Source organism: Bradyrhizobium sp. USDA 327 (genome assembly GCF_041262065.1).
In the GTDB taxonomy this organism is placed as follows: domain Bacteria; phylum Pseudomonadota; class Alphaproteobacteria; order Rhizobiales; family Xanthobacteraceae; genus Bradyrhizobium; species Bradyrhizobium liaoningense.
This window is the reverse complement of record NZ_JBGCCW010000001.1, coordinates 7,784,463-7,838,690: the sequence shown is the minus strand read 5'-3', so window position 1 is coordinate 7,838,690 and position 54,228 is coordinate 7,784,463. Positions and strand designations below refer to the sequence as shown.

Genomic DNA, 54,228 nt, shown 5'->3' with positions numbered 1-54,228 from the left:
CATCGTCCGCCTTGTGCGCAATTGCGCACTGGGACGGACGATCCAGTATCCCGCAGGCCATTGCGATCGAAGGGTACGGCGGGGAGAAGAGCTAAAACGCCCCCGCGAGCTCCCGCGCGCCGGCTTTGCTGCTGTTCGAGTCCATCCGCTCGTCGGTCACGGCAAGCAGCTTGGCCACCGTGTTGTGGCGGATCGCGACCGGATTGCGCTCGTAGCCGCCGCGCTGGAAGAAGTTCGAGGTCGGCACCTTCTCGCGCATCGCCTGCGGCATCGTCACCATGTCGAGACCGGTGCCGTCGCCGGTGAGGTTCATCATCTCGAGCTCGGCCGCGGAAAGCGGTCGGGTGTAGCCCTTGGCGCGGGCGAACAGCACCGACGTCAGCAGCTTGTGAGTCTGAAGCATCGGCCCGATGTCGACGTCGAGCACCATCGCATGCATGGCCCAGCCCTGCGGGGTGTTGCCGATCTTCTCGTGCTCCGACCAGGTGTCGGGCACCGACTTCGCATGCGCCACCATTTTCTTCAGGACAGTGAGCTTGTGCTCGAGCGCATGCCGCGCCGGGCCTGATGTCCGCGCCACCTTCTCCGCAAGCGCGCGGATGAGTTCATGGCCCTGCTCGGCGAGCAGTTCGACGCTGTTGGTGGTCAGCAGCTGGTTGTAGCCCATCGCGGTCGAGATCGCGCGCTTGCCGCCGTGCTCGATGCCCGCCTGCACGTCGTAGCTGCCGGTGCCGCCGGTCTCGAACGAATAGACCCGCACCGCCTGCTCACGCGTCAAGCCGTTGGCCAGTGCGTAGCGCGCGTAGGCGCGCTTGAACTCGAGTTCGCTGGACGGGCGCTGCGGCGTGAACTGGTAGAGCTCATGCGCCGCGCGCAGGAAATCGGCGACCACCGGAATAGGCTTTCGGGGCGGCCGCTCCGGCGTTTCCTCCGGCTCCGGGTTCACCGGGCGCTTCGGCCCGGCATAGAGCGGCGGATGCTCCAGGAGGTAATCATCGAGCGTGATCTGCTGCCCGTTGCGCCGCTTGGCGTTGCGCGTCTTCCGCTTCTCGGAGATCTGGCTCCAATAGGCGCCGGCCTCGGCATCGAACGCCGCGCGCGCAGCCTGATATTCCGCGAGCTTGCGGCGATATTCGAGCACGGCCGGCGAGGCACCTTGCGCGAAAAACTGCGACAGCAGCTGGGCGTTGGCGTTGCGAACGGCCGCCGGCAGCGCGTCGCCTTCGGCGCCGCGCGCGGCGGATGAGATCAGGACCAGCGCGAATGGAACCAGCGCCAGCTTGTTTCGAATCGATCGATGCATGCTGCCCTCTTAGCAGGCATCCGGTAACCGTCACGTTAACGCGCCGTTTACCATCACTTCCAGGCAAACACCGGTTGTTCCAGGTCGGTGACGCGGGTGTGCCGCCCCGCCAGCACCTCGCGGAACTGGTAGATCAGCGCCGCCGTGGGCGCGTGGATCAGGCTCATCTGGTGATGGAAGCGGATCACGCGCCGCACGCTTTCGGGGATCGCGACGAAATCGAAAGCGTCCTCGCGCTCGATGGTCGCCAGCGCGATGCGATGCACGGACGCGACCTCCTCCGGGTTCGGCCGGATCGCGGCGTTGCCTGCGGCCCAGACCACGACCGGCGTGATCAGATAGCCGGACCGCGTCGGGTAATCGTCGAGCGTGCCGAGCACATCCGCGTCCGTGAGGCGAAGGCCAAGCTCCTCGTCGAGCTCGCGCAGCGCCGCTTCGACCGGCGTCTCGCCGGGATCGCATCGGCCGCCCGGCAGCGCCCATTGACCGCGATGGGCGCGCAGATGCGACGCGCGCAGCGTGAGCAGCAGCGCAGTGTCGTCGCCCTCGCTCGCGGTCAGCGCGACCGCGACCGCGGCGCGCTTCAGCGTCGCTTGCGCATCATCCTCCTGCAGGCGCGTGAAGGCTGCGCAGGCATCCGCGATATTCCGCCGTGTGGCATCATCGAACGGTCTCATGATGCTTGACTACACCACGTCCGGCCCCGATGAAATGCGCTCGCAAGGCCCGCACAGGAACGGACGACGACATGACCACCAAGGCCGCCGCAAGGCTGAAATCAGACGGCTGGAGCATCCTGGAGACCACGGGTTTCCTCCACCTCGTCGGTCCCTTGTGGGAGCGCAAGGTCGACGGCCATCACGAGTTCGCCCTCGCGACAGAGGACAAGCACCACAACCGCCGCGGCATGGTCCAGGGCGGCGTGATGATGACCTTCGCCGACCGCACCTGCGGCATGACGGCCCGCTATGTCTCTGGCAAGGAATATCTGGCGACGGTGCAGCTCGACACCCACTTCGTCGAGGCCGGCCAGATCGGCGACATCCTGATCTCCCGCCCGCGCGTGGTACGCTCGACCCGCACCCTGATTTTCATGAGCACCGAAGTCAGCGTGGACGATCGTTGCGTCGTGATGGCGAATGGCGTGTTCAAGATATTGAAGGGGCCGGCGTAGGCGAAGCGGTCAGGCTGCCACCGCCCTCTCCGCTTCGTTGCGAGCGCAGCGAAGAAATCCATGACTCTCTCCGCGGACTCAGCTCTGGATTGCTTCGCCGCGCTCGCAATGACGGAACCGGATGGCTATGCTGCGCCCCATCGCAGCGTTGAGGACCCGCCCATGCAATACCGCCAACTCGGCCGCAGCGGCCTGAAAGTGTCGCCGATCTGCCTGGGCACCATGATGTTCGGTGGGCCGACCGATGAAGCCGCATCGAAGCGGATCATCTACAAGGCACACGGCGCCGGCATCAACTTCATCGATACCGCCGATGCCTACTCGAAGGGCGCATCCGAAGAGGTGGTCGGACGCGCGATCGGCAACAACCGTCACGCCTGGGTGCTCGCAACGAAACTCGCAAACCCCATGGGCAACGACCCCAATCGCGGCGGCCTGTCACGACGTTGGGTCTTGCAGGCCGCCGACGAAAGCCTGACGCGGCTCGGCACCGATCACATCGACATCTACTATCTGCACAAGGAAGATCACGCGACACCGCTGGAAGAGACGGTGCGCGCGATGGGTGACCTGATCCGCGCGGGCAAGGTGCGCTATTTCGGCGTCTCCAACTACCGCGCCTGGCGCGTTGCCGAGATCTGCAACATCTGCGACCGGCTCGGCATCGATCGACCCGCGGTGAGCCAGCCTTACTACAACGCCATGAACCGCATGCCGGAGGTCGAACACTTCCCGGCCTGTTCCTATTACGGTCTCGGCATCGTGCCCTATAGCCCCTTGGCGCGCGGCGTGCTCACCGGCAAGTACAAGCCCGATGCCGCCCCCGACAAGGAGACGCGCGCGGGCCGCAACGACACCCGCATGATGCAGACCGAATGGCGGCCGGAATCGCTGCGCCTCGCGCAGGAGATCAAGACGCACGCGGAGAAGAAGGGCATCACCGCCGGCCAGTTCGCGGTCGCCTGGGTGCTGAACTCCGCCTTCGTCTCGTCGGTGATCGCCGGTCCCCGCACCGAAGAGCAATGGGACGGCTACATCAGCGCGCTCGACTACTCCTTCACCGCGGAGGACGAGGCCCTGATCGATCGGCTGGTGACGCCGGGCCATCCCTCGACGCCGGGCTACAACGACCCGGCCTATCCGATCGAAGGCCGCCGCGCGCGGACGGCGTGAGAACGGGAGACGACGATGCCGCTTGAAGACCGCTACGGCCTGCCGCTCTCCACCACCTCGCACGAAGCGGCGGCCGCGTATCGCGAAAGCGTCGACCTCATGCTCGCGGGCTGGACCGGCACGGCGGAGACGCTGGAGCGCGCGATCGCGACCGACCCGGATTTCGCGCTTCCCCATATCGCACGAGGCCGCGTGCATGCCTTCTACCAGCAGGGCGATCTCGCGCGGCAGAAGGCGGCGCTCGCGCGCGAACTGGTGGCGAAGCGCGGCACCGAGCGCGAGCGCTCGCATGTCGAGACGCTGGCGCTCGCGATCGAGGGCCGGCTGCCCGAGGCCATCGCATCGACGCTGAAGCACATCGACGCATGGCCACGCGACGCCGTGGTGCTGTCGCTGCCGCTCGGCGCGTTCGGCCTGTTCGCGTTCTCCGGCATGGCCGATCACGATCGCGCCCGGCACGAGCTCTGCGAGCGCGTCGCGCGGCATTATGGCGAGGACTGGTGGTTCCTCACCATGTCCGGCTGGGCGATGACGGAGAATGGCGACGTCGCCCGCGGCCGCGCCGTCACCGAGCGCGGCTTCAATCTGCGCCGGCATAACGCCCACGCCGTGCACGCGGTGCTGCATGCGATGTTCGAGGACGGCTCGGTCGATCAGGCCGATCGTCTCGTCGACGAATGGATCCCCACTTACGACCGCGCCGGAATCTTGCACAGCCATATCCGCTGGCACCAGGCGCTCGGCGCGCTCGAGCATGGCGATGCGGCGCGGGCGCTGTCGATCTATGCCGACGTGATTCAGCCCTCCGCCACGCAGGCGCCGCCGCTCAACGTCGTCACCGACAGCGCCTCGCTGCTCTGGCGCCTGTCGGCCTACGGCCATGCCGTGCCGAAAGCGCTGTGGCGCGAGGCTGATGCTGCCGCGCAAAAGCTGTTTCCGAAGTCGAGCCTGTCCTTTGCCGACGTCCACATGGCGCTGTTCGCGGCCGCCACGCAAAACCGCGAGGCGCTCGCCGCGCGCCTTGGGGCGATCGAGCAGCGGCTCGCTGACGGCAAGCTGCCCGCCGGTCCCGTGGTACCGACAATCTGCCGCGCGCTCCTGGCTTTCGCCGATGAGGACTACGGAACTTGCGTCCAGGTGCTCGCGCCGGTCCTCGGCGAGGTCGTGCGCATCGGCGGCAGCCATGCCCAGCGCGAGCTGATCGAGGACACCTTTATCGTCGCGCTCATGCGCAGCGGTGAGCTGCCCCGCGCCCGCGCCCTGCTGGATGCCCGCCTGCACCGCCGGCCGTCGCTTCGGGATTCGCGCTGGCGGGCGGCGACAGGCTAGCTCCGCCACGAAAAAAACACTGCCCTGATGGCATGTGCCGGCCATACGGGTTGGGCAATTTGGGCGAAAGCGCCGTCGGGGGTGACGCGGTGGTATTCCAGGCGGGAACTGCGGAGCAAACGGGATCGCAACCAATTTGCGGTTCGATGGTTGTTGCACGGACCTTGTCCGCCGCCACGGCCCCCTGGCACACGAGCCCGACGATGCGCCTCTGCCGACCGGTCCTCGCCGCCCTGATCATGGTCTTGGCAAGTCCTTGTTTTGCCGAGACTTCTGGACCCATTCCGGTCAACAATCCGCAGCCGCAGCAGAACGCCTTCATCGACCTCCTGGCGCTGATCTCCGGCCACTGCAAGACGTTCAAGGTCGCAGGCCGCACCTATGCTTGCAAGACGGTGGCCTACGCCCATGGCGACAAGGGCCGGGTCAATTTCGCGGTCGCTGTCGACAATCCCTCCGATGACAGCCACGTCGTGTCGTTTTCCGGGGAGAACGGCAAGCGCGCCGACGACAATTCCTACGAGCTGCCGATCGACCGCATGCTGCTGAACTCAAAGGACCGCCCCAGGGTCGACGGCCTGCCGGTGCCGGCCGAGCAGACCTCCACCGGTGTCTGCCGCCAGACCGGCAATTTCGCCGCCAGGAAGGTGAACGACGTCACCTGCTCGGCGACCGACAACCAAGGCCGGAAATACGAGCTCTTGTTCGTCTCCGACGGCACGCCGGTCAGCGTGCGCCGCATCCGCCAGTCGGCGCCGTCGATCCAGGACCCGTTCAAGTAGCCATCACGCAAACGCCTTTTCCAGCGTCGCGAAGATCACGGCGAGCGACTTGTCGTGCCGCGTCACCGGCGGCACCGGGCGATCGATCTTCATGAGCCGATAGACCGCCATCTGCGCCGCACGCACCGAATATTCGACGGTGAACACGACGTCATCGGGAATTTCGACGAACTGGCTGACGAACGCGAGATTGATGGAATTTTCGGGGACCGGCAGCGGCCGGTCGGCCGCCTTGCGCGGCATGAACATGCTGGTGATGTAAGGCATGCGGCAGGGAATGCAGATCGCATCCTCGAACACGGCGGGATCGAAGTTCAGGTGACCGCAGAGCTCCTTCAGGATGTCGGCGCCGCCGCAATCCGACATCGGCTTTGCCACGAAATTGCCGATGCGGTCGGGATGCAGCGCGTAGCCCCAGAACACCTGCACGTTCTTCGGCTGGCCCGTGAAATGCGGCTGGTGATAGAGCACGACCGACATCAGCCAGTTGGAGTCCTTGAACGTGACGAGACCGCCGGTGCCGGCCCTGTTGCCAGAGAACGCTTCCATCCGGTCGAAGAATCGCGGATCGCGGCAGGTGACGGTGAAGGACAGCCAGTAGGATTCGGGGATCGAGCTGTTGAACGCGGACGGATTGCCGAATTCGGGACGCCCTTGCGCGATCGTCTCCCACAGTGCCCAGCCCTGGCTGTCGGCCTTGGTCAGGCGCGGCGGCGGCTCGGTCATCGTGCCCAGGCTCGAAGCATCCGTCATCGACCCGTTCTGGAAGAAGACGAGATCGCCGTCGTCGACCCGGACGTTGGCGGTACGGCTGTCGCGGTCGAGCGTGAGCTGGCGCACGCGCATGCGCGCGCCGTCGGCCTCGAACGCCATGTCGGTTACGCGCGTGCCGCGCACGAACTGCACGCCCTGGCGCTTGAGCCAGTCGGCGAGCGGCCGCACGATCGCGTCATACTGATTGTAGACGGTGCGCTTGACGCCGCCGAGCGTCTCGATGCGCGGAAACTCGCTCATGAAGCGGTGCAGATAGCGCTTCAGCTCGACCGCGCTGTGCCAGGGCTGGAAGGCGAAGGTGGTCTGCCACATGTACCAGAAATTGGACTCGAAGAATCCGGGCGACAGCCAGTCGGTGATGCGGCTATTGCCGAGCGTCTCCTCCGAAGCTTCGGTGAGCCGCAGCAGCTCGATCCGGTCGCGCGCGGAGAAGCCCATGTGCGAGACGTCGACCTTGAAGCGGTTGCGGTCGATCAGACGCGCGCGGGAATGCGCCGGGTTCTCTTCGTTGAAGGCGATGGTCTCGTCGCGCACGCTGAGGCCGGGATGTTCGAGCGAGGGAATGCTCGAGAGCAGATCCCAGGTGCATTCGTAATGGTCCGTGGTGAGCATGCGCCCGCCGCGCAGCGAATAGGCGCCGTTCGCGAGCTGCGCGCCGTCGAGGCTGCCGCCGACCAGCGGCAGCGCCTCGTAAATCACGATGTCGCGCCCCGGCAGCTGCGCATCGCGAACGAGGAATGCCGCGCCTGCGAGCGATCCAATGCCGCCGCCGATGAAATAGGCCTTCATGATCTGCCTCGATTGCATTTCGAATGTCGCGGCCACATTGCATCGGGCAGCGGCGGCCGAAGTTGCGCTGGATCAAGGGCGACCGGAGGCGAAATCACGTCGACGTTATCGGCACCGGCTTCTTGGCGTAGATCTGCTCGATCTCGGCGGCGAAGCGGCGCTCGAGCGCGGGACGCTTGTTCTTCAGCGTTGGCGTGAGCAGGCCGCCAGCAATGGTCCACGGATCCAGCGTCCACCATACCGCGCGCGGCGTCGCGTAGGACGGATAGGCCTTCACGGCGGCCGCTATTCTGGCCAGCAGAGCGGCCCGTTCCGCCGCGGCGCCTTGCTTGCCGCTCGCCGCGAGCCTTTCTTTCTCCTGCACCCAGGCTTTTGCGTTCAGCACGACCAACGCGGCGAGGAACGGCCGCTGTTCGCCGATCACCAGTGCCTGCTCGAACAAGGGATCGGCGAGGATGGCGGTCTCCAGATCCACCGGCGCGATCTTCTCGCCGGTCGAAGTGACCAGGATGTCCTTGATGCGGCCGGTGATGGTGATGCGCCCGCTCTCGATGCGGGCCTGATCGCCAGTGTGCAGCCAGCCATCGGCCTGCTTGACCCTGCGCGTCTCCTCCGGCTTGTGCCAGTAGCCGAGCATCACGCTCGGCCCGCGCACGAGCAGTTCGTCGAGCTCGCCGAGCCTGACCTCTATACCGTCCAGGACGCGGCCGACCGAGGACGGATCGTTGTCGTCGGGCGTATTGACGGAAACGACTGGCGAGGTCTCGGTCATGCCGTAGCCCTGAAGGACGTCGAGCCCGAGCGCGAGAAACAGGCGGATGACCGGCTCGGCAATCGGAGCGCCGCCGGAGACCGCAACGCGCAGGCGCCCGCCGAACTGGGCCAGCACCTTGTCGGCGACGAAACGCTTCAGGAGCGGCCAGGCAAGCCGGTCGAACAGCGCCGGCGAGCGGCGACCCTGCCGCGCATCGAAGCGCCGGCCTCCGACGGCAAGCGCGAGATGGAGCAGCGCGCGTTCTGCGCCGCCGGCCGCTGCGCGATGTTGCATGATGAGGGCGTAGATGCGCTCATAGATGCGCGGCACCGAAACAAGCACCGTCGGCCGTACGATTTTCAGGTCTTCCCCGAGCTGCGACACCGAGCGCGCATAGGCGACGCAGGCCCCCACCGCGATCGGATAATAATAGCCGCCGGTACGCTCGAAGGTGTGCGAGAGCGGCAGAAAGGACAAGAAGACGTCGTTCGGCACGGCCGCGATGCGCCGCGCGACGGCCTTCACGTTGGCGACGATGTTGCCATGCGACAGCATCACGCCCTTAGGCCGGCCGGTCGTGCCCGAAGTGTAGACGATGGCGGCAAGATCGCCCGGCTCGACCGCGACGTCGGCCAGCGGCGCGCTGGCGCTTCGGGGCTCCGCGAGCCAGCGGTCGAGCGCGACGATACGGGCATCGGCGGCAGTGAGCCCCGCCGCATCCGCGCAGACGATGCGCTTGAGATGGTCGAGCGGCTGGCCAGTGGAGGTGATCGCCTGCCAGCGCGACAACGTATCCACGAACAGCAGCTGCGCACCGGAATCGGCGAGGATGTAGGCGATGCTGTCGGGGTTGTCGACGGCATGCATCGGCACCGGCACGAGTCCGCGCGACAGCGCCGCCTGATCCATCGCGACATGCGGAATGCCGTTCGGCATCAGGATGGCGACGCGCTCGCCGGCCGAAAAGCCCTCAGCCGCCAGCGCCCGCCGCCAGCGCTCGAATTCCGCATCGATTTCCTGCCATGACTGACTGACCCAGCGTCCGGCAGCGTCGTCAAAATAGCGATAGGCTTCCGCCGCCGGCGTCGCACTGACGCGCCAGCGCAAGAGCTCCGGCAGTGTCGTCACGTCAGCGAGCGACTGCGGTTGACTGATCGGCCCCGGCATGGCGTCCTTTCTTAACCCTATCGATCCCCAACCATTTGGGGTCTCGACACTAGGCCGGCCAGACCGTGCCGCCTTGATCCTCAGCAAGGCGGCCATGCTTCGGAGCGACCCATGACGCGCGACCGCCTGTTTCTGCTGCGTCCCGGTTTCGAGGATCCGGCCTTTCCGGGGCGCCGGTTCTATTGCTGGCATTGCGCCCTGATCGAGGGCGTGCTGGCCTCGTTTCCGGCCCTCGCCGAGAAGCTCGACGTCGAGCGGATCCCCTGGCCACGACCGCGGCAAGCGGTGATCGCGCTGGTCGGCGAGGAGAACCAATCGCTGCCGCTGCTCGTGCTCGCGACTGGAGCGACTTCACCGCACCAGACCGGCAGCCATCATGGCCGCACCTTCATCGCCGACAAGGACGCGATCCTCGCCACGCTCTCCGAGCGCCACCGCTTTCCCGATCCCCATCCATAGAAGGAATTCCCGCGGCCCGCGTAGCCCTATTCTGATGTCGCGGCTCTGCAGGCGCACCTTCGAGCTGCGCTGCGTCCGGGGCACGGAAACTGTCGCGAAACGAGGGAAGATCGGCATTGCGCTTCCCTGATCGTCTCGCATAGTCGGCCAAACAAACGTGCCGAGAGCCACTCCTCATGCCATACCCCCTCCCCGCCCTCATCGTCGTCGACGTCCAGCGCGCATTCGACGAATGGGAAGCTGCGGGCAAGCGACGCAACAATCCGGATGCGGTGGCGCGCATCGTCGATCTGCTGAAGGCCTTCAGGACGAATCGCGCGCCGATCTTCCACATCCGCCACGAAGGCACGAAGCCGGATTCGTCGTTTCTGCCATCGCGTTCCGGCTACGCGGTCAAGGACGAGGCGCGCGAGCAGGACGGCGAGCCCGTGATCGTCAAGCGCGTCAACAGCGCCTTCATCGGCACGGAGCTCGAGACGCGCCTGCGCGCAAGCAACATCGCCACGCTCGTCATCTGCGGCGCCACCACAAATCATTGCGTCGAGACGACGACACGGATGGCGGGCAATCTCGGCTTCGATGCGTGCCTGGTGCGCGATGCGACCTGGACGTTCGACCGCATCGGGCCCGACGGCGAGGCGCATTCCGCCGAGCAGATCCACGCAATGACGCTGTCGAATCTCAACGGTGAATTCGCGCGCATCGTCATTACAGACGAGGTGATCGCAACATTCGCGGCGAAGTGATGGCGGCGGCGCGATGAGCGCCGGTGATGCGACAATACATCCCACGACACACGATCATTCGCGTGACGTCGCACATCGCGCGCTGCGTCGTTTCGACGCCCGCACTGGCTGGAACGCAGCCGGCACCCATGTGTTGTCATACGACATTCAACTGGAGTGACGACATGAAGTATCTCATTGCCGCGATTGCCCTCGGTGCTGCGGCGTTTGCCGGCGGATCGTCGGCCAACGCGGCGGGCAGCGGAAGCGCCAAGCAGACCGCGCAGGAAAGCCAGTCCACCGACATCAGCGCGCACCGCAGGCACCATCGCTGGCACGGTCACAATCATCATTGGCGGCATCATCACGGCCATTACCGGCCCCATTACAGAAGCTACGGTTACTATCCGCGGCACCAAGGCTATTACGGCGGCGGACCGTACGGCTATTACGGCGGCGGCCCCGGCGTGACGTTCAGCTTCGGCGGCGGACGCTGGTAAGACAAAAGGCCCGCAGAAATGCGGGCCTTTCCGTTATCCCTGCAAGATTCTCTCCGCCGTCTCCAACCCGCTCGCGAGCGCTGCCTCGACCGTGCCCATATCGCGGCCGCGATAGAGCGCTTCACCCGAAAACAGCACGCGCCCGTCGGCACGTGCGAGGATCGCTTGTGCCTCCCGCGTCCGCGGCGTCGCCCAAGAATAGGCGCCGCGCGCGAAGCGATCATGCGCCCAGTTGATCGCAGCCGCCGCCACGAGCTCGCGTGCGATGTCATCGCGCGGCAGGCCGAACACGGCGGCGAGCGAGCCGAGCCCGGCATCGACCAGTCCCTGCGGATCGAGGCTTTCCAGCTCCGCCGTGCGCGGGCCGCCGAACCAGCCCGTGAGCACGGGGCGCGGGTCCGGATAGCGCGTCCACCACACCGGGATCGCCTGGTCGGACAAGAGGAAGGTCATGTCCGCGAGATTTTCCTTGCGCTCGTGCCACCATGGCCGCGCGAAGCGCAGCAGGATCTTGATGACGTTACCGAAGCCGATGTCGTCGGCTGCGGCAAGCTTCGCGCGCGCCTCCGCCGGCAGCGCGATCTCGCGCAGCAGCGGCAGCGGCACGGTGAGGATCGCGCGATCACAGGCGTGCACATCACCGCCGGCGCAGCGAACGGTCACCGCGCCGCCCTCCTCCGCGATCGCCGACACGACGCAGCCGAGGCGGATGGTCGCGCCGTGCCTGCGGCAGTCGGCCGCCAGCACATCGATCATGGCGCCGTATCCGCCGTCGATCCGCGCCTGCGGAGCATGTCCGCTATCCATCCATTCCGCGCGCAGCGCCAGCGTGGACGCGCGCTCGGGGTCGGCCGCATCATAACCCTCGACCATCCGTTCGATCGAATGGCGCATCGGCGCATAGTCGTCCCCGGCAAAATGCCGGCGCAGGAAATCGGCGACCACGAGATCGTCCTTCAAGCCCCGCAGCGTGGCTTGAAGCTCTGCCTCATGAAGATCGCGGCGATCCTCGCGCGAGAGCCTCGTCCCGTCAAAGCTCCACTGCTCGCCTTCGATCTCCTGAAGGGACAGCCCGGCGTCGCGCAGGAGTGCGCGCGTGACCGGCGCCTCGCCATGAACGAATTCAGCGCCGCCATCGGCGGGATAGCCGAACTCCGAGGCCGGCAGCGGATGAATGCGGCCGCCACAGCGCTGGCGTGCCTCCAGGATCGTCACCTTCCGGCCGGCACGCGCCAACTCGCGCGCCGCCATCAGGCCGGCCGCGCCGGCGCCGACAATGACGATGTGCTCGGATGGATCCGACATGCCGCGCTTACCGGCTCGCTGCTTGTGGATCGTTCTTGATCAGATATCGCAGCAGCAGGACGCCGCCGCCGAGCTCGCGCGTGCTCTCCAGCGTCATCGCGGTGATCGGCGCACGCCGGTCGCTGTCCGCCTCTGTCGAGTCGAACACGAAGGGTGCGCCTTTTGCGCCGTCGATTGCCGGGCTGAGAATCAGATTGAATTCGTCGATGAGACCGGCGCGCAGGAACGCGCCGTTGGCGACGCCGCCGCCCTCCACCAGCAGACGCTTCACGCCGAGCTCGCGGGCGAGGATGTCCAGCGTCAGCCCCAGGTCGATCTCGGACTTGCCGGCAAAGATGTAGGACACGCCCTCGCCGCGAAGGCCGGCGAGATGCGAATCCGGCACACGCTCGGTCAGCACGACCACGATCGGGTCGCCGCCGATGTCCGAGCGCCCCCAGCCGATCTTGCCCTGTGCATCGAGCACCACGCCATAGGTCTTCGCATCGCGCCGCGCAAACCAGTTCTCGCGCGGGAACGTTGCCTCCGTCGGGGGATAGGGCTTGCCCTTGGCGAACTCCGCCCCGGTGACGCGGCCGATCACCCAGGCATCGCCGCCAAGCTCGTCATGGACCTTCTCGAACCAATCCGTGCCTGCCCCCTTCGGACGCCAGCGGCTCGGATGCGTGCGGCCGTCGAGGCTGGAGTGCATCAGACAGATGACATACGGCTTCATGCAATTCTCCGGATAGCGCTCAGGCGGCGGATCCACCGCCAGCTGCTGCATTCTCTTTGGCGCGATCATTGACGATCACCGCCAGCGGATTGAGCTTTGGCGGCGCGACGAGCTGGAGCGTGTTGGTGTCGCGATGATTGAACGGCGCGCCGCGCACGAACAACTCGGTCTGGATCAGATAGGTCCAGCTGCCGTCATCGTTGAAGGTGATGTCGCAGCGGTAGGCATCGGTGCGGAAAGCCTGTTCCAGGAAGTCGGTCGAGCAGATCCCGTAAGCGGTATCGCCGCGTTTGGCGGTGACCGTGATTGTCTTGTCATCGGGCCCGACCTTGCCCGAGGCCAGCAGCACCTGCCCGCGCGGGATCGCCAGCGTCTGCATGATCAGCCTGGTCGCGGGCTCCCACAGCCAATAGCCGACCTGGTCGTGGAAGGTGATATCTTCCTCGGGCGTGTTGATGTGGATGTGATAGCGCAGACCGTACAGCAGCTGCGGCCCGTTGGCCTGCGGATCGATGGGGTCCATGCGGATGCGCTCGATGAAGGTTCGCCGCTCCGGCCCCTCCGCCTTCGGGTTGATGTCGATGCCCTTGTCCGCCTGCCAGGTGCCGGCCAGCCGCCGCAGCGGGCCGAGATTGGCAAGGCCGTCGGGCGACACGTCCTCGGGCTCGGTGAAGATATCGGCGGGAATGGGGAGCATGGAGGCCTCGCGGGATTGCAGAGGGCCAGCAATATCACAGCCAGGCGCGGCGTGAATTCAACTCATGCCCCGACAAGCGTCGGAGGCATTCGAGCCATGCGACGATGCTCGTTGCATCCCGTGCGCCGACGACCCCGCGGCGTGGCGCGGCCGCCGGCCCGGAGACTGCCCTCAAGCCGCTTCCGACATTGCTCTCGCGCGCTGCTCGAGCACGCCGATCGTCGACACCAGGTTGTCGCGTCGTGTGCGCAGGTTGAGCGCGAGCAGCGGATAGGTCGGCTGGTTCACGTCGGACACCCGGGCCCGAGCCTCCTCCTCGAGGATGTCGGTGTTCAGGAGCCGAACGCGCCACCACAAATCGGCGATCAATGCATCGAGCCGGAGTTCACCGGCAGCACCAGAACGGGACATTTTCTGCATCACTTGCCTCAACCTGAAACGGCCTACTTGCCGAGACCTTGGCTTGGCTCCTGACTGAGCAAGCGGAGTGCCAGGATGGGGGGATACAGAGCATCCGGTTCGGAACCAACAATTGGGCTTTTCACAGTGATCTGGGGCCTGTTCCCGCTCGTTCTCAGCCTCGGAGATCGCTTGTCGAGGCGCCATGATCGCTGCTATCCGGGCTATAGATGTGCCAATCCGGGCTGAAGCTCGCGTGCCCCGGCGGGGTGAGGCGCGGCTGTCCATTGGTGCGAGCAAAGGGCCGAAGGCAAAGGTGGATTGGGCTGACTTGATCGGGCGCGTCGCCTCTCACGGTGACCGGGCCGCTTTTAAGCGGTTATTCGAGCATTTCGCGCCTCGCATCAAGGGACTGATGCAGAAAGCCGGGTGCAGCCCCGACGAAGCGGAGGAGATCGCCCAAAACACGATGATCGCCGTGTGGCGGAAGGCGAGCCTTTTCGATCCTGCGACAGCGGGCGCGGCGGCCTGGATATTTACGATCGCGCGCAATCTGCGGATCGATTTGTTCCGTCGCAGAGCGCGGGCAGACCGTCTGCATGCCGATCCCGAGCTGTCCGATGCACCAGATCCGGCCGAATCGGCAGATGCCGTCATTTCGCGGGTGCAAGATGCCGCACGGATCGAGTCCGCCATCAAGCAACTCTCGACAGAACAATCCATGGTGGTGAGGCTGTCGTTCATCGAGGAGAGGGCGCACCCTGAAATCGCGAGCCAGCTTGGTATTCCGCTCGGAACGGTCAAGTCGCGGATCAGGCTGGCGATGAACCGGTTGAGAGACATATTGGACGAAGAAGCATGACGATCAGCCACCATCCGCCTGAAGATCTTCTGGCCGATTTCGCGGCTGGCAAGCTGGAAGAGGCCCATCAGCTGGTCGTAGGAGTGCATGTGGCAGGTTGCACGCGGTGCGCCCGCTTTGTGCAGGCCATAGAGCAGCTTGCGGGAGCAGCGCTGGAGGATGTCGAGCCGGTGCCGATCGCGCCAGATGCGTTCGACCGTGTGATGTCACGAATTGACGGCTCTCCGGAAGACCAAGCGGCGCCGCCCCTCTCGTCCGACGCCAATCATGATCTTCCGCCGGCACTGCGAAAGTATCGCATCGGCAAGCGCCGGCGCATCGCGCCGGGTCTAAGCATGCGGCCGATCGAGCTGTCCAGTTCGGGCAAGGCGCGCGCCTTTCTGCTTCGGTCCGCGCCAGGCTCACGCATGCTCGAACACACTCACACCGGCACCGAACTGACCCTCGTGCTCGAGGGCAGCTTCAGTCACGAGGGCGGACGCTTTGGTCCTGGTGATTTCGATTACGGTGATGACGAGATCGAGCATCGTCCCATCGTCGGCGACGAAGGCCCATGCGTCTGCCTGGTCGCGATGACCGGCGACCTGCGCATGAACGGTTTTCTCGGCCGACTGATCGGGCCGTTCGTGCGGCTTTGATTCTCGAGAGTCCTTCCCCTGCAAAGTGATCCGGACCCGTGCCCCGAGCGTTTCGATACAGACGCAAGGGAGACAGGACATGGCCGGTTCAAGCCTGGCGAGTCAGGTGCCGAGCGAGAGGCTGCCCGAATTGCTGGCACGCGTTTCCGCGGGCGAGACACGTGCCTTCGCAGAGCTCCACACGTTGACACGAGATCGGCTGCGCAGGATAGCGCTGGCCGTTGGATCCCCGCCTCACGAGGTCGACGACATCCTCCAGGAAACCTTCCTGAAGATCTGGCGGAAGGCTGACCGGTTCGATCCCGAACGCGCCCCGGCGATGGCCTGGATGGCCGCAATCGTCCGGAATACCGCAATCGATCATCGGCGGACCAGAAGGCAAGCAACTTACGAATTGAACGAAGCGCTTTTGGTTCCGGCGGGAGCCGGCCCGTCATCGATCGAGGATTTCGACTACGCCAGCGCAGAACCGATTGCGCGCGGGGCGTTGGCTCGTTTGCCGGAAGATCGCCGCAAGCTGGTGGCTCTGGCTTATCTCGAAGGCGAGAGTCGGGCCAGCCTGTCACGACGCTTCGGAGTGCCGGTCGGCACCATCAAGACCTGGCTTCACCGAACCATTCTGGCGGTGCGCAAGGATTGCCTTGCGGCATCGGCCGCGGCCTGAAGCCGGAGAACGCGCATGGCTGCAGAGATCATCGCGTTTCCGGAGCCCGATCGCGGGGACCGGCTCGTCTCTTCGATCGCACGGCTCGAAGCGGTTTTGAGAGATGTCGAACGTGTCGGAGCCGGAGATCCCGGAGCCGGCCTCGATCAGATGCTTGCTGCCATGGAGCGCATGAGCGATCAACTGGTCGATCTCGCCTTCCTCCTGCTCGACGAAGATGCGAAGCTGCAGGCTCAAAGCGCATTCAGATCCTTGTCCGACAAGATCGCCGAAACGAGAGACACGTTCGATCAGCTCGGAGGGCGAAGTTACCCCTAGCTCGGCTTGTCGCGCTTACTCTCCGCTCAGTGTGCCAGCTTCCGAGCGACGAGAAATCCGATCCAGGCACTGACACCGGCGAGAAACGATCCCCAGCAAACATCCGCTAGTGTCAGCCCGGTCGACCAATTCCGCAGGGTCGCCTGATTGGTGAGATCATAGGTCGCATAGCTGAAGCAGCCGAGCATCACGCCGGACGTGAAAGCGCGCAGCGCACTCCCGTCTTGCTGCGCGGGCAGCACGGCGAACCAGATCAAACCGATGGGATACAGCAAGTAGAATGCTGCAGCGGCCGCCAGATTGGGCTCGGCCCGCAACATATCGCCCAGCACCGGCCGGTAAAGCCTTTCAACCATGATCTTCAGCCAGACCATGTCGATCGCAACGAAGGTCAAACCTACCGAAAGATAGGTGAAGAGAAGATTCATGTCCGCGTTCCCGTCCGATTGCATCTGCCCGGCTTGTCGAACCCGGCACCGGATTAACGACCGTCGAGCCACGCCGGATCATATCCGCACACTCACGCCGGCTTGCGTGCAGTCAGCAGCCACCGGCCATCAATGTGCGTGTTTCCGGCGGCCACGGGAAGAATGCATTGGTACGCGCCTGATACTCCCGATACCGGTCGCCGCGCGATTGCAGCATCTGCTCCTCGAGCGGGGGTATCCCCGTCACATGCACGAGTATCCAGTACATGATCGCCGGCGCCGCTAGGCTGGCCCACCCCCATGCATATCCGGACGACAACGCGATGATCGGGTAGGCCCACCACCCCAGCCATTCGAAGAAATAGTTCGGATGGCGCGACCAGCGCCAAAGGCCAGCATCGCAGACGAGTCCGGCGTTGGAGGGGCAGAGCTTGAACCAGCGCAATTGCCGGTCCGCCAATGCCTCGCCTGCGACGGCTGCCAGAAGAATAACGGCGCCGGCGTAGTCCTGCAGTCGCAATCCGGGCTCGGGAGCGTGCGCCGCGAGGAAGACGGCGAACGGCAACGGCACTGAGACCAGCGCCTGCGATTGCAGGAAAAGGAACATCCGGCGAGGAGCCGCAGCCCCCCATTGACGCGTATAGTTCGCATATCGTGGATCGTCGATGCCTGCCGCGGCCCGGCGCGCAATGTGCGTCCCTAGGCGCACCGACCAAAGCAGCACGAGGCTCCCGACAAGCACCTGGCGTGCCGACGCCCCGGCATCGAGAGGCCACAGGGCGGCGCCCGCGCCAACGAGGCCGGTCGCGTAGGACCAGATTGCATCCACCCATCCGGAATTTCCGGTGCGCTGCTGAACGACCCAAGCCAGTCCCATCAGGAGACAAAGGGCCAGCGCAATGCCGCCTAATGCCTGAACATGCACCAAAACCATGCCATCACCAGAGTTGACGTCTCCTCGATACGTCCGCTGCAGGAACTGGTTTCGCCTGCGGCGGCGGGCTGGCCGATGATCCGCAAGGTGATCCGCGCCGTCCCGCCGAACGTTTCCCTGCATAACGACCGTTTCAAGTACCGTATTGGCTATATCCAGTGGGGGCGACAGAGCATGCGTTTGGCCGTGATCGGGACGGGAATTGCCGGCAATGCCGCCGCGTGGCTCCTGTCGAAACGCCATGCGGTGACGTTGTACGAGCGCGAGCTGCGCCCGGGCGGACATAGCCATACCGTTCGCGTCGACTACGATGGCGAGGCCGTTGACGTCGATGTCGGCTTCATCGTGTTCAACGAGGCGAACTATCCGCAATTGACGGCGCTGTTCGCGCGGCTGGGCGTGAGGACCGTCGAGACTTGCATGAGCTTCGCCATGTCCGCCGATCACGGTCGGTTCGAATGGCGGGGTGGCGGCGAGACCTTTCTGCAAACTGTTTGCGGTCTGTTTGCACAACCGCGCAATCTCGGATCGCCATCCTATTTTCGCATGCTGGCCGAGGTCCTGCGCTTCAACAGGCAGAGCGCGGCAGACTTGCGCGCCGGCCGGCTGCACAACCTGACGCTGGGCGAGTATCTGCGCAAGGAATCATTCGGCCCGCGTCTGTTCTCCGATTATCTCGGACCGATGGGGGCGGCCATCTGGTCGTCCTCGTCGGCCGACATTATGTCCTTTCCGGCGGAGAACTTCGTCGCCTTCTTCGACAACCATCGGCTCCTGCATCTGGACCGGCCGCGCTGGCGTACCGTGGACGGGGGCAGCCGGCGCTATGTCGACAAGCTCACCGCTATGTTCAAGGACAACATTCGGCTAGGCTGTGCAGTGACGTCGATCCATCGATCGGAGCATGGCGTGACGGTCCGCGACACTCATGGCGGTGTAGAGACCTACGATGCCGTCGTCATGGCCTGCCATAGCGATCAGGCCCTGGCGGCGCTGCCGGATGCCGACGCCCAGGAAAGGTCCATTCTCGGCGCGATCGGGTATGCCCCGAACACCGTTTATCTGCACCGCGATCGCAATCTCATGCCCAGGCGCCGCCAGGCATGGGCATCCTGGAACTTCCTGCGATGGCCACGACAAACGCCTGTCCAGAACGACGTGGCAGTGACCTATTGGATGAACCGGCTGCAGGGCATAGACGACAGCAAGCCATTGTTCGTCAGTCTCAACCCGCCTTTCGAGCCGGCGGCCCATCTGACATTTGGAAAATTCAGCTTCGCCCATCCGCAATACGACCTGACAGCGTTCGCGGCACAGCGACAGCTCCCCGCAATTCAGGGGCGCCGCCGGACGTGGTTCTGCGGCGCGTGGACCGGCTACGGCTTTCATGAGGACGGCTTGCAGTCAGGCATCTCCGTTGCCGAGGCGCTCGGCGGCGAGGTTCCATGGCGTCGGTCGGCCCCCTTGCTCGTCCAAGCAGCCGAGTAGCACGATGGTCCTAACGAACCCGACGAGAGCGGAAAATGCGATAGCGCCCGCCGCGCTCTACTGGGGAAAAGTGATGCACGCGCGATGGCGGCCCGTGCAGCACAGGTTCAGCTACCGCGTGATGAGCCTGCTGATCGATCTCGATCGCTTGAACGAAGCAAACCGTCAGTCCAGGCTGTTTGGCGTCAATCGAGCAGCACTCTTCAGCTTCCACGAGCGCGATCACGGTGAAGGCAAGAGCCCGTGCCTCGGCCGGCACGTCCGAGGACTGGCAGCGGAGCGTGGCATCGATCTCTCCGGAGGCCGCATTCTCCTTCTCTGTTATCCCCGGGTTTTGGGCTACGTGTTCAACCCGCTTTCGGTCTATTTCTGCTATGGCGCGTCCGGCGATCTCGCGCTGTTGATATACGAGGTCCGCAACACCTTCGGAGAGATGCATTCCTACATCCTGCCCGTGCACGATGCGCGATCAGGCTGTACAGTACGACAAAGCCAGGCGAAGGAGTTTTACGTTTCACCTTTCATGGAAATGGAGACGCATTACCGCTTCAGCATTTCTCCGCCCGAGCAAGATGTGAGGGTCAGAATCCTGCAGACGAGCGAGCAGGGCGCGATGTTTGCGGCAGCGTTCCGCGGACGACGCCACCCTCTGACCAGCCACTCGCTATTGGCGGCGCTGTTCGGTCTGCCCTTCCTGACTTTCAAGGTGATCGCAGCCATCCACTGGGAAGCGATGCGGCTTTGGCTGAAAGGTGCTCCGTACCTGCCCCGTTTGAAACAACGCGAGATTTAAACCATGGACCTCGCAGCCACGCGTCAGGCCGTTCAATTCGATGGTGTCCCATTCCTTGCCCGACTGGCACTGCGCCTTGCATCGCAGATCAGGTACGGCACGGTTCATGTGCGCCTTCCCGACCAGAGAACCGTCACGTTGCGCGGCCGGCTTCCGGGTCCGTCGGCCACCATCGAGCTCAACAACTACAGGTTCGCGCGCAGCCTCGTCATGGGTGGCGACATCGGCATGGCCGAGGCTTACATTCGAGGCGATTGGACCACGCCCGATCTCACCCAGCTTCTCTACGTGTTCTGTCTCAACGAAGAGCTGGTCGACAGTGCCTTTGCCGGGAACATGCTGGTCCGGTTCTGCCGGCGGATGCTTCATCGACTGCGCCGGAACACGAGACAGGGGTCGAGGCACAACATCCATTCGCATTACGATCTTGGAAACGAGTTCTTCGCTGCGTGGCTCGATTCGAGCATGACCTACTCGTCGGCTCTGTTCCCGGCCGAGACGGCCGACCTGCCCGCTGCTCAACATCACAAATACGAACAACTGGCGAAAGCCATCGAATTGCGGCCCGGTCAGAGCGTGCTCGAGATCGGATGCGGTTGGGGCGGCTTTGCCGAGTTTGCCGCGAAGACTTACGGTGCGAGCGTGGTGGCCCTGACCATCAGCAAGGAGCAGCACGAATTTGCTCGTCGACGAATCCACGAAGCTGGGCTCGCCGAAAAGGTCCAGGTCCGGTTGCAGGATTATCGCGACCAGGAAGGCCATTTCGACCGCATCGCCTCCATCGAGATGATCGAGGCCGTCGGCGAGCAATTCTGGCCAGCATACTTCAATCAGCTGAACCGGCGGCTCAAGCCGGGCGGTCTGGCAGGCATCCAGGCCATCACGGTCCGCGACGAGCTCTTTGACAGCTATCGGCAGCGCGTGGACTTCATCCAGAGGTACATCTTTCCGGGAGGGATGCTTCCCTCGACGAATATCCTGCGCTCGCTTGGCGAACGCTTCGAGGTGCCTGTCATTCGCGAGCGTGTGTTTGGACAAGACTATGCAAAGACGATCGCACTCTGGCGCGAGAACTTCGGCAGGGCATGGGGCGACCTGACCTCGCTCGGGTTCGACGAGCCCTTCCGCCGGCTGTGGGAATATTATCTGTGCTATTGCGAGGCAGGGTTCAGGGCCGGAAAGATCGACGTGGGGCAGTTGATATTTGCCCGTCAAAGCTGATGCGTTTCAGACGCCCGTCTGCAAGAGTGCGGTATCTTAGTGCACGATCCAGAGAAAGTGCGCAGCGGTTTTCCGAAAGGATCATCCTCAAACAAACATCCAAAGCGCGATGACGATTCATCCCGGTCTCATCGCGGTTCAGCAGCGCTCGCGGTCTTCGGGCCTCACACCGCATGCGCGAGAACGATTGCGCCGGACAGGATGAGGATCCCGCCTGCCGCATAGCTCAATCTTCGGCCGAACGGCAGCAGCTTCTCGCCGGCGACATAGAGCATGAGGCCGACGATCCAGACCAGGTTCATCACGCCGCCGACAAACAGCAAGGCCATCAGAAACCAACAGCAGCCGACGCAGTAGCTGCCGTGGCGCAGCCCCATGCGGAATGCCCCGCGCGTGCCGGGCCGCCAATGCCGGCTGAGAAACAACAGCGGGCTCTCGCAGTACCGCAGGCAGGCGCGCTTGAGCGGCGTGAACTGGTAAAGCCCCGCGGCTAGCAAGATGACGCCGCCCAGAACCGCGCTGGTGCTTGCCATCGCCATCGACAGGAGGCCGAGGCGTTCAAGTGCCCATTGTGCCAGGACGGCAGCGAGACTGAACCCAGCCCATGTCACGAGGTATCCGGCGAGAAAGATCCAGGCATCGATTGTTGCGCGGGATGCAGTCTCGTCCTTGTGCCGGATCGTCGCATACAACAGGACCGTAGGCCCCGCGCTCGGCGCCATCATCGCGATCATCATCACCCACCACATCGCGAACAGCAGCGCGGCAGAGCGCAGCGTCCACGGCATCGGGGCCATGTCCGGCATCTCGGCCATCATGTCGGTGTCCATGCCGGCGCCGCCCATGAGATAGACCCAGGCGAGCGCCGCCACGACGGCGGTCCCGATCGCGACGATCAAGCGATCGCGGTGGAGCAGATGTTCCAGTATCGCGCGCCCGTGCATAGGTTGGCCCGCCAGCGCAGTGACGAATCGGGGAGCCGGACCTTCATCCTTCGCGACGCGCGTGTCGCGCTCCCGGAAGATGACGAGCTGACACCGAGGTGCGGCCCCGATGTCAGCGCCGCATCACGCCGCGACGCCCTCGGGCGTCTGCACCACATTGGCGAGCGAGCTGTGCGTGCCCTGGGTCTCGAACTGGATCGCGCCGGTCGAGCGAATGTTGGCGGACGCAATCTCGGCAGCCCTGTGCTCAAAGCCCTCGGGCATGACCACTTGAACTCGATGTGGAGCACCGGTCACGGGATTCTTGATCGGCTCCACCTCGGTCTCGAGCACCTCGCCGGCGACGAGTTTTGCGACACGACCATCCCTGTCGAAGGAAAATTCGAACGGCGCGAAAATCGGATCGTGAATGGTCGTCACGATCAGGCTGAAGATGTGGAACAGCGTGCCCTCGGCCGAATACTTGCCCGACAGAATATTGAACAGCGCCTGTCGCTGCTCCGGTGTGGCGCGTTCGTCAACGATGGGCTGCATCTTGCCGTTACCTTGATGCAGCGCGCCGGGGAAATCCACCACGACCGCAAAACAAAGGCCATCGAGCTTGACGCCCTCAAAATGCCCCGTCGTGATCCGCATGCCGACCATGCCTTTGCAATAGCCGCGGGTCGGTAGAGCATTGAAATCGCAGGGGCAGCCAAACGCGCAATTGCAATTCTTCATCCATTCGCCTTCGAGACGCCAGTCCGATGCAGCCATGGCACATCTCCCAATGTGAGCGGGGACGCGGCAGTCGTTGACGAATTTGTTCAGCGTTCTTGTCGAGGCAATGCGAAAAGGCGCGAGCGGGATCGAGGTCCGATCAGAAGTCCGGCATCGCAGAAGAGTTGGTGGCGAACTGCCGTCTACCGTCCAATGGCGGGCATCATATCAGCGGCAGCCGGGCCCGTATAGCGAACAAGGGTCGTGGTTCAGCAGCGGTCGCAGCTCGGTGATGTCAGGGAAATGGCGCGCCATTCCGGATAAAATTGCGAACTCGTATATGGTTGAAATTGCATTATAAAATAGCCGATTCAAGATCTCCGCCAAGCCTAACGAGACGATCCGCAGGCTGGCTCGTGCTGGTGCCTGCTGGAACTCCAGCCAAGCGCTTCCACGACTCCCACCCTGGAATTGGCAGCCTCAGCGCGTGGCCACGTCGCCTGGCACAGTCCAACCATCCCAAGCCGGCCTAACCAGGACCGTTCCCCGCAAGCGGCGGGTCATCAGCTCTGCTCCAAGATCAGGCATCCGATCATGGCGAAACCAACTTCTTGCGGATCGCATAGCGTACCAGTTCAGCGGTCGACGACATGCCGAGCTTGCGCATTGCCGAGGCGCGATGCGTTTCTACAGTCTTCACGCTCAGCTTCAAGATCACACTTATGGACCTGTTGGTATGTCCCTCCGCAATCAACTGAACCACGTTCTGCTCGCGCGATGTCAGCAGCCTGCCTGATTCGTTCCGCGCATTGACCTGGTACTCATGGAGCAGCTTTTCGAGCAGGACGCTGGTGAAATAGGGTTTGCCGTCAAGCAGCGCTTCAATCGCCGAAATCAGGTGTTTCCGGGCATCAGACTTGAACAAGAACCCGCGAACGCCTGCCGAGATTGCTTCTGTCAGGAGTTCCTCCGTTTCGTGCATCGTCAGAACCAGCACTTCCGTGCGCAGATGAAGCGACCTGAGCCGACGGCTGACAGCCAAGCCGTTCATGAGGGGCATCGAGTAGTCGATGATCGCGATGTCCGGCCTCGTCTCAAGGGCCAATGCGACGGCTTGCTCGCCGTTGATCGCCTCTCCACACACGATCCAGTTGGAGCGCGTCTCCACGATCGCGCGAAGCCCGGAACGTACGACCTCATGGTCATCCGCAACCAAGATGCGTTTCACGGCGTCGTTCCCGTTTGCCGACTCCGGCCTGTCGGGCAGGCGACGGAGACGACCAGCAGCATTTGCGAGCGATTATACCGATCCCGCCCAATAGGATTATCCCGGATAACCCTGAGGTGTCCCGGCCAAGGTACTGACGCGACCGAAGTCCGCCAAAGACACCGTCATCCGTCGACCAGTCCTGCCCGAACCGCGTACCGGACCAACCCCGCTGTGGAATTCACATTCAGTTTATGCATTGCAGCCGCCCGATGAGCTTCGGTTGTCTTGAGGCTGAGGTTCAAGATCACGCTAATGTTCTTGTTGCTGTACCCCTCCGCAACCAGCTTGACGACAAGCTGCTCCCGCGGGGTGAGTGGACGATTCTTGCCTTCATCCCCGCCCAGTCGTCTGCTATCGAATTCGTTCGGGCAAACCCCGCTGGAGAATGGCCTGTGCAGCAGAAGCGACTCAACGGCCGCCAACAGCAGCTTGTTGGCGTCCGACTTCGAGAGGAACGCACGGGCACCGGCCTCAAAGGCCTCATGAGCGAGCAGGCTGGAGTTATGCACCGTGAAGATCAGGACTTCGGTCTGTAATGGATAGTTTCTGATCCGCCTGGCGACCTCCACGCCCGTCATTCGCGGCATCGAAAAGTCGAGAATCGCGACGTGCGGCCGGCTTTCAATGGCCGCGGCGATCGCCTTGCCGCCATCACTGGCTTCAGCCACCACCTCCCAACCCGGCCGTTGCTCCAGCACTGCGCGCAAGCCAGACCGCACCGCATCATGGTCGTCCGCGATAAGAAGCCGCTTCATGACAAAGTACTCCAAGGTCTTTTTCTTGACGGCGCGGTCCCAAGTTGAAGGTTCCAAGCGATTTCCAGTCGGCGCCGGTGATCAATGTTCTTTCCTATTGCGCACCTGCAAGCGCGGTATGGGCTTCCGCCGGCTATGTGTATCCCCGACGGGACCATGCGGAACGATTGCGCACAACTTTGTGCCGGACTGCCCCATTGCCGGCGTAGACCTGATATCCAGGGTGCCTCCGACCTGTTGCAGCCTCGCTCTCATTACGGGAATTCCCACCCCAATCGGCATGGAGCTCGCGCCCTTCCTCGCAGGATCGGTCGCAAAACCACGTCCATTGTCACTGATCGTCAGCCGGAAATGGAGGCCCGCCGTGTTGATGACAATTCTCGCCTCCGTCGCTCTGGCATGGCGAACTACGTTCGTGAGAGCCTCCTGAACGACACGCAGCAGTGCGTGTTTCGTTTGATGGGACAATTGATCTACGTCGGATACGATCCTCGTATGAATCTGCAGCGATGTACGCGCCGCAATTCCCTCTGCGTACTGCTCGATTGCCGCCTTTAGACCATGGACCGTCAGATTTTGTGGATGCAGCAGATAGGCAAAGCCACGGATTTCCTTGAGAGCTTTATCAATTGACGTATCGATTTCGTCGCAAAGTTGCTGCGACCGGGACTTGTCGATTAAGCTGGTCCGCAACCGCATGAGGCCCAGACTCGCAGCAATCAAATATTGGCAAGTCGAATCGTGGAGATCGGACGCAATCCGCTCCTGAATGCCGTCCTGGATCGATATCAAGCTGATGTTGGCATGCGCCTGATCGGCAGCTTCAGTAACAATTTCACGACGACCGTCGCACGCGGCACGATGATTTCCCATTAGCCGGATAACGCGACCGACCATGGGATCGACGATCGGTACAACCGTGGTCTCCACCATCCGCCGCGGGCCGCCGAATGCCAGATGCTGGCGAATTCTGACCTCTTTGCCTTGTGCGACGCACGCCCGAAAAGCTTCGGACACCGATATAGCGTCGTCCTTGCTCATACAATCAGAGATATCCTTGTCGTAAATGTCCTCAGAAGACAGCCCAAGACAAGCCTCGAACGCGGGATTGGCCCCCTCGTATATGAAGCGCCCTCCGTAAGAAGGGCGTACAAGGAAAAGAAGATCCGTCGAAGACCGCCAATAGAGCTGGTCGTTCGCCGCTGCCGGCCCGATTTGCTGCCATTCGCAGACGGCGGCTTTCTTCAATTTAGGATTGCGGGAGCCATGCAGCATTGTACGCGCTCCTCTCTGTGGCCCCGCCCGAGAGCTTATCCCCAAGACCAGATCATACACCTGAAGGTAGCACCACACCAGAGGGTAGCACTACCTTAGATTAAAACCCTCAATAGGACCTTGCACAGGCAGGCGGTCCGCGGGAGCAGCCAGGGAGACTCTTGCCACGGGGGCGCGACGATCTCAAAATTCGGATAAACGAATATGGCGCGACCGTCGCGAAGGTGGTTTCGGAAAGGCTTCGCTGACACATAATAGATGCATAGATGCACTCGAGAACATCATTTTCGGGTCGTTGCAGCCGTTGAAAATGCGCGCTTCGATCTAGTGTCGCAGCGGGATTTTCTTTGCGCGAATTTTGCTTTCGTCCGCATGACGGCTTGTCTTGGTCGGCGCAGCGACACGACGAAGCGGACCATAGGAGATCCGAAGCATCCACGCGACGATGGTGGCGATCAAATGAGAAGGCCGGCTTTGCTGCCGGCCGGAGGCTTCATGACGCCGAGCGTTAGCGGCTCGGCGAGCGCTTGGGCACACGCAGGCGTCGGGCTCAAGAACAGGGAGTGCTCAATTGCATGTGCGAGCCCACGACATGGGGACATTCAGCCACCACGCCTAGGGGTTCCTCCGATTCCGAAGCTGACCTTTGCACCGTAACGTCGGCCCTGATGTTCCGCTCCGCATGTTCTGGAACTTACAGGAGGCCTCCATGTCCGATCTGGTTGCGATCGTGTATCCGTCCGAGGCGAAGGCCGAAGAGGTGCGTCAACGACTGCTCAGGCTGCAGAAAGAATATCTGATTACGATCAGCGACGCCGTGATCGCCGTGAAGACGGACTCGGGCGGCATCAAGCTCAATCAACTCGTCAACACGACCGCCATGGGCGCGATGACAGGAAGCTTCTGGGGGCTTCTGATCGGCGTTCTCTTTCTCAATCCGATCCTGGGCGTCGCTGTGGGCGCAGCCTCGGGTGCTCTCGGTGGCGCTCTGTCGGACTTCGGCATCGATGACAAATTCATGAAGGAATTGGCCGCAAATCTCCAGACCGGAAACGCGGCCCTGTTCGTTCTGATCAAGCACATGACCGCGGACAAGGTGATCAAGGAGATCAAGGACGCCGGCGGCGTCGTGCTCAAGACGTCTCTCGACGACACCAAGGAAAAGGCTTTGCGCGACGCCTTGGCCAGCGCCGTCGAGCGGCCGGCGGCATGAGCCGCCGGCTTTCCCCGCCTCAGCGTCGGCCGCCCGCCAGCCGCAACAGCATCATGAACAGGTTTATGAAATTGAGATAGAGCGACAGCGCGGCCAAGACTGACTTGCGACCTGCAGAGGTCTGGTCATCCGCGCTGTCGTACATCGCCTTGATCCGCTGCGTATCGTAGGCCGTGAGCCCGGCAAACACGCCGACGCCGACGATCGAGATCAGCCAGTCGAGCGCACTCGACCACAGGAACAGATTGACCAGGCTCGCGATGATGATTCCGATCAGACCCATGAACAGGAAGGTGCCGAGCCCGGAGAGATCGCGCCTGGTCGTATATCCAAAAAGGCTGAGCGCGCCGAAACTGGCGGCTGCGATGAAAAACACGCGAGCGATCGACGAGCTGGTATAGATGTGCAGCAGCATCGAGAGCGATATGCCGATCAAGCCTGCATAGATGAAGAACAGAAGCCGCGCCGTCGGTGCCGACAGCGTATTGATGCGCGAGCCGATGAAGAACACCAGCGCAAGCGGCGCCAGGATGACGACCCACATCAGTGGGCTCTGCAGCCAGGCCGGATCGGTAATCTGATAGGTGAGCCAGGCGACAACGGCGGTAAAGCCGACGCCGGCACCCATGTAGGTGTAGATGCGCAGCATGTAGTCACGCAATCCGGCATCCACCGTAATCGCGCTGCCCGCCGTCTCCGCGGCCGTCAGGTTCTGGTCAAAATTGGACATCGCTGCCTCCTCTGGAACTTGCCCCAGCGAGGCCACGCTATCCTTTCGGCCTGCGGAGCGGCATCGGACGATGACCCGAATTGCCGCGGTGAAACCACCTGCTCCCGATACGCTCGCCCGCTGCTCGCGTTACAGTCCCGCAAGACAGGAACCTGCCCAGTCGGCTGAGCCCTTTGGCGTGGATTCCTTACGCCTTTGTCACTTGGAAGCAGCAGCCCGTCTGCCCTAATCCGGGGCATGCGCTTCTTCTTTCACATTGCCGACAAGTACGGTGTCTGTCCCGATGGGATTGGACAAGACTGCGCCGATCAGGATGCCGCCATCCGCCACGCCCGGCACCTCGCCGCCGAGCTCGCCAGGGCCGGCGAGTTCTTCCGCGGCAGTGTCGTGCTCGTTGCCCGGCAGCCGGATCCGACCTCCGCTTCCTGAGCGTCCGGCGCGCCTGCCGATTTCCTGCCCTCGCCGCCTACAGAGAATCCCTGATGTGCGCACATGACGCGCACTTCTAAGGTCGCGGGGTGGTGCCGGACTCTGCGCGCAGGCCGACGGAGCCAGGCGATCTGAGCCATGGTCCCCCGGCCACAAGGAGGCGAGTATGAACATTCACATCATTGGGCGCGCCTTGGTCCTGAGCGCATGGGTGGCGGTTATCATGCCGTCCCTTTCGGTCGCGCAGCCGAAGGACAGTACCGCGACGCCGCAAAAAGAGCCTGGTGCGGTTGCGCCAAAGGAGGCGGCACCCAACACCAATACCAGTCCTTTCAAGCACCGCTACTGGCGCCATCGCGGCGGCAGGCACCCGCACTATGGCAGCCGTCGCGTTCGCACCTGAGGGATCGCCGACCTGGTCGTCACATCTGAGCGTCACTCCCTGGCAATGGACCGAGCGATGAGCGATTCCAGGATGGGAACAGACAGATTCCGCGAGGTCGTTCTGCACGAGAATCCTGCTGACCAGGCCGGAAAAACCGGACGGCCGAGCATGCTGGCGGTCGGCCTTACCTTGCTTGCCACGGGCGTCGCTCTCTTCCTGGTATGGCAAACCGTCTCCAGTCTGCTGATTGTCTTTGCGGGCGTGTTGTTCGCAGCCTTTCTTGATGCTTTGACGCGGGCTCTGGCCCCAGTCATTCCCATCAAACGCGTCTGGCGCTTGACGCTCGTTATCTTGCTGCTGTTCCTGCTGTCCGGTTTTGGACTGGCCTGGGGCGCAGGCAAGTTGCCGGAACAGACACGCCTGCTGTTGAAGGTCATGGATGCCCAAATCGACGTGCTCCAGACACACTTACTGTCATATGGCGTGGACCTGCTCGGTCCGGAATGGGGCCGCGACTTTGCGCAATGGCTGTTCGCGGATCAGGTGCGCTTCCTCAGCCACGCTCAATTTCTGCTGGGTGGGGCATCGAGCCTTTTGACCGCCGTGCTCGTGATTCTGTTCCTCGGGATTCTCTTTGCCTACGATCCCACCAGCCATCGAGAGAGCGTGGTCGTGTTGGTCAAACACTCGTACCGCGCCCGCGCTCGCGCCGTGATGGACGAGATGGGCAGCGTCATGCGGCTGTGGTTCGTCGGTCAATTGATCCGCGTCATCCTGATGACACTCTGCGTATGGATCGCGCTCTATCTCATAGGACTGCCCGCTCCTTTCGTGCTTGGGATTCAGGCAGGTTTGTCAAATTTCATTCCCTATCTCGGGCCGATCGTCGCCGCGATCCCGATCGCGCTCGTCGCGATGCCGCTGGGGACCTCGCTGCTGATCTGGGCCGTCGTCGTCTACACGATCATCCAATCGATCGAAGGTCACGTGATCGGCCCGCTGATCCAACGACAGGCGGTCGAGACCCCTCCGGCCTGGACATTGGTTGCGATCGTCCTCCTCGGCGCGCTGTTCGGCGTTATGGGGGTCGCCGTTGCCATGCCGTTGGTCGCCGTCGGCCGCGTCGCAATCATCAGGCTCTATGTCGAAGATTACATCGGCGATGATCTCAAGCCGGCCCCGACAGCCGCGAGTGAGCATCCATGAGCGGGATTGATGCGCAGCAAAGTCATACTCCAGAACGTCCCTTGGCGCGTTCCCGGAGGTCCCGTTTCCTGTGGCAGCAGCTTCCCTATGCCGTAGCGCTGCTGCTCGCCATCGCCGGCGTCGCCTATACCAACATCTCGCACCAACCCCTGACCGGCTATTGGGAATTCCTGGCACTTGCCTTCGGCGTGGTCTGCGTCCTTACCAAGTGGTCGGAGATCGAAGGCAAGGAGAACCAGTTCCGCTTGATCTGGACGCAGGCCCTGCACTGGATCGCGGTTCTGGTCACGATGAACATCATGCTGATCTCCGGCGTACAGCAGTTGCTTCCCACCCCGGCGACCAGCCTTGTCCTGCTGACGTTGCTTGCACTCGGCACGTTCCTTGCGGGCGTGAACCTGCTGTCTCCGCAGATTTCCTTTCTAGGTCTCGCGATGGCCGCCGCCGTTCCAGCGATATCCTGGCTCAAACAGTCCGTTTTTTTCTTCCTTCTCGGCGCCGTACTGCTGATCGGCCTCGCCATCTCCTTCTGGCTGCGCCAGGACCGGCGGCCCTCACAGGTCCTCGCCGGAATGAACAAGCAGGCGGAGGATTGAATGCAAAAGTTGCGATATCTTGCAGTCATCGGTGTGTCGACCTTGCTTTGCGCTATCACCTCGCCCGTGCGGGCTGAGACGTTCAGGGTCGGCAGGCTGTTGTGCCTGTCTACGCCTCGAGTTGGGCTGGTGCTTGGGTCGGCGCAGTCGTTGCGCTGTGTGTTCTACGCGCGGCGTCCACCCCGGCAGTACATCTACGAGGGACGGATCAGACGCGTCGGCCTTGATTTCGGCGTGACCAGTGCGGGCACGCTGTCCTGGGCCGTGTTTGCCAAGAACTCGCGGATCGGTCCCGGAACATTGCGCGGCAGCTATGTGGGCGCGAGCGGCAGCCTCGCCGTCGGCCCGGGCCTCGGCGCCAACGTTCTGATAGGCGGCTCTCGCCGTACCGTCGTCCTGCAGCCGCTGTCGATAGAGCGGTCGATCGGGATCAACTTGGCGGCGGGGGTGACCCATTTGACGTTGGGCCCGCGAGGCCGGCGATAAGCCGTCACCGTGCTGTTCCCGGAAGCTGTGGTCCCATTCACACATACGCACATTCCCGATCCGCGGTTCAGGGTTTCGTCGGATGTCCATCTTGCTGATCAAAAACTAGCATCCGAAACGTGCCGATCAGATCTGGAGGATGGCATGACAGTCTTTGACAGCCGGTCAGGAATCGAAGCTCTAGGGCCTCCGCCAGTCTGGGTTTGCGCTCTGCTTGGCATTATCTTGATCGCCGCCGGCGCCGCCGCCCTCGGCGATGTTGTGTTTGCGACTATCGTCAGCGTCAAGTTCATCGGGCTGACCGCCATCGCGGCCGGCGCGTTCGAGATCGCACACGCGTTCTGGACGAAAGGGTGGGGCGGTTTCCTCTGGCAGATCGTGCTCGGCGCGCTTTATCTCGCCTTCGGTCTCGTGCTGCTCGCCCAACCCGCCTCCGGCGCGCTGATCCTGACCTATGTCCTCGGCGCGGTGCTGTTCGCATCGGGCATCATCCGATGCATTCTGAGCTTTGCCTATTGGGGGCAGAACGGCTGGATCATGCTGATTTCTGGCGCCTTCGCGGTGCTGGCGGGCGTGCTGATCCTGTTCCGCTTCCCCACGATCAGCGATTGGGCGCTCGGCTTCCTGCTCGGTGTCGACTTGATCGTGCATGGCCTGGCATGGCTGCGCTACGCGCTGCAATCGGGGCGCAGGACAGCATGACAATGACAGCATGACAATGAAGGAGAAAGCGATGAACGCTCCAACTCGACGCGCTTTCCTTGGCCTTGCACAGAATGCCGTTGTCGCCGCGGCGATCGGCGCCGTCGGTGTCCACCTCGTTGGCGTCGCGGAGGCGATGCCGATCGACTCTGATCTCGCGAAAGCCGGGGAGCCGACGGACTTCGTGCGGCGGGCGCAGTGGTGGGGACCGCCCCCGCCTCCACCTCCTCGCCCGGGCTGGGGGCCCCCACACAGGCGACGCCGTCGCCGCTGGGTCTGCTGGTGGCATCGCGGTCGTCGGGTGTGCGGATGGCGGTAAGGCCTGAAATGCTCCTTGCCAACCGCGCAAATTCAAAGAGCCAGCTTCGTCCCGGTGCCCCATTCAGCCGTCATTGATAGAACGGAGGAGACAATGAGCAACAAGAACCAATGGCTCCTTGCCGCCGTGTCCGCGGCACTCCTCATCGCGGCGACCTGGTTCTGCATATCGGTTTGGAGAGCGACCCCAATGCCGCTTTACGGCAACGTCATCTTGAGCGGGGCCGCCGTTCTTATCCTGGTGTCCGGCTGTGGCCTGATCGCGCTGATGTTCTATAGCCATCGCAAGGGCTACGACGAGCCCGCGCGCAGTAACCGAACTGCAAGGGAATGACGCAGTCCTGCTGATTTCATGTGTCATGGCAGGTGCCGGGCTTCGTGTTGGACACACCCCATCCGCCCGACGGGAACTCCGTCAGCTGAAACTGAGACGCGGGTCACGTAGTTTCAGCAACAGTAGCCGGCGGCCCGCCCTTCCCCATCGGAGAAAGCCCTACGAGCAGCCATGACGACTACCGAATGGTCGACCGACTGCGCGTGTGAAGGATGTCGTCCAGCGGTCGTGCGCGGGAGCCGTACGCCACGAAGTCGTGGACACGAGCCAGGCAACCGCGAACAACCCGAGGGGGCGTCGCCGCCGAAACTCACGGCACTGACTGCGAATAGCATCGTCGTGACCACCACGACGGTGGAATGGCCCAGCGCAAAATAAAGGCCCGCGCTCCATACTGAGAAAATCAAGCGCTACCAGGCCAAGCGCTACGACATTCCGCTCGCTAGGTATTTCCCAATCCGTGACTAGGTAGAAGCCCCATTGCCTGTTTCGGCGAGCGTCTGCATGACTAGCCATGTCAGCCTGCCCTTCGCCAGCAGCTCAGGAGGACTGTATGCAACTAACGCCGAGAGAATTCGACAAGCTGCTTGTCTACATGGTGGCTGACGTTGCGCTGAAGCGACAAGCCAAAGGCCTGAAGCTGAACTACCCAGAGGCCGTAGCCGTCATCTCGGCGACCGCTCTCGATGGTGCCCGTGCAGGGAAGACAATCGAAGATGTGACCAATGAAGCACGCACCGTCCTGAGCAAGGCCGATGTGATGGATGGCGTCGCCGATCTCATTCCAATGGTTCAGATCGAGGCGGTATTTACCGACGGAAGCCGTTTGGTGACCGTACATACGCCGATCCAATGACAGCCTAGCAGGAGCTCAACATGGCTGGACCCAAGGCCGGTCCCAAGATTGCCGCCGATGTCGACCCGGCGACGGTCGATGTACCGATAGGTGGCTACATCTACGGCCCGTCTGCGATCTCGTTCGACGCAGATCGCCCCGTGACGACACTCAAGGTGCGCAACGCGGGAGACCGGCCGATACAGGTTGGATCGCACTTTCACTTCTTCGAAGTCAATCGCGCGCTGGAATTCGATCGCGCAGCCGCCTTCGGGCTGCACCTCAATATTCCTTCCTCGACGGCGACCAGATTCGAGCCCGGCGACGAGCGCGAGGTTGAGCTCGTTCCATATGGCGGCAAGCGTGCCGTCTATGGTTTTAACAATCTCGTCGACGGTCCTACCGCCGGCCCGGACGCCGCCACGGTCAAATCCGAGGCGGTGGCACAGGCGACGGGGCGCGGCTTCCGCTCCGTCAAGACGAAGGCCTGACACTCCTATTCTCGAGCGGGGGCGAACATGGCGACCATATCGCGACAAGAATATGTCGGCCTGTTCGGTCCGACGACCGGCGATCGCATCCGATTGGGTGATACAGGGCTATTCGTCGAGATCGAGCGCGATTTGCGCGGTGGATATGGCGACGAGATCGTTTTCGGCGGCGGCAAGAGCATGCGCGAAGGCATGGGTATGGACAATCAGGTGACGCGGGCGGGTGGCGCTCCCGACCTCGTGATTACCAACGTCACCGTGATCGACGCGGTGCTCGGCGTCGTGAAGGCGGATGTGGGCATCAAGGATGGCCGCATCTGTGCCATCGGCAAGTCCGGCAATCCGCAGATCATGGACCGTGTCACGCCCGGGCTCGAGATAGGTCTGGCCACCGACGCCATCTCGGGTTCGCATCTCATCCTGACAGCCGCCGGGATCGACACGCACATTCACTTCATTTCTCCGCAGCAGGCGCAGGCTGCACTCTCAAACGGCACGACGACGTTGATCGGCGGTGGCACGGGCCCTTCCGACGGCTCCAATGCGACGACGGTGACATCCGGTCCCGGCAACATCACCATGATGTTGCGCGCGTTCGAGGATTGGCCTCTCAACGTCGGCATCCTCGGCAAGGGTCACGGACACGGCAAGGCGGCCCTCATCGAACAGATCGAGGCGGGCGCAGTCGGCGTGAAGTGTCACGAAGACTGGGGCACCACTCCGGCGGTGCTGCGGTCCGCTCTGACCGTAGCCGACGAGACGGACACGCAGGTCTGCATTCATACCGATACCCTGAACGAATCCGGCTTCATCGACGACTCGATCGAGGCGTTCGAGGGACGGACGGTCCACTCGTTCCACACCGAGGGGTCCGGCGGCGGCCATGCGCCGGACATCATCAAGATCGCTGGCCTTCCCAACGTCCTGCCGTCTTCGACGAACCCCACGCTTCCCTACGGCATCAACTCGCAGGCGGAGCTCTACGACATGATCATGGTCTGTCACCACCTCAGTCCGGACATTCCGTCCGATGTGGCGTTCACGGAGAGCCGCATCAGGGCTGAGACCATCGCGGCGGAAAACGTTCTTCAGGATCTCGGGATTATCTCGATGTTCTCGAGCGACTCCCAAGCCATGGGCCGCATCGGGGAATGTTGGCTGCGTTGCATCCAGACCGCCGATGCAATGAAGACCGGCCGCGGCAAGCTTCCGGAGGACGCGCCCGGCAACGACAATTTCCGGGTGCTGCGCTACGTAGCGAAGATCACGATCAATCCCGCCATTGCACACGGCCTTAGCGAAGTGCTCGGCTCAGTGGAGGTCGGCAAGATCGCGGACCTCGTCCTGTGGGAGCCTGCTTTCTTCGGCGCAAAGCCCAAGATCGTGATCAAGAACGGCTTCATCAGCTGGGCGGTCATGGGCGATCCGAACGCGTCGCTCCCGACGCCCCAGCCCACCTATTATCGGGCCATGTTCGGAACCCAGGGTAGCGCGCTGGCGGAGAACTGCATCACGTTCGTCTCCGGCGCAGCGCACGCCGCCGGGATCAAGGAGCGGCTGGGACTCCGCAGGCAGGTGATGCCGGTGCGCAATGTACGCAATATCGGCAAGAGAAATATGGTCCGAAACACCGGCACGCCGAAGATCGAAGTCAGTCCGGAAACCTTTGCCGTGACAGTCGACGGCAAGCACGCGACCGTGCCCCCCCTAGAGACGGTGTCGTTGAACCAGAAATACTTCTTCAGTTGAGGCGCCTGGCATGATCCTGATCGATACAATCGTGGGCAGCATCGACGACCATGAATGGGCGGAGCGCTTGTCATCCGCCGATACCGACTTGCTCGAGATCGACCAATGGGAAGCGCAGAAGAGCCGCTTCCGCAAGACGACGGTCAAGGGTGTGCAAGTCGCAATCTCGATCGACCGCGGGACCCACATCCGCGATGGAGACGTCTTGCTTTGGGATGCCCATGCGCGCTCCGCGATCGTTGCGCGAATCGAGTTGCGTGACGTGATGATCGTGCATCTGGACGAACTGATGAGGCTTGCGCCGAAGCTGGTGATGCGGACATGCGTGGAACTGGGCCACGCAATGGGCAACCAGCATTGGCCCGCGCTTGTCAAGGACACGGTCGTCTATGTCCCGCTCACAGTCGACCGCAAGGTGATGGCGTCCGTCATGAACACGCACCGCTTCGAGGGACTCCGCTACGAGTTCGTACCCGGCCGGGATGTCATCCCCTATCTTGCTCCACATGAATCACGGCGGCTCTTCGGTGGAGCGGAAGGACCTGTGCATTCCCACACGCACGAGAGCTACGCTGGCATCGAGCCCGACGGTGGCCACGTTCACCGACATCCGCCAACGCGCCGCGATGTGGGCTCGGGAGATCCGACGCAAGCATCGCCTGCAAACGGCCGGTCCGCGCATGACCATCGCGAATGAGGGCGCCAAAGCAGCAGACAGCGCCGCATTTCTCTCGCGGATGTTGCAGTTCGGCGATTCAATGTTCCCCATCGGCGCATTCTCATTTTCTTCCGGAGTGGAATCCGCGATCCAGGAAGGCGTCGTCACCAATGCTGCTACGCTCCGCGCGTTCACACACACTGCGCTCGAGCAGGCGGCACGCAGCGACTGCATCGCGCTGATCGCCGCGCATCGCGCAGCAACGGCAAATGACGTTGACACGCTCTCCCGGATCGACGCGCAGGTCTACGCCCGCAAGCTTTCCGGAGAGGCGCGGTCGATGTCGGTTCGCATGGGCAAGAAGTTCACGGAGATGGGTGTGGAGGTGGTCGGCGCTCCGCTACTTCGCACGTGGCGTGAGCTCATTGAAGCGTCCGTGACTCCGGGCTGCTACCCAGTAGCGCTGGCGATCGGCTTTGCCGTTCAGTTTCTGCCCGCCAGCCAGGCGTTCGTCGTTCATCAGTACGGAGTTGCGACGACAATCCTCGGAGCGGCCCTAAGGCTGATGAGGGTCAGCCACATCGATACGCAGAAGATTCTCTACGAGCTCACCCGGAAGGCAGAAGAGGCATACCCCGCCGCCGCGGCAGCACGGCTTCCAGACATGGCCAGTTTTGCTCCGCTGACGGAAATCCTGGCCGCCGTCCACACCAGAGCGCACGTCCGGCTATTCATGAACTGACGAATGGAGCTCGGAATGTCGAAGAACATCACGCGCATCGGCATCGGCGGCCCGGTCGGGTCAGGGAAGACCGCGATCGTGGAAGCCATCACGCCCCGTCTGCTCGATCTCGGCATCAAAGTGCTCATCATCACGAATGACGTGGTCACGACCGAGGACGCCAAGCACGTCCAGCGCACGCTCAAGGGTATTTTGATCCAGGAGCGCATCCTCGGCGTCGAGACGGGGGCATGCCCGCATACTGCGGTCCGTGAAGACCCGAGTATGAACCTCGCGGCCGTCGAGGACATGGAGCGGCGCTTTCCGGACAGCGATGTGGTGCTGATCGAAAGTGGAGGCGATAATCTGACCCTGACATTCTCTCCGGCGCTGGTGGACTACTTCATCTACGTGATCGACGTCGCCGCGGGCGACAAGATACCACGAAAGAACGGTCCCGGCATCACGTACTCCGACGTCCTGGTCATCAACAAGACCGATCTTGCGCCCCACGTAGGGGCCAGCCTCGAGGTCATGAAGCGGGATTCGCAGTTGATGCGTGGCCTCAAGCCGTTTCTGTTCACGAACTGCAAGACGGGGGAAGGCATTCCCGAATTGGTCGCGCTGATCGAGCGGGAATTCTTGTTCGATGTCCAACGGCAGCTACGGCGTCCGGCATGATACCCGCGACCTTTCCCTGGGCCCGCGCCGAAGCCATCGCTGCATCGAGCCCGGAGTTTGCCCCGTTCCAGGACGAGCCGCCTCAGATGAGGAGCGGGGCGGTCGGCAAGACGGGCTTCCTGCGCCTGGGCCTGGAACACCGCTCTGGTCGAACTGTTCTGGCGAAGCTGGAACGGCGCGCGCCCTACATGGTGCAACGCGCGCTCTATTGCGACGAGGAAATGCCAGGTCTGGCCTGCCTTTTCCTGATCACGACGACGGGTTGCGTGCTGCAGGGAGACAGGCTCGCCCTCGACATCACCCTCGCTCCGCGGGCGCAGGCGCACATCACCTCGCAATCCGCGACCAAGATCCACGCGATGGACGCCAACTATGCGGCGCAAAGCCAGACCATCACGCTAGCCGATGATGCCTACCTGGAGTTTCTTCCAGATCCCGTGATCCCGCATCGGCATTCACGTTATCTCAGCGATACGCAGATCTTAGTGGCGCCTTCGGCTACGCTGCTTATGTCCGAGATCATTCAGCCCGGCCGCAAGCACCATCGTCCAGACGAATGCTTCGGCGCCACGATCCTGTCGATCGCGACGTCCGGCGCACGCCCCGATGGTCGTGTCCTGTTCGCGGAGAAGCTGGTCATCGAGCCGCAGCGGTATGCGATGCGGCAGACCGGCGTGATGGACGCCTTCGACGTGTTCGCCAACGTGATTCTGTGCGTCCCCAAGGACAAGGCCGAGCGGATCCACGAGCGGGCCGGCGCCGATGTGGACCTCGTGAACAACTTGGCGTTCGGCGCGTGTCGCCTGCCCAATGACGCCGGGCTGGTATTCAAGGTGCTGGGCCGCGAGACCGCACAAGTGAAGGCCAAGGTTCGCGAGTTTTGGGCAGTGGTCCGCGAGGAGATCATCGGGGCCGCACTACCTCCGCCGTATCTTTGGCGCTAGCGGGCACCGAGCGTTGATCGCCCATAGCAGTGATTGCACGTTCGAGGAGGCAGCAATGGAAAAGATCTTGGCAGGGTGGGAGAACCTCTGCGGATCCTCCGCCATGTTACGGTTCCTGGACATCAATTTACGCAGCATCGGGCAAGTTATGTTTCAGAACAACCCGCTGACCGGGATGCTCTTCCTTGCTGCAATTGTCTGGGGATCATATGCATCTGGCGCTCCACGAGTGGCAATTGCGGGTGTGGTCGCGGTCATCGCGGCAAACCTGACCGCAGAGCTGCTCCACGTCGATACCGACTCGCTCCATGCTGGACTCTATGGCTTCAACGGCATCCTCGTCGGCCTTGCGCTGGCGACGTTCTTGGCTCCCGGGCTGCTCCTTTGGGTGTATGTGGTACTGGGAGCGGCCGTATCCGTCGTCGTGATGCTGGGGACAACCAATGCCGTCAAGCCGTGGGGCGGCGCTCTCACATTTCCGTTCGTGCTCACAACTTGGCTTCTCTTGCTGGCCACATATGGATTTTCCGGCCTCGCGGGAGCAGCGCTGCCGACCGGCAGGGTTGTTACGGCATTCCAGGCCTACCAAGGAAGCCCGCTCCAGCTGATTGACCTTGTCCAAGGCGTGTTCCTCAGCATCTCGCAAGTCTTCCTGAAGGCTAGCAGCATCGCCGCGCTGCTCCTGTTTGCGGGGCTCGCCGTGAGCTCGCTCGCAGCCGCGGCCCTCGCTCTCGGGGGCGCGATCTTAGCCGTGCTGACGGCCCATCTTTTCGGCGCGGAGAGCGACCTGATCACCGGCGGCCTCCTCGGGTTCAGCCCGGTCCTGACTGCGATCGCACTTGGTACCGTCTTTTATCAGCCGAGTTGGCGCGTCGTGGTCTACACCGCCCTTGGCACGATGTTCACGGTCATCGTCCAGTCGGCCTTGAACGTTGCGCTGTCCCCGTTCGCCATTCCGGCCCTGACGGCACCTTTCGTCCTGGTGACTTGGCTCTTCCTGCTGCCGCGGCAACGCCTCGAGCCGGTATCCGCCGTAGTGCGCGATGTGGAAAAGCCTGCCTGATTTTCATGGGGCTGTGCGTGAGCAAGACAGCGACAGCTCCCTCATTGACCTCGGATCTATCGGAGTAGCTAATCATGGGACTCTTTGGGGTACTGCTCGGCTTAGCTCTCCTCATGTGGCTCGCCTACCGCGGGTGGAGTATCTTGCTGGTATCTCCGATCGCGGCGCTCATCGTCGCCATGTTCTCGGAGGAACCGCTGCTCGCTCACTGGACGCAGACCTTCATGCCAGGAGCGGGACGATTTGTGGCGCAATGGTTCCCACTGTTTCTGCTCGGCGGATTGTTCGGCAAGTTCATGGGCGACAGCGGCTCGGTCAGCGCGATCGCGCAGTATTTGACCAAGAAATTGGGAGCCAGCCACACGATGCTCGCGGTGGTGGCAGCCTCGGCGATCGTGACCTATGGCGGCGTGAGCGTGTTCGTCGCATTTTTCGTGCTGGCCCCTCTGGCTCACGAGATGTTTCGGGCCGCGAATCTGCCGCGCCGATTGATACCGGCAGCGGTCGGACTCGGTGCATTCACCTTCACTATGTCGGTGATGCCGGGAACCCCCTCGGTCAATAACGCGATTCCGATGCCATATTTCGGCACCACCACTTTTGCGGCACCCGGCCTGAGTCTCATCGCGTCGGCCATCATCATCGTTTTCGGCATGTGGTGGCTTGGCCGTGCCGAGGCTGCTGCCCGTAAAGCTGGCGAAGGCTACGCCGGCGAGGCAGTAACCGCGCCGGTCGTCAACGAGATGGTCCGCGAGCAAGCGGCGCCGGCGGGTGACTTCGATCCTGCCGAGTTGCAGCATGGCAAGCCGGCCGAGAGCGGGCCGCCCTTCGTCCTGGCCATACTGCCCATCGTCGTCGTTATCGTCACCAATTTCCTGATGGCGCTCGTCGTATTCCCGCGCCTCGATTTTTCGTACCTGTCCGAGCCTCGCTGGGGCGGTATTACGATCGGGGCAGTCTCCGGTGTCTGGTCAGTTTTGGTGGCTCTCGCGTTGGCAAATCTGACGGTCATGCTCATCAACTTTCGACGCTTGCCGTCCGTGCGCGAAACTCTCGACGCGGGTGCGAATTCTGCTGCCATGCCGATGCTGATGATCGCCAGTCTTGTCGGCTTCGGCGCGGTCGTTGCCGCAGTGCCGGCATTTGCGCTAGTCCGCGATGCGGTATTCTCGGTTCAGGGAGGACCACTGGTCTCATTGGCACTCTCCATGAATGTGCTGGCTGCCTTGACCGGTACTGCTTCGGGCGGCATGGCGATTGTGCTCAATGCATTTGGCGCTGACTTCATGCGCCTTGCCACTGATTATCATATCGATCCCGAGTTGATGCATCGCATAACGACGATGAGCGCCGGTACCCTGGACGCGCTGCCCCACAACGGCACGGTGTTGCTGCTACTGCAAATCAGCGGTCTTACTCACCGTGAGAGCTATCTGGACATGGTGATGACGGTCATCGTCAGCTGCATCATCGCGCTTGCCGCCGTCCTCGTCCTGGGGTCGATCTTCGGATCGTTTTGAGTCGCAGGGGTCGTCTTGGTCGGCGGTGGGCCCCCAATCGGCATCTGGCGCTCCGCGCCGCATGCTACGTATCAACGACAGTATCTGGAGGGCCCAGGATGGGAGCGGCCGCTGCGGGTGCGGTACCAGCACTGACTATGTCGCCAATTGCGCCTGAAACGGCTCTCCGTGCGGCGTGATTTTGTGCGAAGACCTCAGTATGAAATCGTTGTCGCAAGGTCGACTAGAAGGAGCCGGATCAGCACTCGCATCATGTTTCGCTCCTCGCCGATCACGTGCTTCAGAGCCCGACCAGCTTCTTGCGAATCGCATAGCGGACCAGCTCGGCCGTCGACGACATCCCCAGCTTGCGCATGACCGATGCGCGGTGCGTCTCAACCGTCTTCACGCGCACCTTCAGTATCGCACTGATGGATCTATTGGTGTGTCCCTCTGAAATGAGCTGAACCACGCTCTGCTCGCGCGAAGTGAGCAGCATGTCTGACCTGTTGTGCCTGTTAGACTGATAGTCATGAAGCAACTTCTCGAGGAGAACACCCGTAAAATATGGATTGCCATCCAGCAGCGCCTCTATCGCGGAGATCAAGTGCTTCCTTGCGTCGGACTTGAACAGGAAGCCGCGAACCCCGGCCAGAACCGCTTCCGTCAGCAGCTCCTCGCTTTCATGCATCGTCAGTATCAAGGGCTCTGCGCGCAAATGCATGGACTTGAGGCGACGGCTGACCTCCAGTCCGTTCATCATCGGCATCGAATAGTCGACGATCACGATGTCCGGGAGCGTCTCCAGTGCCAAAGCGATGGCTTCCTCGCCATTGGTCGCCTCCCCGCTGACGGTCCAGTCGGAGCGGGCCTCCACGATGGCGCGGAGCCCAGCGCGTACAACCTCGTGATCATCCGCAACCACGATACGTTTCACGGTGGTGTTCTCGTGTGCCGGCTTGCGGCCTATGGGCTTTGCGTAAGATTGCCCGCCGCTGATTCGTCGACGATATCGACGATCATTCAGTGCGTTATCCTAGAAAACCCTGATATCATCCGGCGGATACCCGATGGTCTCTGGTCCGTTCATCAATTGACCAGCGGGGACCGGACGCTATTTATCGCTGAGACGCGCCGGCTTGGTCCGCAGCTGCAGAGCCGTGGCCGATGCCGGAGGACCTTGCGAATTCGCCGAGGCAATACCGCCGCGGCGCAGGAACGCTCAGCCGTGACGCTTTTCGAGAACGTCCGCATCTTTGATGGGAAGAGCCAAGCGCTTTCCGCGCCATCGAACGTCCTCGCTCGAGGCAACATCATCGAGCGGATTGCAACCACCGACATTCCGGTCGATCGGCGTGCGGATACCCGCATCATTGCAGGCAGCGGACGCGTGCTGATGCCCGGCCTCAGCGACATGCATTGGCACGCGATGATGGTTCGTCCGACCCCCGCTCAGATGCTGGCGAACGACCTGGGCTATACCACGCTGCTGGCGGGCGCGGAGGCCACCGCCACGCTGATGCGCGGGTTTACGAGCGTCAGGGACATGGCGGTCCCGCCTTCGCGCTCAAGCGCGCGATCGATGAAGGTCTCCTTCCCGGCCCTCGCATCTATCCATCAGGCGCCGTAATCACGGTCACAGGCGGCCATGGGGACTTCCGTGGCGGTGGCAACGGGCACGCCGCTCGGTTGTGGCCATGTCTACGCACCAGAACACTATGTCGATGCGTGGGTTGCGGTAGCCGACATCCCAAATTGGTCTGCTGAAGCACTTACAAGACTTAAGACTCATCTCGGAAGTGCTGCGAGGGCCTCGCTCGGCGCCGGTGGCGACAATCCCTATGTCCACAGGGGAGGGCAATGGCTTGTCATTTAAGGCCTTGCCCCCCAGTGTTGCTACGCATTCGAACCGCGATCGAAGTCGGGCTTGTAGGCGCACCGGCGGACACATCGCCGAAAAGAACCTGCAGGAGGTATCAGGACGCGCAAATTCGGGGACACTGGATGAGTTGGCGATTCGGAAGATCTATTCAGCGCCATCCTCAAGGGTCATCGGTGTCAACCACAGCGCCGTCCGCATCATCAGCTCCAGTGACAAGGCTCGGCCCAAACGGCCAAGCCCGAACCCCGGTTCGCAAATGTTCAGGAAATGGTGCCCAGGGGCGGAATCGAACCACCGACACTGCGATTTTCAGTCGCATGCTCTACCAACTGAGCTACCTGGGCGTGCTCCAAGAGAGGGGCCAAAGCCCATCGAGCGGGCGGTTTATAGTGGGCTCGGGGCGGCCTGTCCACCCACGCTTCGCCTTTGGCTTCGCGGGGCACGGGCCGGCTGTGCACAAGGTGCGGCCGTCCTGCCATCGCCTACGCGCGGCGCGGCGCCCACAACTGTAATTGATTGATATTACTTAGCTATTCAACGTCATCCACCTCGTCGTCGCGACCGGGGATGACGTAGGAGCCTTTCAGCCAGCGGTTCAGATCGACGTCGCGGCAGCGCGAGGAGCAGAACGGGCGGGTAGCCTGCGCCTGCGGCTTGCCGCAGATCGGGCAAGTCTTGAGCGGGCCGGCTTGCTTTTTGACTTCGTCGTCCATGACGTCGGTGGCAGCTTACACGGGGTGAAGGAGTTCAAGCGCCTGTCGGCAGCCGGGTTCCCCCCGACGGCAACAGATGCGGTCCGCCTGTGTCCGGAGCGGCGATCCTGCTTTGCATGGGCCTGCCTTCGCGATTCTTGCTGGCGCGCCCACCGGCGCGGCGGCCGCATTCACACCGTGGTGGTGTTGAGCCAGCCGAAACGGATCGGAAAACCCTCACCGCCGAGCAGCGTCGTGGTCTCGTACAGCGGCAGGCCGACGACGTTGGTGTAGGACCCCACCATCTTCACCACGAACGAGCCGGCGATGCCCTGCACGGCGTAGCCGCCGGCTTTTCCGCGCCATTCGCCTGAACCGATATAGGCCTGGATGTCCTCCTCCGACAGACGCTTGAAGCGCACGCGGGTTTCGACGAGGCGCTGGCGGAACGCCTCGCGCGGCGTGACGAGGCAGATCGCGGTGTAGACGCGGTGGTTGCGGCCCGACAGCAGCCGCAGGCATTGCGCGGCTTCGTCGACCAGATTGGCCTTGGGCAGGATGCGCCGACCGACCGCCACCACGGTATCGGCGGCGAGGATGAAGGCGCCGCGCAGCTCGTCGTCCAGCTGCACCGATTTCAGCGCCGCATCGGCCTTGGCACGGGCGAGGCGGTTGGCGCAGGCACGCGGCAGCTCGCCCCGCTTGGGCGTCTCGTCGACATCGGCCGGCCGGAGCGCGTCGGGCTCGATGCCGGCCTGGTTGAGCAGCGACAGGCGACGCGGCGAACCGGAGGCAAGTACGAATTTGGGGCGGCCGAGCATCAGGTGATTTGCGGGATGAAGCGGAGGGGTGAATTGCGCGCGGAACCTATCGGAAGGGGGCTGATTTCACAACTGGGAACCGGAGGTTTGGTGATTCGAGGTGTCCGACATGCCTGTGCCTGCGCTCTGTGACGCGGGTGTTACGGAAGGTCTCGTGTCCCGGACCCGGCGCGGCAGGAGATGGGTCCTCGACTCTGCAGCACATCGTTGCACGCTGCGCTGCGCCGGGAGCACGAGATCACCCTGAGGCCGCGCCCGACTTGGCGAAGCGCCGGCGGATGCGCATCAGGAGCTGATCGCAGACCTCGCGGTAGGCAGCGAGCTTCTGGTCGCGGCTGCCTTCGATGGTGGTGGGATCCTGCGTCGGCCAGTATTCGACCTCGGCCGCGAGTGTCCGCGTCAGCTCCAGCGCCTTGTGATGTGCCTCGGGCGAGAGCGTGATGATAAGGTCGAAATTCAGCCCCTCCCAGTCCTCCAGCTCCTCGAAGGTCTGCGGCTTGTGGGCCGAGATGTCCTGGCCGAGCTCGGCCATCACGGAGACCGCGAATGGATCCAGCTCGCCCTTCCTGGTACCGGCCGACTTCACGTAGAGGCCCTGCGGAAACATGTGCAGCAACAGGCTCTCGGCCATCGGCGAGCGTACGCTGTTCATCGCACAGGCGAACAGCACCGATTGCGGATCGCGTGCGCGTGGCGGACCCGCCATCGCGACTAGACCCTATTGATAGAGGGCATGGTCTCGTCGGAAAACCGCTGCACACTTTTCCTGGCCATGAAGCCTGTTGTTTTGCGCACGATCCGATCCGAAAACCGGTGCCCACTTTTCAGGATCATGCGCCTAACCCTTCCAGTGCAGGACGGTGATCAGCGTGAATAGGCGGCGCGAGGTCTCGAAGTCGACCCGCACCTTGCCCTTCAGTCGCTCCTGGAGCGTGCGCGATCCCTCGTCGTGAATGCCGCGGCGGCCCATGTCGATCGCCTCGATCTTGTCGGGGGTCGCGGTGCGGATCGCCTGGTAGTAGCTGTCGCAGATCATGAAATAGTCCTTCACGATCCGCCGGAACGGCGTCAGCGACAACAGATGCGCGACGACAGGCGTGCCGTCCTCACGGCGGATGTCGAACATCAATCGGTTGCCGGTGATGCCGATATGCAGCGTGAACGGGCCCTTCCCCTCCGCGCCCTCGGGCGCGAATAAATTCTGCTCGATCAGATCGTAGATCGCGATCGCCCGCTCATGCTCGATATCCGGCCCGGAACGGCCGATCGACTCCTCGTCGAGCGTGACCGCGACGATGCGATTGGTCGAGTCGTCCTGTTCGGGCGGCTTTGTCATGACAGATTGAGGCGCAATCCAATCGAACGCGAATGGGCGTCCAACCCCTCCGCCTTGCCCAGCGTCATCGCGGCCGGACCCAGCGCACGCAATTGATCGGGTCCGCATTTCAGGATCGAGGTGCGCTTCATGAAGTCGTGCACCGAGAGCCCCGAGGAAAATCGCGCCGAGCGCGCCGTCGGCAGCACGTGATTGGAGCCGCCGACATAGTCGCCGATCGCCTCGGGCGTATGGGGCCCCAGGAACACCGCGCCGGCATTGCGGATCTTTGCGGCGAGCGCGTCGGGATCTGTGGTCATGATCTCGAGGTGCTCGGCAGCGATGGCGTCCGCGAGCGGGATCGCGTCGGCAAGAGTCTTCACCATGATGATGGCGCCGAAATCGGCCCAGGAGCTGCCTGCGATCGCCGCGCGGGGCAGCGTCTTCAACTGCGCCTCGACCGCCTTTTCGACGTCGGCGGCAAGGCGAGCGGAATCGGTGATCAGGATCGACTGCGCGCTGGCATCGTGCTCGGCCTGCGCCAATAGGTCGGCGGCGATCCAGTCGGCGTTGCCGGTATCGTCGGCAATCACCAGCACCTCCGAGGGGCCGGCGATCATGTCGATACCGACCTTGCCGAACACCAGCCGTTTTGCGGCGGCGACATAGGCGTTGCCTGGGCCGACGATCTTTGCCACCGGCGCGATCGTCGCGGTGCCGTGCGCGAGCGCGGCGACGGCCTGCGCGCCGCCGACACGGTAGATCTCGGTGACGCCACCGAGATGCGCGGCCGCCAGCACCAGCGGATTGAGCTTGCCGTCCGGCGAAGGCACCACCATCACGAGGCGCGAAACGCCGGCGACTTTCGCAGGCACCGCGTTCATCAGCACCGAGGACGGATAGGCCGCGGTGCCGCCGGGCACGTAGAGGCCGGCGGATTCGATCGCGGTGTAGCGCCAGCCGAGCTCGACGCCGAGCGGGTCGGTGAAGCGCTCGTCCTGCGGAAGCTGACGGCGATGATAAGTTTCGATGCGATCCCGCGCGAGCTTGAGTGCATCCAGCGTCGCGGCATCGCAGGCCTTCTCTGCGGCTTCGATCTCGGCGGCGGAGACGCGCAAGGAGGATGCATCCAGCGTCAGCCGGTCGAACTTTGCCGTGGCTTCGAGCAGGGCAGCATCGCCGCGCTTGGCCACGTCGTCGACGATCGCGCGCGCGGCGGCCTCGACATCGGCCGAAGCCTCGCGCTTGGCGGCGAGGAAGGCGGAGAATCGCTGGTCAAAATCGGCGCTGCTGCGGTCGAGGCGAACGGGCATGTTTCGCTTGGCTTCTGGCTGGTATTTTGGGGGCGGATCGGCGCACCGGGTCCCCTGCTCAATGGCGCGGCGGGGAAGCTGCGTCAACCCTCGGGAGATGCCGTTCCGGCGAGGGCCTCAGCCCATTCGGCTGGTATACCGGCCACTTCACCCCTCCCCCTCGATGCCCGTTCCCAGCGCGTCGTTCCCGAGGTCGGTCAGCTCGCATTCCAGGCACTCGACGTCGAGGCGGATGGCGCCGCCCTGGGCGAACAGAAGCAGGGCGCTGCCGCCGGGCTCCTCGTGGCGCCCGTCCTGGGGGTGAAATTCAATGCCGACAAGGTCCAGCACGTTGTCCGGCGCGGCGAGATCGATGTTGCGCGACTTGCAGGCGAGCACGCGGTCGAAACGGAGCGCCGCGACCAGCCGGCGTGGCTCGGTCTCGCCCTCCAGTGTCTGCTCCCAGTCCAGCCGGCTCATCCCGACCACAAGCCGCTTCTCGCCCTGCCGCCAGATGATGTCGGAGGTCTGCACTCGGGCGTCCTGGACATGGGTCGAGATCACGGCGAGGTCGTCGGCATCGAGCGCGATCAGTTTGAGCTGGGGCGACATTGCCGACGCTTCTCCTTTGGAGGGGACCGGGCTCAACGCGCGCGGGCCCCGAAATTTCCGCACAAACTAACCGGCCGGCAGGTCAGAGGCTATTGATATCCTCCATCTCCAGCACCTTGCGCGGATACCCCTCCCGGGCAACGCGGATCATGGCGCGTCCGATCTGCTCGGTCGAGGTCACGAGCCGCGGCGAAATCCGGCGCAGCACCGGCCAGAGCGGCCCGCTCACGGCGTAGACAGCCTGCACCCAGGCGGTCTTGGACCGGGCGCCGTGCAGGGGCTGGATCGCCCCGGGCCGGAACATGTAGGCGGCCTTGAACGGCAGCTTGAAAAGATCGTTCTCGGTCTTGCCCTTGATCCGTGCCCACATCCGCGGGCCCCGCTCGGTGGAATCGGTGCCGGCGCCGGTGACATAGGTGAAGATCATCTGCGGATTGAGCCGGGCCAGCGTCGTCGCAGCCGCGAGCGTGAGATCATGGGTGAGGTGGCGGTAGCGCTCCTCGCTCATGCCGATCGAGGAGACGCCGAGGCAGAAGAAGCAGGCATCGAAGCCGGTCAGCTGCGGCTCGATCGCCGAATAGTCCATGAAATCCTCGTGCATGATCTCGGTGAGCTTGGCGTTGCGCACGCCGGTCGGGCTACGGCCGACCACGAGCACACGGTCGATGCCGGGATCGACCAGGCATTCGTGCAATACGCCCTGCCCCACCATGCCGGTCGCGCCGAAGATGATGACCTTCATCGGGATCTCCAGCGGCCTCGCGGCTCATGCGGCGGCCGCGATCTCGTCGAAGGATACACCGGTCAGCGTTGCCGAGGCATCCCACAGCATGGCCGCCGCAGCGAGATCCTTCGCCTGCGGCATGATCCTCGCCGGCCCGGGTGGTCCCTTCAATTCGTAAAACCCGTTTGGACCGTAATAGCCGCCGGGCTCGGCGTCCGGAGAGGTCGCCGCAAACAGCGTCGGCAGCGCGCCTTCGGCGGCGGACTGGCTGATCAACGGCTGGAGCAGCCGGCCGAGCCGCGACTGGACGGTGTTGGTGCCCGGCCCGTTCGCAATGAGATCGGTCCGCGCATAGCCGGGATGGGCGGCAAGGCTCATCAGGCCCCAGCCGGCGGCGACGCTGCGGCGTTGCAGCTCCAGCGCAAACATCAGCATCGCCAGCTTGGATTGGCAGTAGGCGCGCCACGGACGATAGGAATGCTTGCTGTGCAGATCGTCGAAATTGATCGCACCGGAGCGGTGCGCAAGGCTCGAGAGATTGACGATGCGAGGCGCCCTGGCACGGCGAAGCTGCGGCAACAGCCGCGCCGTCAGGGCGTAGTGACCGAGATAGTTGGTGCCGAGCTGCATCTCGAAACCATCCTCCGTCTGCTGCCGCTTCGGCAGTGCCATCACGCCGGCATTGTTGACGAGGAGATCGAGCGATTCGTTGTCGGCGGCAAAGCGCCTGGCGAAATCGGCGACGGAGGCAAGGCTTGCGAGGTCGAGATGCTCATAGGCGATCAGAGCGTCGGGAAACCGCTCGCAAATGCCTTCGATCGCCCGCAGGCCCTTTGCGTCGTCGCGGCCGGTGAGTATGACAATGGCACCGGCGCCCGCGAGCGCCATCGCCGTCTCGTAACCGAGCCCGCCCGTCGCGCCGGTCACGACGACGGTCTTGCCGCTGAGTGAGGGGATGCCTGCCGTGCTCCAGTCGGTCATGCCATGTCTCCGCGGCTTTCAGGGATGGAAAAGGCCCGCGACCGGTCTAAATGTGCACTGAGTGCAAGTTTGCAAGAGGTGGAATGATTTGAAGGCTTCGAACGTCGCCGGGAAACGCGCCAAGTCATTGTCCGCGGAAGGAAAATTTCCGACCGCCACCGGCCTGCGCGAGCGCAAGCGGCAGGAGACCCGCGATCGGCTGGCGCGCGCGGCGATGACCCTGTTCCTGGAGCGCGGCTACGAGGCCACCACCATCGACGACATCGCGGCGGCAGCCGACGTGTCGCGGCGCAGCTTCTTCCATTATTTCGCGTCGAAGGAGGACGTGGTCGCCGCCTGGCAGGAGGGCGCAGCCAGCGCGCTGGTCGCCGAGATCGTCGCCCGGCCCGCGGACGAATCCATGCTGACGGCAGCGGAGAATGCGATCGCGGCGGCGGTCAAACGGCTCGATCCGGCGGAAGCCGCAGCGATGTCGCGGCTCAAGCGCGACAATCCCGCGCTCCAGGCGCGCGACCAGCTCAAATACGAAAAGCTCGAGCGCGCGCTGGCCGACGGACTGGCACAGCGCGCCCGCACCAAATCGGACCGACAGAAGGCGCGGCTCGTCGCCATGATTGCCACCGGCGCCATGCGCGTCGGCGGCGAGAGCTGGATCGGCGAAGGCGCGCGGGAGAAGCCGGAAGCTTTCGTCAGGCGCACCTTCGATGCGATCAGGGCGATATTGAAGTGAGGTCTCTCACTCCCTGAAAAACGCCAGGAGATCGGCGTTGATGGTTTCCGCGTGCGTGGTCGGCATGCCGTGCGGAAAACCCTTGTAGGTCTTCAGGATACCCTGCTTGAGCAGCTTGGCCGAGAGCGGCGCGGAATCGGCGTAAGGCACGATCTGGTCGTCGTCGCCGTGCATCACCAGCACCGGCACGTTGATCTTCTTGAGGTCCTCGGTGAAATCGGTCTGCGAGAACGCGACGATGCCGTCGTAATGGGCCTTGGCGCCGCCCATCATGCCCTGGCGCCACCAGTTCTGGATCACCGCTTCCGACGGCTTTGCGCCGGGGCGGTTGTAGCCGTAGAACGGGCCGGCGGGGAGGTCGCGATAGAATTGCGTGCGGCTGGCGGCGAGCTGCTTCTGGAGATCGTCGAACACGCTCTTCGGCAGGCCGCCGGGATTGGCTGCGGTCTGCACCATCAGCGGCGGCACGGCAGAGAGAATCGCGGCTTTCGCCACCCGGCTCTCGCCGTGGCGCGCGATGTAGTGCACGACCTCGCCGCCGCCGGTGGAATGGCCGACATGGATGGCGTTCTTGAGGTCGAGATGCGCGGTGAGCGCGGCGAGATCGTCTGCATAATGATCCATGTCGTGGCCGTCGGCGACCTGCGCCGAGCGGCCGTGGCCGCGGCGATCATGGGCGACGACCCGGTAGCCGCGCGTGACAAAGTACAGCATCTGCGCGTCCCAGTCGTCCGACGACAGCGGCCAGCCATGGCTGAACACGATCGGCTGGCCCGCGCCCCAATCCTTGTAGAAGATCTCGACGCCGTCTTTGGTGGTGATTGTGGGCATGGATTGCTCTCTTTCGATGAAGATCAGTTGCGTGAGGCGCGAACGAACTCGCGCCGGCGATCCGCAGATAGTTGCGCGGGATCCCGAATGCGATTGCTCGCATCACCAGGGGACGTTGAGAATCTTGTGATCAGGCAAACGCCATCGGCCGGAAGCGGCGCCAGGCGCCGATGGTCAGCACCACGAAGAACACCAGCACGATGCCCTGCACCACGGCGAACACCGGACCGGACGGCGGCGCCGGCGGCACGGCCGGTGCGAGCGCGGCGAGCGCCGGCACCTTCAGGAACGACTGGATGACCAGCACGAAGACGTTGAAATAGAGCGAGATCATCGCGGTCACGATATAGACCGGGCGCCAGACTCCGGCGAGCTTCATGCCGTACAGCGCGACGCAGGCAATCGCGAGCAGCACCAGCGAGATGATGCCGATGATATGCGAGGGCAGCAGCTCCTTGAACGGAAAGAGGAAACCGGTGGCGCTGGTGAGGATCGTGGTCAGCAGGAAGATCGCGGTGAGGGCCGGCATCGGCTTCGAGCCGAGCAGGCCGAACATCACGACGAGGCCGGCGACGATGGCGATCAGGCTGATGATGACATGGATCAGCGTAAGGGCGGGCAGGCTCAACCCAAGGACCATGACATCTCTCCTATTCTCCGCGTTGAGATGATGAGAGTAGTATTACGGTCCTCATGGGATTGCCACCTGCGTTGTCGTCACATGCGGAAGCGCGGCCATGCGTCATCGTGCGAATCGACAAACGCATGGCCGATTTTTTTGCGTCGCCGTCACGAAGGACGGCCGTTTTCGACGAAAGTCGAATCGATCCTTCACACTTCCTTGGTGTCGAAGATCAAGAGGTCGGCACCGCCGCTGGCGAACTTGGGCACGTCGGCGCCGGTCGCCTTGCCTTCCGGACTGGCGAATGCCGCCTGAATGTCGGCCACGCTGTCGAAGGTGAGAATGGCGACGAGATGGATTCCGGAAGGACCTGCGGGAGATGCGACCGGTCCCTTGCTGACGGCGTATTTCTTCAGGCCGGGAAGTTTCTTGGCGAGCGGGATGTGCGTCTCGGCATAGTACTTGTCGAAGGCGGCAGCGTCCTTGGGTGTCTTGTACAGCACGACGATTTCAGCCATTTGGGTCCTCCCTTGGGAATCTTTGTTTTTCTACGCGCGGTTGGTCCCGCGACGAGCGATAGTCTGTGGGACGCAGCAAGATGGCAAGCCGGATTCGGCTTGCCATCTCCTTGTCTTCTGCTTGCCTAAAGCGCCGGTTTTGCGACGTCGCCGAGATAACCGTGCAGGGAGGCGACGACCTGCGCGCCCTCGCCGATGGCGCCGCCGACACGCTTGACCGAGCCGGAGCGGACGTCGCCGACGGCGTAGACGCCGGGCACGGAGGTTTCCAGCGGCGCCACGAGCTTGCCCTGGTTCTGCTCGGACTGCGCACCGGTCACGACGAAGCCGCCGCGATCGAGCGTCACGCCGCAGCCGTCGAGCCAGGAGGTGGCCGGATCGGCGCCGACGAACAGAAAGAGATTGCGGATGTCGGCAAAATCCTCGTCGTCCGACAACCGGCTCTTCCAGCGGATGCGCCGCAGCAGCGCGGCCTCGTCGCCCTCGAGCGCGGTGATCTCGGTGTTGAACATCAATTCGATATTCGGCGTGGCTTCGATGCGCTCGATGAGATAGCGCGACATGCTGGCGCCCAAGCCGCCGCCGCGAATGATCATCAGCACGCGTCTGGCGTGGCCCGACAGGAACACGGCGGCCTGCCCTGCCGAATTGCCGGCACCGACGAGGGCCACCTCCTCGCCGGCGCAGAGCCGCGCCTCGACCGGCGAGGCCCAGTACCAGACGCCGCGCCCCTCGAACTTGTCGAGGCTCTCGATCTCCGGCCGGCGATAGCGCGCGCCGCTCGCGACCACCACCGCGCGCGAGCGCAAGGGATCGGCGCCGTCGAGCGCCACCGAAAATGCGCCGTCCTCACGGGTGCAGTCGAGCGACTTCACCGTCACCGGAATCATGATGTCGGCGCCGAACTTCTGCGCCTGGGTGAAGGCACGCGCGGTCAGGGCCTGGCCCGAGATGCCGGTCGGAAAACCCAGATAGTTCTCGATGCGCGCGCTGGCGCCAGCCTGGCCGCCGAAGGCGCGGGTGTCGAGCACGGCGACCGACAGCCCTTCGGACGCGGCATACACGGCGGTGGCGAGCCCTGCGGGTCCGCAGCCGACGACCGCAACGTCGTAGATGCGGTCGCCCTTCGCGCCGCCGATCATGCCGATGGCGCGCGCGAGCTCGGTCTCGTTGGGGTTGCGCAGCACGGCGCCATCGGCAGTGACGACCAGCGGCCAGTCTTCGGGCTTCGGCGAATACCGCGTGATCAGTTCGGCCGCGTCGCAATCGCGATCGGGATCGAGCAGATGATGCGGCTGGCCGTTGCGGGTGAGGAATCCCTGCAACCGCACCACGCCGGCGGAGTTCGACGGTCCGATCAGCACGGGACCGCCGGCGCCGCCCTGGATCAGATTGACCCGGCGCAGGATCAGCGCCCGCATGATGCGCTCGCCGAGCTCGGCCTCGGCAACCAGCAGCGCGCGCAGCCGGTCCGGCGGCAGCAGCAGCGTCTCGACATCGCCCTCGGCCCGGCCGTCGACCAGCGCCGGCTGGCCGGAGAGCTGGCTGAGCTCGGCCAGGAATTGCCCCGGCCCCTGGTCGATCACCGGGGTGACGTGACCGAGCCCGTCGCGCTGCGTGATGGCGACATGGCCCTTCAGCACGACGAACATGCCGGGGCCGGGCTTGCCGGTCTCGAACAGCAACTCGCCATCCGCGTAGGTGCGGTGTTCGCCGAATTGCCTGATGCGTTCGATCTCGGCGGGTGTCAGCGCCGGAAAGGTCTGCTCGGGGCGCGTAAACCGCGACATCTGCGCGTCACGGTCGGTTCGTTGCGGTTCGTCCTGCCCCATTG

61 protein-coding genes, 1 tRNA gene and 1 pseudogene are annotated in these 54,228 nt (G+C 63.4%); 33 read left to right on the top strand and 30 right to left on the bottom strand.

Annotated features, from left to right (window positions below; all coding sequences use genetic code 11):
• Positions 1-91 precede the first annotated feature (91 nt).
• The gene (locus ABIA42_RS37030) at positions 92-1,303 is read right to left on the bottom strand and encodes a hypothetical protein (RefSeq protein WP_370116071.1); all 1,212 of its coding nucleotides are present in this window, start codon (positions 1,301-1,303) and stop codon (positions 92-94) included.
• Between the two features lie 53 nt (positions 1,304-1,356).
• On the bottom strand, positions 1,357-1,983 hold the full coding sequence (locus tag ABIA42_RS37025) for a CoA pyrophosphatase (protein ID WP_370123708.1): 627 nt from the start codon (positions 1,981-1,983) through the stop codon (positions 1,357-1,359).
• A 68-nt stretch (positions 1,984-2,051) separates the two neighbouring features.
• On the opposite strand from ABIA42_RS37025, the gene ABIA42_RS37020 reads away from it, so the two are divergent.
• The 4 genes from ABIA42_RS37020 (at position 2,052) to ABIA42_RS37005 (ending at position 5,761) form a co-directional block, all read left to right on the top strand.
• Positions 2,052-2,477: a PaaI family thioesterase gene (locus ABIA42_RS37020; RefSeq protein WP_271527089.1), complete on the top strand. Its 426-nt coding sequence runs from the start codon at positions 2,052-2,054 to the stop codon at positions 2,475-2,477.
• Positions 2,478-2,639: 162 nt separating this feature from the next.
• Positions 2,640-3,650 carry an aldo/keto reductase gene (locus ABIA42_RS37015; protein ID WP_370116073.1) on the top strand — a complete coding sequence of 337 codons (1,011 nt, stop codon included), beginning with the start codon at positions 2,640-2,642 and terminating at the stop codon, positions 3,648-3,650.
• Between the two features lie 15 nt (positions 3,651-3,665).
• Positions 3,666-4,979, top strand: a complete 1,314-nt coding sequence (locus ABIA42_RS37010; protein WP_370116075.1) for a tetratricopeptide repeat protein — start codon at positions 3,666-3,668, stop codon at positions 4,977-4,979.
• A gap of 203 nt (positions 4,980-5,182) precedes the next feature.
• Positions 5,183-5,761, top strand: a complete 579-nt coding sequence (locus tag ABIA42_RS37005; RefSeq protein ID WP_370116077.1) for a hypothetical protein — start codon at positions 5,183-5,185, stop codon at positions 5,759-5,761.
• A 3-nt stretch (positions 5,762-5,764) separates the two neighbouring features.
• Here the strand turns inward: ABIA42_RS37005 and ABIA42_RS37000 are convergent, their stop codons facing one another.
• Both ABIA42_RS37000 and ABIA42_RS36995 read right to left on the bottom strand, forming a co-directional pair.
• Positions 5,765-7,342, bottom strand: coding sequence for an oleate hydratase (locus tag ABIA42_RS37000; RefSeq protein ID WP_271527093.1), 1,578 nt, complete (start codon positions 7,340-7,342; stop codon positions 5,765-5,767).
• A 76-nt stretch (positions 7,343-7,418) separates the two neighbouring features.
• A complete protein-coding gene (locus ABIA42_RS36995) occupies positions 7,419-9,245 on the bottom strand; it encodes a long-chain fatty acid--CoA ligase (protein WP_370116079.1) in 1,827 nt (608 codons plus the stop codon).
• A gap of 111 nt (positions 9,246-9,356) precedes the next feature.
• Between ABIA42_RS36995 and ABIA42_RS36990 the strand changes: the two genes are divergently transcribed.
• From ABIA42_RS36990 to ABIA42_RS36980, 3 genes are all read left to right on the top strand, one after another.
• A complete protein-coding gene (locus ABIA42_RS36990; RefSeq protein ID WP_370116081.1) occupies positions 9,357-9,704 on the top strand; it encodes a DUF3088 domain-containing protein in 348 nt (115 codons plus the stop codon).
• Positions 9,705-9,880: 176 nt separating this feature from the next.
• On the top strand, positions 9,881-10,450 hold the full coding sequence (locus ABIA42_RS36985; RefSeq protein ID WP_370116083.1) for a cysteine hydrolase family protein: 570 nt from the start codon (positions 9,881-9,883) through the stop codon (positions 10,448-10,450).
• Between the two features lie 164 nt (positions 10,451-10,614).
• Positions 10,615-10,929, top strand: coding sequence for a hypothetical protein (locus ABIA42_RS36980; RefSeq protein ID WP_271527097.1), 315 nt, complete (start codon positions 10,615-10,617; stop codon positions 10,927-10,929).
• A 33-nt stretch (positions 10,930-10,962) separates the two neighbouring features.
• Here the strand turns inward: ABIA42_RS36980 and ABIA42_RS36975 are convergent, their stop codons facing one another.
• The 4 genes from ABIA42_RS36975 to ABIA42_RS36960 all read right to left on the bottom strand — a co-directional run bounded on the left by ABIA42_RS36975 (position 10,963) and on the right by ABIA42_RS36960 (position 14,066).
• Positions 10,963-12,234 (bottom strand): flavin monoamine oxidase family protein, encoded by a 1,272-nt coding sequence (locus tag ABIA42_RS36975; protein WP_370116085.1) that lies wholly within the window; start codon positions 12,232-12,234, stop codon positions 10,963-10,965.
• Between the two features lie 7 nt (positions 12,235-12,241).
• Positions 12,242-12,949 (bottom strand): RibD family protein, encoded by a 708-nt coding sequence (locus tag ABIA42_RS36970; RefSeq protein WP_370116087.1) that lies wholly within the window; start codon positions 12,947-12,949, stop codon positions 12,242-12,244.
• A 19-nt stretch (positions 12,950-12,968) separates the two neighbouring features.
• A complete protein-coding gene (locus ABIA42_RS36965) occupies positions 12,969-13,646 on the bottom strand; it encodes an FABP family protein (RefSeq protein WP_370116089.1) in 678 nt (225 codons plus the stop codon).
• A gap of 171 nt (positions 13,647-13,817) precedes the next feature.
• Positions 13,818-14,066, bottom strand: a complete 249-nt coding sequence (locus tag ABIA42_RS36960; protein WP_271527101.1) for a hypothetical protein — start codon at positions 14,064-14,066, stop codon at positions 13,818-13,820.
• Positions 14,067-14,361: 295 nt separating this feature from the next.
• Here ABIA42_RS36960 and ABIA42_RS36955 point away from each other — a divergent pair, with 295 nt between their 5' ends.
• The 4 genes from ABIA42_RS36955 to ABIA42_RS36940 all read left to right on the top strand — a co-directional run bounded on the left by ABIA42_RS36955 (position 14,362) and on the right by ABIA42_RS36940 (position 16,527).
• The gene (locus ABIA42_RS36955; RefSeq protein WP_271527451.1) at positions 14,362-14,907 is read left to right on the top strand and encodes a sigma-70 family RNA polymerase sigma factor; all 546 of its coding nucleotides are present in this window, start codon (positions 14,362-14,364) and stop codon (positions 14,905-14,907) included.
• Positions 14,904-15,545, top strand: a complete 642-nt coding sequence (locus tag ABIA42_RS36950; RefSeq protein ID WP_370116091.1) for a ChrR family anti-sigma-E factor — start codon at positions 14,904-14,906, stop codon at positions 15,543-15,545. Before ABIA42_RS36955 ends, ABIA42_RS36950 begins: the two co-directional genes overlap by 4 nt.
• Positions 15,546-15,624: 79 nt before the next feature.
• Positions 15,625-16,209, top strand: coding sequence for an RNA polymerase sigma factor (locus ABIA42_RS36945; RefSeq protein WP_370116093.1), 585 nt, complete (start codon positions 15,625-15,627; stop codon positions 16,207-16,209).
• Positions 16,210-16,224: 15 nt separating this feature from the next.
• Positions 16,225-16,527: a hypothetical protein gene (locus ABIA42_RS36940; RefSeq protein ID WP_271527103.1), complete on the top strand. Its 303-nt coding sequence runs from the start codon at positions 16,225-16,227 to the stop codon at positions 16,525-16,527.
• 26 nt (positions 16,528-16,553) lie between these two features.
• Here ABIA42_RS36940 and ABIA42_RS36935 read toward each other — a convergent pair whose 3' ends face one another.
• Together ABIA42_RS36935 and ABIA42_RS36930 are read right to left on the bottom strand one after the other, a co-directional pair.
• Positions 16,554-16,955: a DUF2177 family protein gene (locus tag ABIA42_RS36935; protein ID WP_370116095.1), complete on the bottom strand. Its 402-nt coding sequence runs from the start codon at positions 16,953-16,955 to the stop codon at positions 16,554-16,556.
• Between the two features lie 112 nt (positions 16,956-17,067).
• Positions 17,068-17,889 (bottom strand): DUF1295 domain-containing protein, encoded by an 822-nt coding sequence (locus ABIA42_RS36930; RefSeq protein ID WP_370116097.1) that lies wholly within the window; start codon positions 17,887-17,889, stop codon positions 17,068-17,070.
• A 174-nt stretch (positions 17,890-18,063) separates the two neighbouring features.
• Here ABIA42_RS36930 and ABIA42_RS36925 point away from each other — a divergent pair, with 174 nt between their 5' ends.
• The 3 genes from ABIA42_RS36925 to ABIA42_RS36915 are packed head-to-tail and all read left to right on the top strand — an operon-like array spanning position 18,064 to position 21,391.
• Complete coding sequence (locus ABIA42_RS36925; protein ID WP_370123711.1) at positions 18,064-19,377, top strand: NAD(P)/FAD-dependent oxidoreductase; 1,314 nt, start codon at positions 18,064-18,066, stop codon at positions 19,375-19,377.
• A gap of 4 nt (positions 19,378-19,381) precedes the next feature.
• Entirely contained in the window at positions 19,382-20,170 is a 789-nt protein-coding gene (locus ABIA42_RS36920) for a DUF1365 domain-containing protein (RefSeq protein ID WP_370116099.1), read from the top strand.
• A gap of 3 nt (positions 20,171-20,173) precedes the next feature.
• Positions 20,174-21,391 carry a cyclopropane-fatty-acyl-phospholipid synthase family protein gene (locus ABIA42_RS36915; RefSeq protein ID WP_271527107.1) on the top strand — a complete coding sequence of 406 codons (1,218 nt, stop codon included), beginning with the start codon at positions 20,174-20,176 and terminating at the stop codon, positions 21,389-21,391.
• Between the two features lie 164 nt (positions 21,392-21,555).
• Here the strand turns inward: ABIA42_RS36915 and ABIA42_RS36910 are convergent, their stop codons facing one another.
• From ABIA42_RS36910 to ABIA42_RS36890, 5 genes are all read right to left on the bottom strand, one after another.
• A complete protein-coding gene (locus ABIA42_RS36910; RefSeq protein WP_370116101.1) occupies positions 21,556-22,290 on the bottom strand; it encodes a DUF2182 domain-containing protein in 735 nt (244 codons plus the stop codon).
• Positions 22,291-22,458: 168 nt separating this feature from the next.
• Complete coding sequence (locus ABIA42_RS36905; protein ID WP_271527109.1) at positions 22,459-23,091, bottom strand: DUF1326 domain-containing protein; 633 nt, start codon at positions 23,089-23,091, stop codon at positions 22,459-22,461.
• Positions 23,092-23,626: 535 nt separating this feature from the next.
• On the bottom strand, positions 23,627-24,262 hold the full coding sequence (locus ABIA42_RS36900) for a response regulator (protein ID WP_370116103.1): 636 nt from the start codon (positions 24,260-24,262) through the stop codon (positions 23,627-23,629).
• Positions 24,263-24,426: 164 nt separating this feature from the next.
• Positions 24,427-25,059, bottom strand: coding sequence for a response regulator (locus tag ABIA42_RS36895; RefSeq protein WP_370123713.1), 633 nt, complete (start codon positions 25,057-25,059; stop codon positions 24,427-24,429).
• A gap of 81 nt (positions 25,060-25,140) precedes the next feature.
• Complete coding sequence (locus tag ABIA42_RS36890) at positions 25,141-26,334, bottom strand: ATP-binding protein (protein ID WP_370116105.1); 1,194 nt, start codon at positions 26,332-26,334, stop codon at positions 25,141-25,143.
• 709 nt (positions 26,335-27,043) lie between these two features.
• Here ABIA42_RS36890 and ABIA42_RS36885 point away from each other — a divergent pair.
• Positions 27,044-27,547, top strand: a complete 504-nt coding sequence (locus tag ABIA42_RS36885) for a DUF1269 domain-containing protein (protein WP_271527112.1) — start codon at positions 27,044-27,046, stop codon at positions 27,545-27,547.
• Between the two features lie 19 nt (positions 27,548-27,566).
• Here ABIA42_RS36885 and ABIA42_RS36880 read toward each other — a convergent pair whose 3' ends face one another.
• On the bottom strand, positions 27,567-28,277 hold the full coding sequence (locus ABIA42_RS36880; RefSeq protein ID WP_370116108.1) for a Bax inhibitor-1/YccA family protein: 711 nt from the start codon (positions 28,275-28,277) through the stop codon (positions 27,567-27,569).
• A gap of 237 nt (positions 28,278-28,514) precedes the next feature.
• Here ABIA42_RS36880 and ABIA42_RS36875 point away from each other — a divergent pair, with 237 nt between their 5' ends.
• The 16 genes from ABIA42_RS36875 to ABIA42_RS36800 all read left to right on the top strand — a co-directional run bounded on the left by ABIA42_RS36875 (position 28,515) and on the right by ABIA42_RS36800 (position 41,395).
• A complete protein-coding gene (locus ABIA42_RS36875) occupies positions 28,515-28,706 on the top strand; it encodes a hypothetical protein (protein WP_028180104.1) in 192 nt (63 codons plus the stop codon).
• Between the two features lie 166 nt (positions 28,707-28,872).
• On the top strand, positions 28,873-29,109 hold the full coding sequence (locus ABIA42_RS36870; protein WP_370116110.1) for a hypothetical protein: 237 nt from the start codon (positions 28,873-28,875) through the stop codon (positions 29,107-29,109).
• A gap of 57 nt (positions 29,110-29,166) precedes the next feature.
• Entirely contained in the window at positions 29,167-30,297 is a 1,131-nt protein-coding gene (locus ABIA42_RS36865) for an AI-2E family transporter (protein WP_370116112.1), read from the top strand.
• Positions 30,294-30,893: a hypothetical protein gene (locus tag ABIA42_RS36860; RefSeq protein WP_370116114.1), complete on the top strand. Its 600-nt coding sequence runs from the start codon at positions 30,294-30,296 to the stop codon at positions 30,891-30,893. Before ABIA42_RS36865 ends, ABIA42_RS36860 begins: the two co-directional genes overlap by 4 nt.
• A complete protein-coding gene (locus ABIA42_RS36855) occupies positions 30,894-31,379 on the top strand; it encodes a DUF992 domain-containing protein (protein WP_271527117.1) in 486 nt (161 codons plus the stop codon).
• A gap of 144 nt (positions 31,380-31,523) precedes the next feature.
• Positions 31,524-32,081 carry an HdeD family acid-resistance protein gene (locus ABIA42_RS36850; protein WP_028180099.1) on the top strand — a complete coding sequence of 186 codons (558 nt, stop codon included), beginning with the start codon at positions 31,524-31,526 and terminating at the stop codon, positions 32,079-32,081.
• Positions 32,082-32,493: 412 nt separating this feature from the next.
• Positions 32,494-32,733, top strand: a complete 240-nt coding sequence (locus ABIA42_RS36845) for a hypothetical protein (RefSeq protein WP_370116116.1) — start codon at positions 32,494-32,496, stop codon at positions 32,731-32,733.
• A 553-nt stretch (positions 32,734-33,286) separates the two neighbouring features.
• A complete protein-coding gene (locus ABIA42_RS36840; protein WP_035678625.1) occupies positions 33,287-33,589 on the top strand; it encodes an urease subunit gamma in 303 nt (100 codons plus the stop codon).
• Between the two features lie 20 nt (positions 33,590-33,609).
• On the top strand, positions 33,610-34,059 hold the full coding sequence (locus ABIA42_RS36835) for an urease subunit beta (protein ID WP_271527118.1): 450 nt from the start codon (positions 33,610-33,612) through the stop codon (positions 34,057-34,059).
• 27 nt (positions 34,060-34,086) lie between these two features.
• Positions 34,087-35,808 carry an urease subunit alpha gene (locus ABIA42_RS36830; RefSeq protein WP_271527119.1) on the top strand — a complete coding sequence of 574 codons (1,722 nt, stop codon included), beginning with the start codon at positions 34,087-34,089 and terminating at the stop codon, positions 35,806-35,808.
• A 10-nt stretch (positions 35,809-35,818) separates the two neighbouring features.
• Positions 35,819-36,505 (top strand): urease accessory protein UreE, encoded by a 687-nt coding sequence (gene ureE / locus ABIA42_RS36825; protein ID WP_370116119.1) that lies wholly within the window; start codon positions 35,819-35,821, stop codon positions 36,503-36,505.
• Complete coding sequence (locus ABIA42_RS36820; protein WP_370123716.1) at positions 36,489-37,208, top strand: urease accessory protein UreF; 720 nt, start codon at positions 36,489-36,491, stop codon at positions 37,206-37,208. The genes ureE and ABIA42_RS36820 overlap by 17 nt, the downstream gene beginning before the upstream one ends.
• A gap of 15 nt (positions 37,209-37,223) precedes the next feature.
• On the top strand, positions 37,224-37,868 hold the full coding sequence (gene ureG / locus ABIA42_RS36815; protein ID WP_028180094.1) for an urease accessory protein UreG: 645 nt from the start codon (positions 37,224-37,226) through the stop codon (positions 37,866-37,868).
• Positions 37,865-38,812 (top strand): urease accessory protein UreD, encoded by a 948-nt coding sequence (locus ABIA42_RS36810; RefSeq protein WP_271527123.1) that lies wholly within the window; start codon positions 37,865-37,867, stop codon positions 38,810-38,812. Before ureG ends, ABIA42_RS36810 begins: the two co-directional genes overlap by 4 nt.
• A gap of 55 nt (positions 38,813-38,867) precedes the next feature.
• Complete coding sequence (gene yut / locus ABIA42_RS36805) at positions 38,868-39,875, top strand: urea transporter (RefSeq protein ID WP_271527124.1); 1,008 nt, start codon at positions 38,868-38,870, stop codon at positions 39,873-39,875.
• A 74-nt stretch (positions 39,876-39,949) separates the two neighbouring features.
• Positions 39,950-41,395, top strand: a complete 1,446-nt coding sequence (locus tag ABIA42_RS36800) for a GntP family permease (protein ID WP_370116122.1) — start codon at positions 39,950-39,952, stop codon at positions 41,393-41,395.
• 280 nt (positions 41,396-41,675) lie between these two features.
• Here the strand turns inward: ABIA42_RS36800 and ABIA42_RS36795 are convergent, their stop codons facing one another.
• Positions 41,676-42,311 (bottom strand): response regulator, encoded by a 636-nt coding sequence (locus ABIA42_RS36795; RefSeq protein ID WP_370116124.1) that lies wholly within the window; start codon positions 42,309-42,311, stop codon positions 41,676-41,678.
• Positions 42,312-42,554: 243 nt separating this feature from the next.
• On the opposite strand from ABIA42_RS36795, the pseudogene ABIA42_RS36790 reads away from it, so the two are divergent.
• Positions 42,555-43,036, top strand: a pseudogene (locus ABIA42_RS36790) (amidohydrolase family protein); the annotation flags it as partial.
• Positions 43,037-43,524: 488 nt separating this feature from the next.
• Here ABIA42_RS36790 and ABIA42_RS36785 read toward each other — a convergent pair.
• The 9 genes from ABIA42_RS36785 to ABIA42_RS36745 form a co-directional block, all read right to left on the bottom strand.
• Positions 43,525-43,600: transfer RNA gene (locus tag ABIA42_RS36785), tRNA-Phe, on the bottom strand.
• Positions 43,601-43,786: 186 nt separating this feature from the next.
• Complete coding sequence (gene yacG / locus ABIA42_RS36780; protein WP_370116126.1) at positions 43,787-43,969, bottom strand: DNA gyrase inhibitor YacG; 183 nt, start codon at positions 43,967-43,969, stop codon at positions 43,787-43,789.
• Positions 43,970-44,139: 170 nt separating this feature from the next.
• Complete coding sequence (locus ABIA42_RS36775; RefSeq protein WP_194390142.1) at positions 44,140-44,769, bottom strand: Maf-like protein; 630 nt, start codon at positions 44,767-44,769, stop codon at positions 44,140-44,142.
• A 238-nt stretch (positions 44,770-45,007) separates the two neighbouring features.
• A complete protein-coding gene (locus ABIA42_RS36770) occupies positions 45,008-45,475 on the bottom strand; it encodes a low molecular weight phosphatase family protein (protein ID WP_271527128.1) in 468 nt (155 codons plus the stop codon).
• A 132-nt stretch (positions 45,476-45,607) separates the two neighbouring features.
• On the bottom strand, positions 45,608-46,105 hold the full coding sequence (locus tag ABIA42_RS36765; RefSeq protein ID WP_271527129.1) for a UPF0262 family protein: 498 nt from the start codon (positions 46,103-46,105) through the stop codon (positions 45,608-45,610).
• Positions 46,102-47,397 carry a histidinol dehydrogenase gene (hisD, locus tag ABIA42_RS36760; protein ID WP_271527130.1) on the bottom strand — a complete coding sequence of 432 codons (1,296 nt, stop codon included), beginning with the start codon at positions 47,395-47,397 and terminating at the stop codon, positions 46,102-46,104. The genes ABIA42_RS36765 and hisD overlap by 4 nt, the downstream gene beginning before the upstream one ends.
• 147 nt (positions 47,398-47,544) lie before the next feature.
• On the bottom strand, positions 47,545-47,988 hold the full coding sequence (locus ABIA42_RS36755) for a DUF2948 family protein (RefSeq protein ID WP_271527131.1): 444 nt from the start codon (positions 47,986-47,988) through the stop codon (positions 47,545-47,547).
• A gap of 82 nt (positions 47,989-48,070) precedes the next feature.
• Positions 48,071-48,730, bottom strand: a complete 660-nt coding sequence (locus tag ABIA42_RS36750; RefSeq protein ID WP_370116129.1) for an epimerase — start codon at positions 48,728-48,730, stop codon at positions 48,071-48,073.
• A gap of 24 nt (positions 48,731-48,754) precedes the next feature.
• Complete coding sequence (locus ABIA42_RS36745; protein ID WP_370116131.1) at positions 48,755-49,693, bottom strand: SDR family oxidoreductase; 939 nt, start codon at positions 49,691-49,693, stop codon at positions 48,755-48,757.
• Positions 49,694-49,781: 88 nt separating this feature from the next.
• Here ABIA42_RS36745 and ABIA42_RS36740 point away from each other — a divergent pair, with 88 nt between their 5' ends.
• Positions 49,782-50,423: a TetR/AcrR family transcriptional regulator gene (locus ABIA42_RS36740; RefSeq protein WP_370116133.1), complete on the top strand. Its 642-nt coding sequence runs from the start codon at positions 49,782-49,784 to the stop codon at positions 50,421-50,423.
• Positions 50,424-50,429: 6 nt separating this feature from the next.
• On the opposite strand, the gene ABIA42_RS36735 is transcribed toward ABIA42_RS36740, so the two are convergent.
• From ABIA42_RS36735 to ABIA42_RS36720, 4 genes are all read right to left on the bottom strand, one after another.
• The gene (locus ABIA42_RS36735) at positions 50,430-51,254 is read right to left on the bottom strand and encodes an alpha/beta fold hydrolase (RefSeq protein WP_271527135.1); all 825 of its coding nucleotides are present in this window, start codon (positions 51,252-51,254) and stop codon (positions 50,430-50,432) included.
• 130 nt (positions 51,255-51,384) lie between these two features.
• Positions 51,385-51,894 carry a hypothetical protein gene (locus ABIA42_RS36730; protein WP_061881159.1) on the bottom strand — a complete coding sequence of 170 codons (510 nt, stop codon included), beginning with the start codon at positions 51,892-51,894 and terminating at the stop codon, positions 51,385-51,387.
• A 191-nt stretch (positions 51,895-52,085) separates the two neighbouring features.
• The gene (locus ABIA42_RS36725; protein WP_124159447.1) at positions 52,086-52,394 is read right to left on the bottom strand and encodes an EthD family reductase; all 309 of its coding nucleotides are present in this window, start codon (positions 52,392-52,394) and stop codon (positions 52,086-52,088) included.
• 125 nt (positions 52,395-52,519) lie between these two features.
• Positions 52,520-54,226, bottom strand: coding sequence for an FAD-dependent oxidoreductase (locus ABIA42_RS36720; RefSeq protein ID WP_370123719.1), 1,707 nt, complete (start codon positions 54,224-54,226; stop codon positions 52,520-52,522).
• Positions 54,227-54,228 lie beyond the last annotated feature (2 nt).

What these genes read in the sequence shown, in the direction of transcription:
- ABIA42_RS37030 (WP_370116071.1), bottom strand. Translation starts at nt 1,303, where the DNA reads ATGCATCGATCGATTCGAAACAAGCTGGCGCTGGTTCCATTCGCGCTG.
- ABIA42_RS37020 (WP_271527089.1), top strand. Translation starts at nt 2,052, where the DNA reads ATGACCACCAAGGCCGCCGCAAGGCTGAAATCAGACGGCTGGAGCATC.
- ABIA42_RS37015 (WP_370116073.1), top strand. Translation starts at nt 2,640, where the DNA reads ATGCAATACCGCCAACTCGGCCGCAGCGGCCTGAAAGTGTCGCCGATC.
- ABIA42_RS37010 (WP_370116075.1), top strand. Translation starts at nt 3,666, where the DNA reads ATGCCGCTTGAAGACCGCTACGGCCTGCCGCTCTCCACCACCTCGCAC.
- ABIA42_RS37005 (WP_370116077.1), top strand. Translation starts at nt 5,183, where the DNA reads ATGCGCCTCTGCCGACCGGTCCTCGCCGCCCTGATCATGGTCTTGGCA.
- ABIA42_RS37000 (WP_271527093.1), bottom strand. Translation starts at nt 7,342, where the DNA reads ATGCAATCGAGGCAGATCATGAAGGCCTATTTCATCGGCGGCGGCATT.
- ABIA42_RS36995 (WP_370116079.1), bottom strand. Translation starts at nt 9,245, where the DNA reads ATGCCGGGGCCGATCAGTCAACCGCAGTCGCTCGCTGACGTGACGACA.
- ABIA42_RS36990 (WP_370116081.1), top strand. Translation starts at nt 9,357, where the DNA reads ATGACGCGCGACCGCCTGTTTCTGCTGCGTCCCGGTTTCGAGGATCCG.
- ABIA42_RS36985 (WP_370116083.1), top strand. Translation starts at nt 9,881, where the DNA reads ATGCCATACCCCCTCCCCGCCCTCATCGTCGTCGACGTCCAGCGCGCA.
- ABIA42_RS36980 (WP_271527097.1), top strand. Translation starts at nt 10,615, where the DNA reads ATGAAGTATCTCATTGCCGCGATTGCCCTCGGTGCTGCGGCGTTTGCC.
- ABIA42_RS36975 (WP_370116085.1), bottom strand. Translation starts at nt 12,234, where the DNA reads ATGTCGGATCCATCCGAGCACATCGTCATTGTCGGCGCCGGCGCGGCC.
- ABIA42_RS36970 (WP_370116087.1), bottom strand. Translation starts at nt 12,949, where the DNA reads ATGAAGCCGTATGTCATCTGTCTGATGCACTCCAGCCTCGACGGCCGC.
- ABIA42_RS36965 (WP_370116089.1), bottom strand. Translation starts at nt 13,646, where the DNA reads ATGCTCCCCATTCCCGCCGATATCTTCACCGAGCCCGAGGACGTGTCG.
- ABIA42_RS36960 (WP_271527101.1), bottom strand. Translation starts at nt 14,066, where the DNA reads ATGCAGAAAATGTCCCGTTCTGGTGCTGCCGGTGAACTCCGGCTCGAT.
- ABIA42_RS36950 (WP_370116091.1), top strand. Translation starts at nt 14,904, where the DNA reads ATGACGATCAGCCACCATCCGCCTGAAGATCTTCTGGCCGATTTCGCG.
- ABIA42_RS36945 (WP_370116093.1), top strand. Translation starts at nt 15,625, where the DNA reads ATGGCCGGTTCAAGCCTGGCGAGTCAGGTGCCGAGCGAGAGGCTGCCC.
- ABIA42_RS36940 (WP_271527103.1), top strand. Translation starts at nt 16,225, where the DNA reads ATGGCTGCAGAGATCATCGCGTTTCCGGAGCCCGATCGCGGGGACCGG.
- ABIA42_RS36935 (WP_370116095.1), bottom strand. Translation starts at nt 16,955, where the DNA reads ATGAATCTTCTCTTCACCTATCTTTCGGTAGGTTTGACCTTCGTTGCG.
- ABIA42_RS36930 (WP_370116097.1), bottom strand. Translation starts at nt 17,889, where the DNA reads ATGGTTTTGGTGCATGTTCAGGCATTAGGCGGCATTGCGCTGGCCCTT.
- ABIA42_RS36925 (WP_370123711.1), top strand. Translation starts at nt 18,064, where the DNA reads ATGCGTTTGGCCGTGATCGGGACGGGAATTGCCGGCAATGCCGCCGCG.
- ABIA42_RS36920 (WP_370116099.1), top strand. Translation starts at nt 19,382, where the DNA reads ATGGTCCTAACGAACCCGACGAGAGCGGAAAATGCGATAGCGCCCGCC.
- ABIA42_RS36915 (WP_271527107.1), top strand. Translation starts at nt 20,174, where the DNA reads ATGGACCTCGCAGCCACGCGTCAGGCCGTTCAATTCGATGGTGTCCCA.
- ABIA42_RS36905 (WP_271527109.1), bottom strand. Translation starts at nt 23,091, where the DNA reads ATGGCTGCATCGGACTGGCGTCTCGAAGGCGAATGGATGAAGAATTGC.
- ABIA42_RS36895 (WP_370123713.1), bottom strand. Translation starts at nt 25,059, where the DNA reads ATGAAGCGGCTTCTTATCGCGGACGACCATGATGCGGTGCGGTCTGGC.
- ABIA42_RS36890 (WP_370116105.1), bottom strand. Translation starts at nt 26,334, where the DNA reads ATGCTGCATGGCTCCCGCAATCCTAAATTGAAGAAAGCCGCCGTCTGC.
- ABIA42_RS36885 (WP_271527112.1), top strand. Translation starts at nt 27,044, where the DNA reads ATGTCCGATCTGGTTGCGATCGTGTATCCGTCCGAGGCGAAGGCCGAA.
- ABIA42_RS36880 (WP_370116108.1), bottom strand. Translation starts at nt 28,277, where the DNA reads ATGTCCAATTTTGACCAGAACCTGACGGCCGCGGAGACGGCGGGCAGC.
- ABIA42_RS36875 (WP_028180104.1), top strand. Translation starts at nt 28,515, where the DNA reads ATGCGCTTCTTCTTTCACATTGCCGACAAGTACGGTGTCTGTCCCGAT.
- ABIA42_RS36870 (WP_370116110.1), top strand. Translation starts at nt 28,873, where the DNA reads ATGAACATTCACATCATTGGGCGCGCCTTGGTCCTGAGCGCATGGGTG.
- ABIA42_RS36865 (WP_370116112.1), top strand. Translation starts at nt 29,167, where the DNA reads ATGAGCGATTCCAGGATGGGAACAGACAGATTCCGCGAGGTCGTTCTG.
- ABIA42_RS36860 (WP_370116114.1), top strand. Translation starts at nt 30,294, where the DNA reads ATGAGCGGGATTGATGCGCAGCAAAGTCATACTCCAGAACGTCCCTTG.
- ABIA42_RS36855 (WP_271527117.1), top strand. Translation starts at nt 30,894, where the DNA reads ATGCAAAAGTTGCGATATCTTGCAGTCATCGGTGTGTCGACCTTGCTT.
- ABIA42_RS36850 (WP_028180099.1), top strand. Translation starts at nt 31,524, where the DNA reads ATGACAGTCTTTGACAGCCGGTCAGGAATCGAAGCTCTAGGGCCTCCG.
- ABIA42_RS36845 (WP_370116116.1), top strand. Translation starts at nt 32,494, where the DNA reads ATGAGCAACAAGAACCAATGGCTCCTTGCCGCCGTGTCCGCGGCACTC.
- ABIA42_RS36840 (WP_035678625.1), top strand. Translation starts at nt 33,287, where the DNA reads ATGCAACTAACGCCGAGAGAATTCGACAAGCTGCTTGTCTACATGGTG.
- ABIA42_RS36835 (WP_271527118.1), top strand. Translation starts at nt 33,610, where the DNA reads ATGGCTGGACCCAAGGCCGGTCCCAAGATTGCCGCCGATGTCGACCCG.
- ABIA42_RS36830 (WP_271527119.1), top strand. Translation starts at nt 34,087, where the DNA reads ATGGCGACCATATCGCGACAAGAATATGTCGGCCTGTTCGGTCCGACG.
- ureE (WP_370116119.1), top strand. Translation starts at nt 35,819, where the DNA reads ATGATCCTGATCGATACAATCGTGGGCAGCATCGACGACCATGAATGG.
- ABIA42_RS36820 (WP_370123716.1), top strand. Translation starts at nt 36,489, where the DNA reads ATGACCATCGCGAATGAGGGCGCCAAAGCAGCAGACAGCGCCGCATTT.
- ureG (WP_028180094.1), top strand. Translation starts at nt 37,224, where the DNA reads ATGTCGAAGAACATCACGCGCATCGGCATCGGCGGCCCGGTCGGGTCA.
- ABIA42_RS36810 (WP_271527123.1), top strand. Translation starts at nt 37,865, where the DNA reads ATGATACCCGCGACCTTTCCCTGGGCCCGCGCCGAAGCCATCGCTGCA.
- yut (WP_271527124.1), top strand. Translation starts at nt 38,868, where the DNA reads ATGGAAAAGATCTTGGCAGGGTGGGAGAACCTCTGCGGATCCTCCGCC.
- ABIA42_RS36800 (WP_370116122.1), top strand. Translation starts at nt 39,950, where the DNA reads ATGGGACTCTTTGGGGTACTGCTCGGCTTAGCTCTCCTCATGTGGCTC.
- yacG (WP_370116126.1), bottom strand. Translation starts at nt 43,969, where the DNA reads ATGGACGACGAAGTCAAAAAGCAAGCCGGCCCGCTCAAGACTTGCCCG.
- ABIA42_RS36775 (WP_194390142.1), bottom strand. Translation starts at nt 44,769, where the DNA reads ATGCTCGGCCGCCCCAAATTCGTACTTGCCTCCGGTTCGCCGCGTCGC.
- ABIA42_RS36770 (WP_271527128.1), bottom strand. Translation starts at nt 45,475, where the DNA reads ATGGCGGGTCCGCCACGCGCACGCGATCCGCAATCGGTGCTGTTCGCC.
- ABIA42_RS36765 (WP_271527129.1), bottom strand. Translation starts at nt 46,105, where the DNA reads ATGACAAAGCCGCCCGAACAGGACGACTCGACCAATCGCATCGTCGCG.
- hisD (WP_271527130.1), bottom strand. Translation starts at nt 47,397, where the DNA reads ATGCCCGTTCGCCTCGACCGCAGCAGCGCCGATTTTGACCAGCGATTC.
- ABIA42_RS36755 (WP_271527131.1), bottom strand. Translation starts at nt 47,988, where the DNA reads ATGTCGCCCCAGCTCAAACTGATCGCGCTCGATGCCGACGACCTCGCC.
- ABIA42_RS36750 (WP_370116129.1), bottom strand. Translation starts at nt 48,730, where the DNA reads ATGAAGGTCATCATCTTCGGCGCGACCGGCATGGTGGGGCAGGGCGTA.
- ABIA42_RS36745 (WP_370116131.1), bottom strand. Translation starts at nt 49,693, where the DNA reads ATGACCGACTGGAGCACGGCAGGCATCCCCTCACTCAGCGGCAAGACC.
- ABIA42_RS36735 (WP_271527135.1), bottom strand. Translation starts at nt 51,254, where the DNA reads ATGCCCACAATCACCACCAAAGACGGCGTCGAGATCTTCTACAAGGAT.
- ABIA42_RS36730 (WP_061881159.1), bottom strand. Translation starts at nt 51,894, where the DNA reads ATGGTCCTTGGGTTGAGCCTGCCCGCCCTTACGCTGATCCATGTCATC.
- ABIA42_RS36725 (WP_124159447.1), bottom strand. Translation starts at nt 52,394, where the DNA reads ATGGCTGAAATCGTCGTGCTGTACAAGACACCCAAGGACGCTGCCGCC.
- ABIA42_RS36720 (WP_370123719.1), bottom strand. Translation starts at nt 54,226, where the DNA reads ATGGGGCAGGACGAACCGCAACGAACCGACCGTGACGCGCAGATGTCG.